The sequence below is a fragment of the Pseudomonas sp. M5A4_2d genome, from assembly GCF_053345295.1.
The window spans coordinates 795,442-852,382 of sequence record NZ_JBKEZW010000001.1; the positions used below are offsets into that span (position 1 = coordinate 795,442).

Here is a 56,941-nt window from a genome sequence, read left to right on the forward strand (position 1 = left end):
CCCGGCCTTGGACGCCGCGTAATGACTGAGCCCTGGATAGCCGACCCGATTGCCGGTGACCGAAGACGTCACCAGCACGCAGCCACGACCCTGCGCGCGAAACGCCGGCAAGGCCGCCTGGGTCAGCCAGAACAATGCTGACAGGTTGACCGCCAAGGTCCGTTGCAGGATGGCCGGGGTGATGTCGGCAAACGCCGTCAGCGGAAAATACCCGGCGTTGTGCACCAGGACATCCAGCCGCGCCAACCCTTGAACACAGGCGAACACCGCCTCTGACTCCGCCAGGTCGACGCCCACGGCTTCGACGCGGTAACCCTGCACGCAGAGTGCGGCGGCAACCTCCTGGGCTTGCGCGAGCAGGCGGTCGGCAATCACGACCTGCGCGCCGCGTCGGGCAAACGCTTCGACGATACCGAGCCCAATGCCTTGCGCGCCGCCGGTGACCAACACCACACGTCCGCTGAAATCCAGGTCATTCACCATGGCTGGGCTCCAGTCGCGTGAAGGCCAATGTCGGCACATCGACAATGCTCGAACCGCCGTCGGCGACCAACGTCGCCCCGGTGATGATCGATGCATCACTTGACGCCAGGAAGCGACAGGCTTTGGCGATTTCCTCGGCGCGTGCGGCCCGGCGCAGCGGCACATCGGCGCACACCCGTTCATAAGCCTGTTGCAGCGTATCGCCATAGGCATTCATCAGCGGCTGCATTTCCGCATCCGCCATGGGGGTGTGCACCCAGCCCGGGCATACCGTGTTCACCCGCACGCCGTGGGGGCCATAATCCCGCGCGAGAGAGCGGTTAAGCCCGAGGAGCGCATGCTTGGCCGTGGTGTAGCCGCACACGTCGGGCCCTGCCGCCAACGAGGCGATGGAGCCGATCAGCACAATATTGCCCGCGCTTTCCTGCAACATCGGCAGGCAGGCGCGGGCGCTGTAGAACGCGCTGTCGAGGTTGCTGCGCAGTGCACTTTCCCAAGTGGCCGGGCTGGTCTGGGTCGCGCTGCCCACGCCATGGCCACCCGCGCAAGCCAGCAGCACATCCAGGCGCCCGTAGTGTTCGCGGATCTGCCGGATAAACCCGTCCCAGGTGTCCGGGCAGGCGGCGTCGCCCACCAGGATCAGCCCGCCGGTTTGTCGGGCCACCTGTTCCAGCGGCTCACGGCGCCTGCCGATCAGCACCAACCGCGCGCCGTCCTCGGCATACAACCGCGCACACGCAGCGCCGATACCGGTGCCGGCACCCGTGATGACGACCGTGCGCGGCTCAGTCACGAGGGTACTCCGTGCGGTTAAGCACCTGGCAATAGGAGCTGATGGGGAAGTTCGACAGCGCATCGAATGACGCCCCGGCGTAGCCAAAAATTTTGCCGTCGCTGCGGTGCTGTTGCAGGTCGATCAGCACCAGGCCGAGGGTGGGTACGATTTTTTCTTGCCACACAAACAGGTACAGCTGTTCGGCGATCTTGTAGTAGTGGCAGCGGTCGGTGTCGCACAAGCCTTGCTCCACGCCCTTCAAACATTGCCAGGCATAGAAGCGTGGGTTGAGGTAGATGTGCTCATAGATTTCGCTGGGGCTGTAGCGGTACTGATTGCGCAGGCCCAGTAGTTCGTCGGTTGGCGCATGCAGGCAGTGGCCGTCTTGCCACGGGCGGTCGAGGCTGCCGTGCAGGAAGTCGACCTGCACCGAGCTCAGCGGTTTACCGGCCAGGGCTCGGTGGTAAAGGCCCTCGTGGGTTTCCGATTGTTCGGGCAGGCGGCCGATCACCGCCGTAAACGACTCGCCCGGTGTATCCAGCACCAGGCTGATCGACCAGCTTTGCCCGGCCTCATGCTTGATGAAGTCCACCAGGTACAACCCCGGGCGAATCGAGGTGGCGCGGTAGGGCGCGCTGCCGCTGGAGTGCCCGTCGGCGGCCTGCCAGGCCAGGCGGTCCTGCTCGAAACGGTGCTCAATCTGCCAGCCATTGGCGAAGTGCAGGGTAAACGTCTTGCCGGCCAGCTCGGCGAGGTTGGGCAGGATAAACGCTTGCGGGGCAAACCCGTCGGCCAGGGCGCCCACGGTGATCCAGTCTGGGGAACTCGTCATGGCAACGCTCCCTTAGGCAACGGCGAAGTAGTGTTTGACGAAACTCTCGCTGACCACTTCCCACAGCACGGGTGTGCCCTTGGTCACGAACCAGCTGTCGCCGGCCTTGTAGCGCGCGGATTGGCCGGTGGATTCGTCGGTCAGGACCACTTCGCCGGTCACCACTGTGGCCTGCTCAGCGAACGGGTAGACCATGCGGAACTTGCCCCGGGTGGTGCCGAAGTAAGCACTGCTGACCGGATCGGCAGGCGCGCCGAAGGTCATCTTGCCGAAGGCACGCACCTCGCCTTCGAGGATCTCTGAGCCGAGATCGGCCACGGTACCCCAGGCGTCGAGTTCCGACAGCTGGACGTTGTGCTTGAGGGTGGTAAGGGTCATGGCAGTTGCTCCTGATAAGTAAACGAAAATTAGCGGCGCCCGTTCCAGTAGCCGGAAAGTTGGTGCCAGGATTTGCCTGCCGTCAGCAGCAAGGGGCGGATCGCGTCCTTGCCGATAATGGTCGGGCGACGAATCGAGCTGACCAGGTCATAACGCGCCGAGCCTTCGCTCATGCCTTCGGCCAGGACCTTGCAGATGATGTGGCTGGGGGTGACGCCAAAACCGGAATAGCCCTGCACGAAAAACGCATTACTGCGCCCTGGCAAAGTGCCGATCTGCGGAAACAGATTGGGGCTGCACGCCATCGGCCCGCCCCACGCCAGGTCGATTTTCACGTCCTTGAGGTAGGGGAAAATCTTCAGCATCAGGTTGCGGTTCCAGGCCTTCAGGTCGCCGGGAATATGCTCCACCAGCGGCGTTGCGGCACCGAACAGCAAGCGGTTTTCATTGGTCACGCGGTAGTAGTCGATCACCGGGCGAATGTCGCTGTAGGCCCCGCGAATCGGGCTGATGCGTTGGATCAGTTCCTCGGACAACGGCTCGGTCATCATCTGGAATGCGTAGGTGTTGATGGTCGAACGGTGCAGCTCCGGTTCCAGCTTGTTGAGGAAACTGTCGCAGGCCCACAGCAACTTGCTGGCGCGGACCGAGCCGCGGCCGGTGCGCACGGTGATGCGCTCGCCATAACTGACGTCCAGGGCAGGGCTGTTCTCGAAAATCCGTACGCCATGGCTGGCCAGGGCGGTGGCTTCGCCCAACAGCAGGTTGAGCGAGTGCACATGCCCGCCGCCCATGTGCAGCAGGGCGCTGGTATAGGCTGTGGAACCGATGATCTGCTGCACGTCGGCGCCGCCGAGAAAGCGGATCTCATGCTGGCTGTTGATCGACTTGAAGTCCTTTTCCCAGGCGCGCAGGGTTTTTTCCTGGCGGGCGTTGAAGCCCATGTAGCCATAGCCGTGGCAGAAATCCGCGTCGATGTTGTACTTGGCGATGCGGTTCTTGATGATGTCGGCGCCCAGGTCGCTGATCTCGAATACCTGGCGCAGGCCGTCTTCGCCCACATCCTTCTTGATCTTCTCCAGGTCATGGCCGATGCCCGCCATGATCTGCCCGCCGTTGCGCCCGGTGCCGCCAAAGCCCAGGTAGCGCGCTTCGAGCACCACAACATTGGTGATGCCTTTTTCCGCCAGTTCCAGGGCAGTGTTGATACCGGAGAAACCGCCGCCAATCACCACGACATCGGCGTCGATGTCCTGCTCCAGCGTGGGGAAGCTGAGGTTGTATTTCTTGGTGGCGGTGTAATACGTGGGGGTTTCGATGTTGATCATGGCGCAGCCTGAAAAGGTGAAGGAAGGCGCTAAAACGGATGCCTCCATTAGGGGCCCTGGCGGGACGGATGTCTTGACCCTGCGTGCCCAGGCTTTTGATTCAGCGCGCCATGGGCAGGTGCGGCAAACAAGTTATAGCGCGCTCACTGGCCGGGAATGCTAGAGTTTCGTTAAATTATTAACTAAATAACCCGTGACCCTGATCCCTATGCTTAAACCTCGACAATCCCTGACATTGGCCCTGCTGCAAGCCCGCGAAGCTGCCATGAGTTTTTTCCGGCCCTCCCTGAATGAACACGGCCTGACCGAACAGCAATGGCGGATCATCCGCATCCTTGAGCAACACGGTGAGCTGGAGATTTACCAACTGGCGGAACTGGCCTGCATCCTCAAACCGAGCATGACCGGCGTGCTGGTGCGCATGGAGACCGCCGGCATGGTGCACCGGCGCAAGGCCGAGCAGGACCAGCGCCGTGTGCTGGTGACCCTGGCCGACAAGGGCAAGGCGAGTTTCGAGTCCATGAGCCATTGCATGGAAGCCAACTACCAGCGCTTGCAGGATCAATTCGGTACGGAGAAGTTTGAGGCCCTGTTGGGCCTGCTGGATGACTTGAAGAACATCAAGCGCTGAAACCATTGCTCAAACGCCACACACCAAAGTGTGGGAGCTGGCTTGCCTGCGATAGCGGTGTACCTGTGACAACTAAACCCATTGGCCCACCGCCATCGCAGGCAAGCCAGCTCCCACATGAGATCTCAGTAGACACCACCGGTGTGTGAGGCTTCGGAAGCGCCCTTGAATTTCCCCGCCAAACTCTGCAAGCCACGCATCAACACCGTGGTATCCACACCTACCGCCACAAACGTCGCACCCAGTTCGATGTAGCGCCGCGCCAGCGTTTCATCCGCACTGAGAATTCCCGCCGCCTTGCCCGCGTGTACGATGCGCGTGATTGCCTGTTCAATTGCCGCCTGCACCGCAACGTGCCCCGGGTTACCGCGATGCCCCATGGACGCGCTCAAATCCGCCGGGCCGATAAACACACCGTCCACGCCTTCGACTGCGGCGATGGCGTCCAGATTGGCCAGGCCTTCAGCGCTTTCAATCTGCACCAGTAGGCACATCTGCTCATCGGCCTGGTCGAGGTAACCTGGGATGCTGTTCCAGCGTGAAGCGCGGGCCAAAGCACTGCCGACGCCACGAATGCCCAGGGGCGGGTAGCGCATGGCACGCACCAGTTCGCGGGCCTGCGCGGCGCTTTCAACCATTGGCACCAGTAATGTCTGAGCGCCGATATCCAGCAGTTGCTTGATCAGCGCGCTGTCGCCGATCACCGGGCGAATCAGCGCCTGGCTGGGATAGGGCGCGATGGCCTGCAATTGGCCAAGCATGCCTGGCAGAGCGTTGGGCGCGTGTTCGCCATCGATCAGCAACCAATCGAAACCGGCGTTGGCGGCCAGCTCGGCACAGTAGGCATTCGCCAGGCCGAGCCACAGGCCGATCTGTACGTCGCCCTTGTTCAGGCGTTGTTTGAAGCGGTTGACAGGCATGTCCATGACAATCTCCAGTGGTCAGACGAAACGGCAGGCGATCGACCCGAGCGTGTCGTAGTCGACATGGAAGGTATCGCCGGGGCGTGCCGCCACCGGGCGCGTAAACGAGCCACCGAGGATGATTTGCCCGGGCAGCAGCGTGACGTCATACGCCGCCAGCTTGTTGGCTAGCCACGCCACGCCCTTGGCCGGGTGGTTAAGCACTGCTGCCGACACCCCGGACTCCTCGATAACGCCATTGCGGTACAGCACCGCCGGCACTTTGCGCAGGTCGATGTCGGTGGGCCGCACGGCGCGGCCGCCCATCACCACTCCCGCATTCGCGGCGTTGTCGGAGATCGTGTCGAAGACCTTGCGGGTCGCGTGGGTCTGTGGGTCGACCTGTTGGATGCGCGCGTCGATGATCTCCAGCGCCGGAATCACCCACTCGGTGGCGTCGAGGACGTCGAACACCGTGCAGTTCGGACCCTTGAGCGGTTTGCCGAGGATGAAGGCCAGTTCCACTTCCACCCGAGGGACAATGAAACGCTCGAAGGGAATATCACTGCCCTCGTCGAAAAACATGTCATCGAGCAGCGCGCCATAGTCGGGTTCGGTGATGTTCGATGACACTTGCATGGCCCGTGAAGTCAGGCCGATTTTGTGACCCTTCAAGGTACGGCCGTCCTTGATCTTCTGCGCGACCCAGGCGCGCTGGATGGCGTAGGCGTCTTCAATCGTGATGCCAGGGTAGTCGAGGGAGAACTGGCGCACCTGTTCGCGGCTGCGTTCGGCGCGGTCCAGACGGGTAGCGGCCTCATGGATTTGCTGTGAGTCGAGCATGGCAACGGTCTCTAGTGTGGGTTGACGATGGCGGCGTGGGTGCGCAGCACCAGCAGGCCGCCGAGGGCGATAAACAGGGCGAGTACGTAAAGCGCGAGGCTGGCGCTCTGGGTGGCGTCGCGCATCCAGCCGATCAGGTACGGCGCGAGGAACGCGGCGACGCTGCCGAACGAGCTGATCATGGCGATGCCGGCGGCCTGGGTGGTGTTGGAGAGAAACGCTGGCGGCAGTTGCCAGAACATCGGCAGGGCGGCACTGGCGCCCATGCCGGCGACCACCAGCCCGCTCATCACCAGCAGCGGATTGCCTGGCGCCAGGCCGGTCACGGCGATACCGACGGCGGCCATCAGCAATGGCACACACAGGTGCCAGCGACGTTCGCGGTGCCGGTCGGACGAGCGTCCGCAGCCGATCATGAAGAAGCACCCGGCCAGATACGGCACGGCGCTGAGCAGGCCAACCTGGCTGTCGCGGCCGATGCCAGCGCCGTGGATCAGGGTCGGCATCCAGAACGCCAGGGTGTTTACCGCCAGCATCACCGCAAAGTACACCGCCACCAACAGCCACACCTGCGGGTCACGCAGGATGCCGCTGAACGAGGTGATGGTCTTGCGCTGTTCTTCGCTGCTCAGTTGGGCGTGCAGTTGCTGTTTTTGCTCGGCCGTCAGCCAGTTCACCGAGTCGAAACCGTCCGGCAAGCACTTGAGCACCACCAGCCCCAGCAGCACCACCGGCGCGCCTTCGATCAGGAACATCCACTGCCAGCCGCGCAGGCTGCCCACGTCGTGGAAGTTCTCCAGAATCGCCCCGGAGAGTGGCCCGCCCAACACGCCGGCCATCGGCACTGCAATGGCGAACAGCGCGGTGACCTGGGCACGCCGGCGTGCCGGGTACCAGCGGTTGAGAAACACCAGGATACCCGGGAAAAACCCGGCCTCGGCCACCCCCAGCAAAAAGCGCAGCACATAGAAACCACGGGCACTCTCGACCCACAACATGCCAGTGGACAACAGGCCCCACACCACCATCAGGCTGGCGATCCAGCGCCGTGGCCCGACCCGGTCAAGTGCCATATTGCTGGGTACGCCGAACAGCGCGTAGGCGATAAAAAACAGCCCGGCGCCGAAGCCGTAGACCGTGTCGCTGAAGTGCAGGTCGCTGCTCATCTGCATCTTCGCGAAACCAATGTTGATGCGGTCCAGATGGGCGAACAGGTAACACACCAACAACAGGGGCATCAGGCGCCAGGTGACTAAACGATGGGTGCGGTCGTGCTCGGCCAGCACGAGGCTGGCAGTGGAATTGGCTGTGCTCATGGTGTTGTACTTTTTGTCTGAGTGGCCGTGAGGTGAGGGCGGGACTCAGCCCGCCGGGTTGTTCAGAAATGCATGCACGTTGTTCTGCTTGAAGTTGAGCTGCGGGTGCAGTTCGACCATCTCGAATGACAGCGCCAGCAAGCGTTGCGCCTGCAGCTCGGCAAAGTGCGCGCTGATCGTCGCGAACACGGCCTCGGCCACCGCCTGTCGCGTGGGCAGGTCGCGGCCATGACCCACCTTGAGGGTCATGTGCACAAAGGCGTAGTCGTGCTTGCCATCGGCCATGCGCCAGGTGTCCAGGCGCACGCCACGGCTGCGGATGCCGCCAAGGGGAAACACGCCACTGTCCCCCAGCACGCGGTGGATCTTTTCAAACAGGCCGGGCAGGTCGGCCTGTGGTTCGATGTTGTCGGTGTACTCGGCGATAAAGTGCGGCATGGTTGCCTCCCAGGGTTACAGGGGAAAGATCGCGTTGACCTGGCCGGTGCCCGAACTGCCGAACGGCGCCGTAATGATCTCGGCCGGTTTGGCATAGTCCGGCCCGCCGAGCAGGCCCAGCAGCATGGCTGTGTCGTGCATCTTGCCTTCGCCAAAACAGTGTTCGGCGTAGTCCGGCAGCATCGCGCAGAACTCCTTGAAGCGGCCTTGCTGCCACATTTGCACCACGTGCAGGTCCATCTGCTTATCGAATTCACGGGTCCAGTTATGGATGTTCGCCTCGGCTTCACGGTCGTCCGAAAAACGGTGGGAGAGTGAGCCGGAGGCCAGCACCAGCACTTTGCGGTCACTCTTTTCGATAGCCCGGCGCACGGCGGCACCAAACGCAAAGCTGTCTTCCAGGCGATGCCAGGCGCACCACGCGGCGATGGAAATGACCTTGAGCTTTTCATCCTCCGGCACGCCCATGTGCATGTAGCGCATGGGCACCAAAGTGCCGTATTCCAGCTCCAGGCTCGGGATGTTATGGGCCATGGTGCGCACACCGGCCAGGTTGGCCTCGGCGGCGATCAACGCGCCCAGCTCGGGGCAACCGGGGTAGGCGTATTCCATGTTCTTGATGAAGTGCGGCAGCTCGTTACTGGTGTAGGTGCCCTGGAAATGCTCACCGCAGTTGACGTGATAGCCGCTGTTGACCAGCCAGTGCACGTCAAACACCACGGCTGTGTCCGCCCCCAATTCTCGGGCGCGGCGGCCGATTTCCGTGTGGCCGGCAATCGCCGCTTCGCGACAGCCATGATGTTTGCCGGGCAGTTCCGACAGGTACATCGACGGTACGTGGCAGATCTTCGCCGCCAGGACCACTTCGCCCATGATCATTCTCCTGAGTATTTATTCTTGTTGGAGTGCAATGTGAGGGTTACACGCCCCAGCGCGGGATGTGATGGCTGCCCATGGAAATGCACACGTTCTTGATCTCGGCAAACACTTCAAAACTGTACTGGCCGCCTTCGCGCCCGGTGCCGGAACCTTTTACGCCGCCGAAGGGCTGGCGCAGGTCACGCACATTCTGGCTGTTGATAAATACCATGCCGGCTTCAATCCCGCGCGCCAGGCGATGGGCCTTGCCGATGTCCTGCGTCCAGATATACGACGCCAGGCCGTACTCGGTGTCGTTGGCCAATTGCAGTGCCTCGGCTTCGTCCTTGAACGGAATCAGGCACACCACCGGGCCGAAGATTTCTTCCTGGGCGATGCGCATCTTGTTGTTCACATCGGCAAACACCGTGGGCTGGATAAACTGACCTTTGCTCAGGTGCGCCGGTAAATTGGCCGGGCGTTCCAGGCCGCCGGCGAGCAGAGTGGCACCTTCTTCGAGGCCGATTTTGATATAGCCGGTGACCTTGTCGTAGTGCGCCTGGGTGATCATCGAACCGACCTGGGTCTTGGGGTCTTGAGGGTCGCCCACAATCAGCCGCTTGGCCCGCGCGGCAAACTCAGCGACAAACTGCGGGTAGACACTTTCCTGGATAAAGACCCGGCTGCCGGCGGTGCAACGTTCGCCATTCAGCGAAAAGATGGTGAACAGCGCGGCGTCGAGCGCGCGCTCAAGGTCGGCATCTTCAAAGATCAGCACCGGCGACTTGCCGCCGAGCTCCATCGAGTACTTTTTCAGGCCGGCGGTCTGCATGATTTTCTTGCCGGTGGCGGTGCCGCCGGTGAACGAAATGGCGCGTACATCCGGGTGGCGTACCAGCGCGTCACCGGCGGTGGCGCCGTAGCCTTGAATCACATTGAGCACGCCGTTGGGAATCCCGGCTTCCACCGCCAGGCGCCCCAGTTCGTTGGCGGTCAGTGGCGACAGTTCCGACATCTTCAACACCGCCGTATTGCCCAGCGCCAGGCACGGCGCGGTTTTCCAGGTGGCGGTCATGAACGGCACATTCCACGGCGACACCAACCCGCACACGCCCACCGGCTGGTAGAGGGTGTAGTTGAGCATCTGATCGTCCACCGGGTAGCTATGGCCGTCCATGCGTGTGCACACTTCTGCGAAAAAATCGAAGTTGTGTGAGGCCCTCGGGATCAGCACATTTTTGGTCTGGTGGATCGGCAGGCCGGTGTCGAGGGTTTCCAGTTCGGCCAGGCGCGGTACGTTCTGCTCGATCAATTCACCGAGCTTGCGCATCAAGCGTGCGCGCTCCCTGGCCGGGGTGTTGGCCCATTTGGGAAACGCTTCTTTAGCGGCCGCGACAGCCTGCGCGACTTCTTCAGGCCCACCGCTGGCGACTTCGCCGATGGCCTCGCCGGTGGCCGGGTTGTAGTTGATGAAGGTGTCTTTGCTTTCGACCTCACGGCCGTTGATCCAGTGTTTGATCATGGTGCTCAAGCCTCTTTCCGGGCGGAAAAGAATTCCGCCTCGCTGACAATTCGGTTGACCAGGCGGCCCACGCCTTCGACTTCCACCACCACTTCGTCACCCGGCACCACATCGGCCAGGCCTTCGGGCGTGCCGGTGGCAATCATGTCGCCGGGTTGCAGGGTCATGAAGCTGGACAGGTATTCGATGAGGTAGGGAATGTCGAAAATCATGTCGCGGGTGCTGCCTTCCTGGCGCAGCTCACCGTTGATCCAGGTGCGCAGGGTCAGGTTGCTCGGGTCGGGCACATCCGCCACATCGACGATCCACGGGCCGACCGGGGTGGTGGCGTCGCGGTTTTTAACGCGCAGGTTGGGGCGGTAGTAGTTTTCCAGGTAGTCGCGGATCGCGTAGTCGTTGCACACCGTGTAACCGGCCAGGTAATCCAGGGCGTCGGCGCGCTTGACGTTGCGCGCAGTCTTGCCGATTACCGCCACCAGCTCGCACTCGTAGTGCATGTAGGCGACGTTGTCCGGGCGCCAGGTAACCTGCCGGTGGCCGGTGTAGGTGCCGACGGACTTGATGAATGCCAGGGGCTCGGTGGGCGGTTTGAATGCCAACTCGGCGGCGTGGTCGGCGTAGTTCAGGCCCAGGGCGAACATCGTGCCGGTGGCGGGCGGCAGCCACTCCACGTGTTCTTCGGCGAGCAACCGGCCATCGCTCAGGCGCACGCTGTAATCCGCCTCCACGTGCACGGCATGGATCGCGCCTTCAAAACGAATACGGGCGTGTTTCATAGCACTGCCTCCGCCTGCACGGTGTTGGTCAAGCGACCGACACCGCTGATTTCAACTTCAACCCTGTCTCCAGGCTGCACATCCACGCGACCTTCCGGGGTGCCGGTAATCAGCACGTCGCCAGGGTGCAGGGTCATGAACTCGCTGATTTCAGCGATCAATTGCGCAATATCCCGTACCCAATTGGCGGTGGAGTTTTGCTGGCGCAGTTCGCCGTTGACGAAGAGTCTGAGGCTCAGTTGATTGGGGTTGGCCACCTGATCCCGCGCGACCCAATCCGGCCCGAAGGCACAAAAACCATCGCGGCATTTGGCTTTCACGGCGGGGCGGTAGTAACTGTCTTCCGGCAGGCTGAATTCATTCACCACCACATAACCGGCCACATGCGCCATGGCGTTTTCCAGGCTGACGCGGCTGGCACGCTGGCCGATCACCACACCCAGGGCCGGCCCTGGCTGCAGGCGTTCACCCTGAGGAAACACCACCACACCGTCGTGCTCATTGCGCGTATTCGGGGTTTTGATAAACAGCACCGGTTTGCTCGGCGGCTGCTGATAGGGCGCCTGCTGGAAGGCGGCGAGATGCTGGTCCAGCAAGCCCTGGTAGTTCAGCGCAACGCCGAACAGGGTGCCGCTGGCAACATCATGCAGGGTACGGCTCATGCGTTTCTCCTGGCGGTGGCGACTGCTGCATAGGCAGTTCGTTAATGTGTTAACGTTATAATTAATATGTTAACTACCGTCAAGCATGGCAAAATCCAGCAGCATCCGAACAACAAGAAGAGTGCACTGTGAAGCCGATTCCCAACATCAACATCGGGCAGGTCTACGACCAGCGTTACAGCGATGCCGAGGTGCATTACGACAAGCTCGCCAACCTGGCAGGATTTTTCGGGCGCAATATGCCCGTGCATCGGCATGACCGATTTTTCCAGGTGCATTACGTGAAGAGCGGCGCGGTGCGGGTGTATCTGGATGATCGCCAGTACGTTGAATCAGGGCCGATGTTTTTTCTCACGCCGCCCACGGTGCCCCACGCGTTTGTGACTGAACCGGATGCGGACGGGCATGTGCTGACGGTGCGTCAGCAATGGGTGTGGGCCTTGATTGACGCCGACCCGAGCCTTGCCTCCGGGGCCGCGTGTGTGGCGCTGAAGGCAGATGCCCAAGGATTGGATCAACTGTTCGAAGCGTTAAGCAGCGAGATCAACGCCCAGTGGGCAGGGCGCGCCGCTGCACTGGAAAGCCTGACGCGCCTGATCATGATTCGCCTGCTGCGCCTGTGTGCCAACTCGCTGCCGGCGCGCCCGACGCGGCATGAAGACCTGCGTATCTTCCATCGTTTCAACGAACTGATCGAAGCGCATTACCTGGAGCATTGGCCGCTGCCACGTTACGCCGGGGAGGTCGGTGTCACCGTCGCGCGGCTCAATGAAGTCTGCCGGCGCATGGCCGACCTGCCGTCCAAGCGCCTGATCCTGGAACGGGTCATGCAGGAAGCCAAGCGCCTGCTGCTGTTTACCGGCAGCTCGGCGAATGAAATCTGCTACCAGCTGGGGTTCAAAGACCCGGCATATTTCAGCCGGTTTTTCCTTCGTTACGCTCAGATGACGCCGGGGGAGTACCGGCTGCGGCAGTCGGGGTTGAGTTGACGTTCCACGCGCCACCCAGCGCCGTATACAGGTTCACCTCCGCGACCAATTGGGCCAACCGATCGACGATCAGCGCCTGCTGTGAACTGAACAGCGAGCGCTGCGCATCAAGGAACGTCAGGTTGCTGTCGACGCCGCTGCGGTAGCGGTGTTGGGCCAGGTCGTAATAGGCCTGGTTGGCCGCGACGAAATCCCGTTGCGCCTGCAGTTGGTCGTTGAACGTCTGACGGGCGGCGAGGCCGTCGGCGACTTCCTGGAACGCGGTCTGGATGGATTTTTCGTACTGGGCCACCGTAATGTCTTTCTGCAATTTGGCGTAGTCGAGGCTGGCACGCAGGCTGCCGGCGTTGAAGATCGGCAGGTTGATTTGCGGTTGGAAGGTCCAGGTGCCCGTGCCTCCCTTGAACAACCCTGACAGTTCGGTGCTGGTGCTGCCGGCGTTGGCCGTGAGGGTGACCGAAGGAAAAAACGCTGCGCGGGCCGCGCCGATATTCGCGTTGGCCGCTTGCAACTGGTACTCGGCCTGGAGGATATCCGGGCGCCGTTGCAGCAGATCGGAGGGCAAGCCTGCGGGCACGCGCGCCACCAGATCGTCGGCCAGTGGCCGCGACGGCAGGTGCTCATCCACCGGGCCGCCGACCAGCAGGGCAAGGTTGTTGAGGTCCTGGGCGACCTGGCGTTCATAACGGGCCACGCTGGCGCGGGTACTTTCGACGGCCGTGCGGGCTTGTACCACCTCCAGCGCCGAAGCCTTGCCCGCACTTTTGCTGCGGCTGGTCAGTTGCCAGCTGTGGTCGTTGGCCGTCAGGATTTGCTGCGCCAGGGCCAGCAGTTCCTGGTCGGCGCGCCAGGTCAGGTAGGCATTGGCGACGTTGGCGACCAGGCTCAGTTGTGTGCTGCGCCGGGCTTCCTCGGTGCCCAGGTAAGTGAGCATCGCCTGCTCGCTGAGGCTGCGCACGCGGCCGAACAAATCCAGCTCATAGGCGCTGAGCCCTAACGTGGCCGAATAGTTGGACGTGATCGCCGACTTGCCGGTGCCGGTTACATCGGCCGGCAACTTCTGGCGTTTGCCGGCGCCTGTTGCGGACACCGCCGGGAACAGGTCCGCACGCTGGATGCGGTACTGGGCCTGGAACGCTTCCACATTCAGCGCGGCAACCCTGAGGTCACGGTTGTTGACCAGCGCGGTGCCAATCAGCTGTTGCAAGGCCGGGTCGTGAAACAGTTGCTGCCAGTCCGGCTTTACCGCCACGGTGTCGGCCTGCGCCAGGCTGTAGACGCCGCCTTGGGGGTACTGCGCAGGTGTCGGCGCCGCAGGCCGTTGGTACTCGGGGATCAGCGAACAACCGCCGAGCATCCAGGCCACGCCTACGCTGGTGAGTGTCCATTTGTTCATCAGGCGCCAACCATCCATTTGGCCAATCCATGCCGCCCACTCACGCCCAATTTGGCGGCGGCGCGCTTGAGGTAGGTTTCGATCGAGCTGTTTTTCACGCTGAGTTTTTCCGCCATCTGCGGCACGGTGCCGCCGGTCAGCAGGCCGAGGCAAACTTCCTGCTCGCGCGCCGACAGGGTGATATCGCTGAGGGACAAGCGCTTGTAGAACTCGCGCTGCAACTGCGATTGTTCCAGCAGGTTCTGGGCCGGCTCGGACTCGGCGTGCGGCGTCAGACGCAGAAGGTGCGCATGCCGCTCCAGCAAGGGCAACAAGGTCTCCGACAAGCATTTGAGAAACGACAACTGCGCCAGGGAAAAGCCCTGCTGGGTGGGCGAGCGGTAGAACGAAATCACGCAGCGCCGATTGCCCTGACGCGATACCAGATTGCACTGGTGCGAGCTGCCACGCGGATGCGCGCTGTTGGCTTTGGCCTTCATCTGGATCAGCAGTGGGTCTTGCATGCGCAGCATTTCCCGCAACAGCGGATGGTCATTCAGCGCATGCACGGTCTGCGGGGCAGACCAGTCCTTTTGCAGCCCGGCGCTGCCGAGCAGCTTGATGTCGAGCACGCTGTCGCGCAGTTCGTCCAGGGTCCATTCACTCAGGTCGACCAAGTGAATCGGTACCCATTTATCCACCAGATGCAGCATGTTGGCGGCGAAGTTTTCCTGGCCGCTGTTAGAAATCAACTCGCCCATTTCTGCATAGAAATGCGGGCTGTGCGTGTCGCCAATACTGCGGGTCAGACTCATAGCCATCTCATCCTTGATGTCGAAAACCGTCAACGGACGCCCTGGGTCTGTGTGGGGCTATCCGTACTCCTTGAACGTAACTCGGCGTTCGAGATTTTATTTAGCCATAGCGATTTGTCCTACGTATGTAGCGGAAACGAGGGACACAACCTGCCATAAAGTCCACGTCATTAATTCGACGTTTCTGACGGCGGATGCCACCCACGAAAAGCCACAAACGAATTTTAGGATTATTTAACCATATGATATTTAACGAAAAATAATTTCAGCTAAACACGCTGGAGAAAACCACAGCGGCCAGATATAGCCAATCTCCTACAACGCTTTAATCGATCCAGCAATGAACCATCAGCCAGACCCGGTTCTGTCCCCTCGGATGTCCGGGTTTAGGGTGACAGACAGGCCCCGACCCCCATGCTCAAATCCGGCAATTTCGGCGTAATGGGCCCCTGCGCGGCCAGTGCCTGACCCCCATGAGAAGGATCTTATGAAGCATTCCACCAGCCTGCCGCCCAGCTTCCCCCTCACTGCCGCCCAACAGGACATCTGGCTCGACCAACTGCGCGTGGGCAACTCGCCGCTGTACAACATTGGTGGGTATGTCGACTTCGCCGGCCCGATCGTGCCGGACCTGATCCAGCGTGCCGTCGAGCTGCTGGTAGCCAAGCACGATGCCTTGCGTACCCAACTGCACAGCGACGCCAACGGCTTGCCCCGGCAAACCTTCGCCGCCACGTTGAAGGTGGAGGTGCCACACCACGACTTCTGCGCATTGCCCGATCCGCAGACCGCCGCCCAGGCCTTGATGCAAGCGCAAATGGCGCGGCCCTATGCCATGGCCGGTGAACCGCTGTTTCGATTTTTCCTGGTCAAGCTCGACGACGACCATTACCGCCTCGGCACCCAGGCCCATCACCTGATCCTCGACGGCTGGGGCTTCGGCCAGATGCTGCAATCCCTGGCTCGTCTCTATACCGACCTGAAGCAGGGTCGGCCACCGGAGCCGCATGCGCCGTCCTATGTCGACTTTATCGACACCGACCAGCGTTACCTCCAGTCCGCCCGTTATGCCCGCGACCGTGCCTACTGGCTGGACAAATACAAGGCATTGCCCGAGCCATTGTTGGCACCTCGGCACAGCGCCCAGGCGCCAAGTAACACCCTGGTAGAACCGTTTCCGGTGGCACTGCTCAACCGGATGGAACAAGTGGCCAACCGTTACCAGGCCTCGGCATTCCATGTGCTGCTGGCCGCGATGTACGTGTATTTCACCCGCACCAGCCAGCGCGATGAGTGGGTGGTGGGGTTGCCGATTCTTAACCGTTCCAACGCGCGGTTTCGCTCCACAGTAGGGTTGTTTGCCCAAGTCAGTGCGGTGCGGTTTCAGTTCGATCAGCAACTACCTTTCAGCGCACTCGTGCGTGGCGTGCGTGACCAGCTCAAGCAGGACTTTCGCCACCAGCGTTTCCCTTTGAGCGAGATGAACCGTGAACTGGGCCTGCGACGATCCGATCGCGGCCAGCTGTTTGATCTGTCGGTGTCCTTCGAGCAAGACGACCATGACCTGCGTTATGGTCAGGTCCAGGCTCGCGCGATCAAGGTGTCCAACCACCATGAGCCGCTGCCGATTGCCATCCACCTGCGCAGCAACCGGTACCAGGACACCGCGTGCCTGCATTGCGTGTACAACGAGGCGTATTTCAGGCATGACGAGGTACAGGCGTTGGCGCAGCGCTTCACCAGTCTGCTGGAGCAGGGGTTGCAGAACACCGCGTTGACGGTCGCCGGGTTTTCCCTGGTGACACCCGCCGAACAGGCCCAGCTGCAGCAGTGGAATGCCACTGCACAGCCCAATGCCACACCGCAAACCCTGCACCGGCGCATTGAAGCGCAAGTTGCGCGCGCTCCGGAGGCTATCGCGGCGGTGTACCAGGGGCGGCAACTGACCTATGCCCAACTTGATCAGCAGGCCAATGCGCTGGCTCATCAACTGCTGGAACACGGCGTACAGCCGGATGATCGCGTGGCGATCGTGGCCCGACGCGGGCTGGACACCCTGGTCGGGCTGTTGGCGATTCTCAAGTCCGGCGCCTGTTATGTGCCGGTGGACCCGGCCCATCCCGCCGAGCGCCTGAACTACCTGCTGCACGACAGTTCACCCGTGGCGGTGTTGACCCAGCATGACGTGCTGCCGCGCCTGCCCATGCTGGACGTACCGGTGATCCGGCTGGATCAGCAAACCTGCGCCCTCAGTGACAGCCCGCGTGTGGTGGTCACACCATCAAACCTTGCCTATGTGATCTACACCTCAGGTTCTACGGGGTTGCCCAAAGGTGTGATGGTCGAGCACCACACAGTGTCGAACCTGGTGGACTGGCACTGCCGGGCGTTCAACCTGCACGCGGGCAGCCACACCGCCAGCGTGGCCGGGTTCGGCTTTGATGCGATGGCCTGGGAGGTCTGGCCGGCGCTGTGCGTGGGGGCGACGCTGCACCTGGCGCCGGCGCACGACGGCGCCGAAGACATTGACGCGCTGCTCGACTGGTGGCGCGCGCAGCCGTTGGACGTGTGCTTTCTGCCGACACCGGTGGCCGAGTACGCCTTCAGCCAGCGTCTGGAGCATCCGACCCTGCGCACCTTGCTGATCGGCGGCGACCGCTTGCGCACCTTCACGCGGGCGCAGACCTTCGATGTGATCAATAACTACGGCCCCACCGAAGCCACCGTGGTCGCCACGTCCGGGCGTGTCGAGGTCGGCCGGCCGCTGCATATCGGCGGGCCAATCGCCAATGCCACGGTCTATTTACTGGATCAACAGCAACGGCCGGTGCCCATCGGTGTGGCGGGGGAGTTGTACGTCGGCGGCAAGGGCGTGGCGCGCGGTTATCTGAACCGTCCCGAGCTGAGCGCCGAGCGCTTTCTGCACGACCCTTTCAGTCAAGGCCGGATGTACCGCACCGGCGATCTCGCGCGCTGGATGCCCGATGGCAATCTTGAATACCTGGGCCGCAATGATGACCAGGTGAAAATCCGTGGTGTGCGTATCGAATTGGGGGAAATCGAGTCCGCGCTGGCCAGCCATCCTGCCGTCAAGGAAGCGGTGGTGCAGTATCGCGAAGGTCAACTGCTGGCCTGGTTTGTTGCGCAGCACAGCGTCGCCATCGAAGGGCTACGGGCCCATCTGCAAGCCTCGCTACCGGACTACATGCTGCCGGCGGCCTATGTGAAGCTGGATGTGCTGCCCTTGACCGCCAACGGCAAACTCGACCGCAAGGCGCTGCCTGCACCCACGCAGGCGGCGTTTGTCACGCGCTTGTTCGAGGCGCCGCGCGAGGGTGTGGAAACCCGACTGGCGCAGATCTGGGCCGAGCTGCTGCAAGTGCGGCAGATCGGGCGGCATGACCATTTCTTTGAGCTGGGCGGGCACTCGCTGTTGGCGGTGCAGTTGGTACAACGCATGCGTCAGGCAGGGTTGCATGCCGATGTGCAGGTGCTGTTCGGCCAGCCGACGCTCGCCGCGCTGGCAGCGGTCACGGGTGGCAGCGACGTGCACGTGCCTGCCAATCGGATTCCGTCAGGTTGTACCCATATCACGGCAGACATGCTCGCACTGGCTGAACTCGACCCGGACAGCCTTGAGCGCATTGTCGCCGGTATCCCCGGTGGCGCGGCGAATGTGCAGGAAATCTACCCGCTGGCGCCGTTGCAGGAAGGTTTGCTTTACCATCACATTACCGACGAGCGCGACCCCTACCAGCAACATGCGATGTTCAGCTTTGCGCGTCGCGAGCAGTTGGACGCGTTTGCCCAGGCCTTGCAGCAAGTGATCAACCGCCACGATATCCTGCGCACCAGCCTGGTGTGGGACGCTCTTGAGCAGCCGATGCAAGTGGTGTGGCGCGAAGCTCGCTTGCCGCTCGGACCGCTCAGCGAACAGCATGCGCCGCTGGACTTGCGCCAGGCCCCGCTGATGGCGCTGGATTATGCCGAAGACCCGCACAACCAGCGCTGGATCGCCAAGTTGCGCTTCCACCACCTGGTCAATGACGCCACTTCAATGACGGTACTGGCGGACGAAATTCGCGCGCATATGCTGGGTCAACAGGCGCAGCTTCCCGCGTCGGTGCCGTATCGCAATGTCGTGGCGCAGAGCCGCTGCACTGAGCGACAGGCCGCTCACGAGGCGTTCTTTCGAGAGCAATTGGCGACTGTCGACGAGCCGACCCTGGCCTTCGGTATGCAGGAGCACCAGGTCGATCGTGCTGAGATCGAAGCCTTTGAATGCCCGATAAACGACGCCCTCAGCCAACGCCTGCGCGGCCAGGCGCGTGCTCTTGGGGTCAGCGCCGCCAGCCTGTTTCACCTGGCTTGGGCCCAGGTACTCAGGCAGGTGTCAGGGCGCGACGACGTGGTGTTCGGCACCGTGCTGCTGGGCCGTTTGCAAGCGGGCGAGGGCGCCGACCGTGCCCTCGGCATGTTCATCAACACCTTACCGTTGCGTGTGCGGCTGGCCGGGCAAACCGTGGTCGACGCGCTGAGTGACACTCACGCGCAGCTGAGCGCTTTGTTGGCGCATGAACAGGCGTCCCTTGCGCTCGCCCAGCGTTGCAGTAGCGCGTCGCCGCTGTTCAACAGCTTGCTCAACTACCGACACGCCAGTGCCGACAAGGATTTCAAGCTGGTGCCAGGCGTCGCTTTGCTCGGCAGTGAAGATATCCTCAGTTATCCGCTGATGGTCACGGTGATTGATGTCGCAAACGGCTTTGATCTCAAGGTCATGGCGCCCCGCGAGGTCGACGCCGAACGACTCTGGGGCTATCTCGATACCGTGCTCAACGGGCTCGTGGACGCGCTTGAACACACGCCGAAAGCGCCCTTGCGCGAGGTGCAGGTGTTACCCGCCAGTGAGTTGCGCAGGTTATTGGTGGACTTCAATAGGACCGAAACCGACTACCCCGAAAACCTCACCGTACACGCATTGTTCGAAGCCCACGCGCGCCACATTCCGCATGCCATCGCTGTGCAAGCCGGGAGCCGGCAATTGACCTACCGCGAGCTCAACGAGCGCGCTAATCAGTTGGCCTTCCACCTGCGCGAGCGCGGGGTGCAGCCCGATTCACGGGTGGCGCTGTGTGTCGAGCGCGGCCTGGATCTGGTGGTGGGGTTGCTGGCGATCCTCAAGGCGGGCGGGGCCTATGTGCCACTGGACCCGGGCTACCCGCGCGAGCGCCTCCTCTACATGCTCGAAGACAGTCGCCCCGTGGTGCTGCTGGTGCAGGCCGCTACCCGCGATCTGCCGGGCGAAGTGTCGATCCCGGTTCTCGACTTCGACCGTTGTGCCTGGAGCCAGGCGCCAACCGGTAACCCATTGGTGCCAGGCTTGACCGTCGCCAGCCTGGCCTATGTGATGTACACCTCAGGCTCCACAGGCACACCCAAGGGCGTGATGGTTGAGCATCGCGGCCTGGGCAACCTGATGCATTGGGCTTCCCTGCTGTGCCCGAACGCCGAGGGCGGTGCGTTGCTGCAAAGGGCGCCGTTCAGCTTCGACGGTTCGGTGTGGGAGCTGTTCTGGCCGTTGACCAATGGCATGCGCCTGGTACTGGCTCGGCCCGATGGTCATCGCGACCCGGCCTACCTGGCACAGGTGATTCGCGAGCAGCACATTACCGTGATTCAGTTTGTGCCGGCGATGTTGCAGCAGTTCCTCGAACTGGAGGAGTCGGCCCTCTGCACCAGCCTCACTGACGTTTTGTGCGGCGGCGGTGAACTCTCCGAAGCGTTGGCCCGTGGCGTGCAGGCGCGCTTGCCCAAGGTGCGATTGCACAACGTCTACGGCCCCACCGAAGCAACCGTGGACAGCTGCGCCTGGACCCTGGAGCCGGATGCGCCGGTGCCCACCCGGCAATTGCCGATCGGGCGGGCGATCAACAATACCCGCCTGTACGTGCTGGATGAATACGATGCACCGGTACCAATGGGCGTCAGCGGCCATTTGCATATCGGCGGTGTCGGCGTTGCCCGCGGCTACCTGGGGCTTGCTCAGATGACTGCCGAGCGTTTTATCGACAGCCCCTTCGTGGTCGGCGACCGTCTGTATCGCACCGGCGACCTGGTGCGTTACTTGCCGGATGGCAACCTGGAATTCCTGGGGCGCAATGACTTTCAAGTGAAATTGCGCGGCGTGCGCCTGGAGCTGGGCGAAATCGAGTCACGCCTCGCGGCGCACCCGGCGTTGCGAGAGGTGGCGGTGTTGATTCGCGATGAGCGTTTGGTGGCGTATTTCACCTTGCGCGGCCAGGCGCCGAGCCTGGAAACCTTGCGCGCCCATGTACTGGAGCAATTACCCGAATACATGGTGCCGGCGGCCTTTGTCCAGCTTGACGCATTACCCCTCAACCCCGCCGGCAAACTCGACCGCAAGGCGCTGCCGGAGCCCGGATTGGAGTCGGTGGTGAGTCGTGCTTATGAAGCACCGGTAGGCGAAGTGGAAACGTTGATGGCGGGTATCTGGGCCGACGTCTTGAAGCTGGAGCGGGTAGGGCGCCACGACCACTTCTTCGAACTGGGCGGGCATTCCTTGCTGGCGGTAAACCTGGTGGCGCGCCTGCGCAAGGCAGGGCTGGCGGTGGATGCGCGAACCTTGTTCAGTCAGCCGACACTGGCGCAGTTGGCCGCGTGCACGGTGGCGCAGGTGTCACGCGTAGAGGCCCCTCAAACCGCGATCCCCCAACTCAACCGCCGCCGCCGAATCTGAGGCCTGGACGCGGCTAATCCGGGCGTGGGGCTTAGCCGCGATAGCCGTGTGGCAGTCAGCGTGGTGTGGGAATAAACGCCACGCTGCCGCCTGAGCGCTTCTTGAACATCCGCTCGCCATTGTCTGGCTGAGTAGTGACCACCGTGTGATCTTTGCCCAGGTAGGCCAATGGCGTCGGGTCGTCCTTGGAATACTGCGCGACGATAATGGTGTGCTGCGGGTCGAAGCCCTGGCCGCTGGTTTGTTCCAGCCAGGCCATCAAGGCAGCGCTGTCGCCCTGGCGTGGGAAGTCCTGGGTTTCGCTGACGTAGTAGAACGGTTTGCCGCCGTTCTGCAGGTACATCGGCAGCTTGTTGTCGACTTCCACCAGCACCATCTGCCATTGGTTCCACGGTGCGCTTTTGACCGCTTCGGCTTGTACATCCTCGGCGAAGCGGGTTACGCCGCCATTGCCGGTGGTCCAGGGGTAGATCACACCCAGCACCAGCATCAAAAAGCCCGCGGTAATACCAAAGCCTTTTTGCCAACGTGGCCAGCTGGCGGTTTTTTTCTCCAGACGCTCACTCAACCACCAGGCGGCCAGCAACTGCGCGAAAGGCACCAGTGGCAACACGTAATAGCTGCGGCGGCTGCCACTGGCGGTGAAGAACACAAACAGCAGGCCCAAGCCCCATACCAGCCAGCGCACGTTTGGTGGCGTCTGGCGCCAGTGGCGCACAGCCAGCCACAAACCGAGCAACCAGCACGGCGCCCATGGCAGGGTGTAGGCAGGCAGGTAGATCAAGTAGGTATAGATCGGCCCCATGTGGTCGAACGGGTCGAAGAAACGTACGACGTTTTCCTTGAACACCAGTTCGAGGCCGCTTTCGCCGTAAGTTGGCGCGCCATAGAAGTGCGAAAGCACAAAAGGAATCGCGTAGAACGCTGCAGCGATCAGCATGGCCAGCAACAGGCGCAGGTTCAGGTGACGCTTGTAGCGGTGTTCGCTGAGCAGGTGCGGTAACAGCACCAGGCCCGGAAGTACAAAGCCGATTAAGCCTTTGAACAGCGACGTCGCGGCCAGCAGCAGGAAAAATACCGTGTAGCGCCCCAGCCGGGTGTCATCCGGCCCACGCCAGTACCACCAGACAGCTGCCAGCACACCACACACAGTGAGCACATCGGCGGTGGCCACCCGTGCCCAGAACAGAAAGTAGAAGGTGGTGGCCAGCATCCAGCCGGCAATCAGCCCGGTGCCTTTGCGAAACAAGCGTTCGCCAATCAGATAGACCAGCCAGATACTCAGCCAGGCCCCAATGACCGACGACAGGCGCAGTGACCACGGGCCGAGCCCGCCCATCACGTTGGCGAAACCGGTGATCAGCCAGTAAGAGGGCAGGGGTTTGTCGTAATAGGGCGCGCCCTTGAGGTACGGGTCGAAGTAGTCACCGCTCTGCAGCATTTGCAGAGCGATGTTGGCCCAGCGGGTTTCCGGCCCCCACAAGTCGCGACTGCCCAGGCCCAGCAGCAGGAGTAACGCCGAGACGCCAAGCAGCAACACCAAGGCGCCGCGTTCGGTTTTCCAGAAGCTCATGGGCTTTTCTCACAGCAGACGTAACGTTAAGGGAGCTTCGGATAGATGATCAGTAACAGGGCGCCCTTGCGATACCGCTTGCCCCCTGGTGGTAGCTGGCCTTCTTCACGATGTTCGCTGGTGCTCTTGACCCGCATCAGCACGCCCACAGAACCTTGCTGGCGCGCCTCGGTGAGCCAGGTCTGGACGCTGTCCAGGTCGACCTTGCGCTGCACCGAATCGGCATACGTCAGGCCATAGCGCAGTTCGCCTTCGGTGTCATAAAACGACACTTCAGGCCGACGCACACGCCAGGACAATGCTGACGCCGAGCCCAGCTCGTTGCTTAGCAGAGCATGGGTTTGTTGCAATTCATCCAGATGCTCAAGCACGAACTGATCAGGCATTTCGGTATCGGTGATCATTGCCGGCATACCTGCCGGCAACAACGCCACCAGCAAACCGATGCCCAGTGCCGGTGTCGCCCATAAGGTCAGCGGGCGAACCGCTTGCAGCAGGTTGGCCAGGATCCAGGCCAACAGCACGATGAAGGCCAGGGACAGGCTGAACATCTCGGCGTGACTGTTGCCGTACATCGGGTTGCTGATTTGCAGGTAGATCAACCCCACCATCGCCACCAGGCCGATCACGGCATTAACCAGGCCATTGATCAGGATCGTGCGTGTTTTGCCTTGTTTGATCAGGTCAGTCAGCGCATGGCCCATCAGCAGGGCCAGGGGCAGCAGGCACGGCATGATGTAGGTCGGCAGCTTGCCGCGGCTCAGGCTGAAGAAGGCCAAGGGCAGCAGCATCCACAAGGCGATAAAGACGATGGGCGGCTGGGCTTTTTCTTTCCAGGTTTTGATCAGGGTGGCCGGTAACAACCCGGCCCATGGCAAGCATGCCACGACCATGATCGGCAGGAAGAACCACCATGCGCGTGCGTGCTGTGCGTTGTCGGCCGCGAAGCGACGGATGTGCTCATGCCAGAAGAAGAAACGCCAGTAGTCCGGTTCCTGCAAGTGAATGGCCAGGGCCCACGGTACGCAGACCAGTGCGGCGACCACTATCGCCAATGGGCCATACCGCAACAACTCGCCCACGCGACGCTGCCAGAGTATGTACGGCACGGCGATCAGCACGGGCAACAGCCAGGCCAGAAAGCCCTTGGTCATAAAACCCATGCCGCAAGCAACGCCCAGCACTGCCCAGGCGCCCAATCGGCCACGCGAGGTTTGGCTGTCCAGAGCAAACCACAGCGCAACCAGGCTGAGGTTGACCCAGAACGTAAATTGCGGATCGAGGTTGGAATACCCGGCCTGGCCGGCTACCAGCCCGAAGCTCATGTAGAGCAGGGCGCAGGCGAAGCTTTTGCGCGGGTCGTTCCACAAGCGGCGAGCGATGAGATAAGCCAGTACGACGCTCAGCCCGGTGGTCAAGGCCGAGGCGATGCGCACGCCGAACAGGTTTTCGCCGAACACAGCCTGGCCCAGGGCGATCAGCCAATAGCCGGCGGCGGGTTTTTCGAAATAGCGCACACCCATGAAATGCGGTGCGACCCAGTTGCCGCTCAGGAGCATTTCCTGGCTGACCTGGGCATAGCGGGTTTCATCCGGGATCCATAAGCCGTGCAGGCCCATGGGCAACAGGTAGAACACCGCGAAGGCCAATAGCAATAGCGGTAGGGGTTTCAATCGGGTCATGAAAACGTCGCTCCCTGACGTTTAATGGCTGCATAGGAGGGTGTACAAGTAATAACGGAATGCATCACAAAGTTCACTAAGTGGCTGAAAGTATTCATGACGTCCTGATGTAACGGGCGCAGCTAAACATGCCAGAAGAGGGCTGTCGCCTTGCTGAACATGAATGTTGCGAAGTGTGTCGAAAAGTGTCTAGAGCTTCTTCAGCACGTTAGCCCACGCCGCGCTGTTGATTTTTCCCAGCGTCTCGAACTTGCCGTTTGCCAGCACCCGCACAAACAAGGCACTGCCATACTCGGAAAACCTCGCACGGGGGAAACCCAATGCTGTTTCGAAGTCCGAGATACAGCCGCTGTGGGTGACAAATACCAAGTTGCGTCCAGGCTGCTTGTGGCTAAGCAGTTCTTCGCCAATGGCTTTGCCGCAGATGGATTTTTCGCTGGTGGTCAACTCGGCCTTGCCGAACATGAAGTGCGATGTCTGTGCGGTACGCAAGGCCGGGCTGGCAATCACGTCGCTGTTTTCCATACCCAGGGCCTTGAAGGCCTTGCCCACTTCTTGAGCACGCTGGGTGCCCAGGACGGTGAGGCCTTCAGGCGCTGCGAAGCACGGGTTGGGCGAACGGTCGCAGCGCTCTTCATGACGCACCAATACGATCAATTCGCCATTGCGCCATGCGGGCACTACTTGTGAGTTCAGCAGGCGATCGCCAATGCCAAGATCACGCGGCGATGCTGGCCACAACATAAACCCGGCGAGCAGCAGCACGATGACTGCAAGGCCTGCCCACCACTTTTTGAATCCTTTGAAATAGCCACGGCGCACGCGCGGTTTGGTCAGGGTAAGGTCAACCACATCATTCACCATGGGCACTGTAGGCAGTGTTTTATTAAGTAGGCGCAACGCATCGACGCAATCCCGTAGGGGAGTGAGAGGCTGTCACAGGGCTGCTGTCTTTTCGCTGAACATCTCGCGGTTATAAGAAGTCGCGGTTGGCAACTAACAAGTTGCCGAATTTCGACGCTTGGAGGGCAATGTAGAGGGGCGAGGGTGGGCAAGCGGTGAAATCCATGTGAAAAATTTGCGTAGGGCTGACAGTCAGCCGTTATTCTCGTTCGGAGTCCTTCAAACGAGCGTTCTTATGTTGCAGGTGCAAGGTGTGCTTAAAAGCTATGTCACCCCGCAAGGCCCGTTGCCAGTGCTGGCGGGCGTCGACTTGTACCTGGGTGAGCGTAGCAGCTTGGCGCTGATGGGCGAGTCGGGCAGCGGAAAAAGTACCTTGCTGCACCTGGTGGCCGGGCTCGATCGGGTGGACGGCGGCCGTATTCAGGTGGGCGAGCAACGTCTGGATCAACTGAGCGAGGCGCAACTGGCCCGCTGGCGTCGTACCGAAATTGGCCTGGTGTTCCAGCAGTTCAACCTGATCGGCAGTTTGCGTGTCGAGGACAACCTGGCGTTCCAGGCCCGCTTGGCAGGGCGCTTTGACCCGCAGTGGCAGGCGCAGTTGGTTGAGCGCCTGGGCCTGGGGGACTTGCTCAAACGCTATCCAGAACAGCTGTCCGGCGGCCAACAGCAGCGGGTCGCGGTGGGGCGTGCGTTGGCGTCGCGCCCCGCTTTACTGCTGGCCGATGAACCCACCGGCAATCTCGACGAAGCCACCAGTGATGATGTGCTGCAATTATTGCTGGACCTGCTGCGCGACAGCCCGACCAGCCTGTTGATGGTCACCCACAGCCCGCGCGTCGCTGCGCGCCTGGACCAGCAGGTGGTGTTGCACCGTGGCCGTGTCGTGCCTGCGGACGCGTGTTGAGATGGCGGTGTTTTATTGGACGTTGCGCGCGCTGCTGAACCATTGGCGGCGGCACCCGGTGCAGTTTTTCAGCGTGCTGACCGGGCTGTGGCTGGCCACTGCGCTATTGACCGGCGTGCAGGCGCTCAACAGTCAGGCGCGAGACAGCTACGCGCGTGCCAGCCAACTGATTGGCGGTGAGCCGCAGGCCAGTCTCACTGCGCCGGACGGTGCGAGCTTCCCCCAAACACTGTTTGCCGAACTGCGCCGCGCCGGGTGGCCGGTGTCGCCGGTGGTGCAGGGGCGTTTGGTGCTCAAGGGGCAAGAAGAACAACGCCTGCAATTGATGGGCATCGACCCGTTGTCGTTGCCTGGCGGCGGGGCCGTGGCGGGACAGCGGTTGAGCCAGGCCCAGAGGGTTGCGTTTTTCAATCCGCCGGGGCGTACCTGGATCGCCCCGCAAACCTTGTCGGCCCTGGGCTTGCACGAAGGTGAGCAACCGCTGACCACAAGCGGGCGAGCGTTGCCGCCGTTGCAGGTGCAGCAGGACATGGCCCCCGGCGTGTTGTTGACCGATATCGGCTTTGCCCAGCCCTTGCTGGAGATGCCCGGGCGACTGTCACGCTTGCTGCTGGACAAGGCGTTTGCTGCCAACCACCCCACTCCGCCGGCCACGCTGCAACTCAAACAGGGTGAGGAAAACAACCTCGCGCGCCTCACCGAAAGCTTTCACCTGAACCTCGACGCCTTGGGCTTTTTGTCCTTTGTGGTGGGGCTGTTTATCGTCCACGCGGCCATTGGCCTGGCGCTGGAGCAACGGCGTGGGCTATTGCGCACCTTAAGGGCTTGTGGGGTCAGCGCTCGGATGCTGATCCTCAGCCTGGGTGTCGAACTCGGCGTGTTGTCGCTGCTGGGCGGCGTGCTCGGTGTCGCGAGCGGTTACCTGTTGGCCAGCCTGTTGCTGCCGGATGTGGCCGCCAGCCTGCGCGGTCTTTACGGCGCTGAGGTGCCGGGCCAATTAAGCCTCAGCCCAGGGTGGTGGTTGGCTGGGTTGGGCTTGAGCCTGCTGGGCGCGCTGCTCGCAGGCGGCAGTAGCCTGTGGCGCGCGGCGCGTTTGCCCCTGCTGGCGCTGGCCAATGCCCAGGCCTGGCACGATGCCCATGGGCGCTGGTTGCGGCGTCAGGGCTGGGTGGCGGGGACTGCGCTGGTCATCGCCTTGCTGGCGCTGTGGTTGGGTGACAGCCTGGCCGCCGGGTTCGTGCTGATGGCCAGCCTGTTGCTGGGGGCGGCGCTCGGCCTGCCGGTGGTGCTCAATGGTGTGTTGACGGTGGTGCTCGGGCGCAGCCGCTCAGTGCTGGGCCAGTGGTTTCTCGCCGACTGCCGCCAGCAACTGCCTGCCTTGAGCCTGGCGTTGATGGCATTGCTGCTGGCGTTGGCGGCGAATATTGGTGCGGGTTCCATGACCTCGGGCTTCCGCCAGACGTTCAACAACTGGCTGGAACAACGCCTGACTGCCGAGTTGTACCTCAACCCGCAAAACCCGGCCCAGGCCGAACAGCTCACGACCTGGTTGGCGCAGCAACCGCTGGTGCAAGCGGTGCTGCCTACGTGGCAGGTCGCGGTGCAATTGCAGGGCTGGCCGGCGGATGTATTTGGGGTGGTCGACGACCCGACTTATCGCCAGCACTGGCCATTGCTGGAGGCCGCGAGCGCGCCTTGGGACCGGTTGCTGCAAGGCGATACCGTGATGCTCAGTGAGCAATTGGCGCGCCGGTTAAACGTGCGGCTGGGGGACGCGATTGCTATCCCCACACCTGCCGGCCAGTGGTCGCCCAACGTGGTGGGGATATACGCCGACTACGGCAACCCCAAAGGCCATCTGCTGGTCAACGCGCAGCACCTGTTGGCGCATTGGCCGACGCTGACACCGGCGCGTTTCAACCTGCGGGTGCTGCCGCAGAACGTGCCACCGTTGGTGCGTGAAATACAGCGCGTATTTGCCCTGGAGGACAACCGCATCGTCGATCAGCAGCAACTCAAAGGCTGGTCGAGCCAAGTGTTTGAACGCACCTTCGCCGCCACCGCCGCCTTGAACAGCCTCACCCTCGGCGTGGCCGGTGTGGCGTTGTTTATTAGCTTGCTGACCCAGAGCCAGAGCCGTCTGGGTCAACTCGCGCCACTCTGGGCGCTGGGGGTGACGCGGCGACAATTGATGCTGCTCAACCTTGGCCAGACCTGGCTGCTGGCCGTATTGACCCTGGTGCTTGCTTTGCCGTTGGGCCTGCTGCTGGCATGGTGCCTGGACGCAGTGATCAATGTGCAGGCGTTCGGCTGGCGTCTGCCGTTGCAGGTGTTCCCGTGGCAGCTTGCCCAATTGTTGGGGCTGGCGATGCTCGCCACCCTGTTGGCGTCGGCCTGGCCGCTATGGCAGTTATACCGCAGCCGCCCGGCCGATCTGCTGAGGACCTTTGCCAATGAAGATTAAAACGCTGTTGTGGGCAACGGTATTGCTGTTGAGCGCGTGCGACAAAGTGCCCGCGCCGCAAGAAAGCTTCGCGGGCCTTGGCAGCGATGCGGCGGACTTTGCCCAAGTGGTGCCCGGTAGGGTCTTCAGTTTCCCCGAGGACCATGGCCCGCATGATGGCTTTCGCATCGAATGGTGGTACGTCACTGCCAATCTCAAAGACGCGCAAGGCAATCTGTTCGGCGTGCAGTGGACGTTGTTTCGCAACGCGTTGAAGGCCGGGCCTACGCAGCCGGGCTGGCACGACTCGACGATTTGGCTGGGCCATGCCGCCGTCACCTCCGCTACCCACCATTACGCCGCCGAGCGCTACGCCCGTGGCGGTATTGGCCAGGCGGGTGCTCAGGCAGTGCCGTTCAATGCCTGGATCGATGACTGGAATTTCGTCACCCGCCCAGGCGCGGCAAGCTCGTTGACGGATATGCAACTCAAGGCCGGCGGCCCGCAGTTCGCCTACGACTTGCACCTGACGTCGAGCCGTCCACTGGTGCTGCAAGGTGACAAGGGCTACAGCCGCAAATCCGATCAGGGGCAGGCGTCCTACTACTACAGCCAGCCGTTTTTTGCGGCCGCCGGCAGCGTCAGCATCGACGGTAAAACCTACCAGGTCAGCGGCCCTGCCTGGCTCGACCGCGAATGGAGCAGCCAACCCCTGGCAGCCAGCCAGACCGGTTGGGACTGGTTCTCGCTGCACCTGGACCGTGGCGAGCAGTTGATGCTGTTTCGCGTGCGGCAAAAAGACGGCGCGGGTTACCTGACCGGCACCTGGATCGACCAGCAGGGCCAAACCCAGACCCTGCACAATGCCGATATCCAGCTCACACCGCTGGCCACCACCGACATTGACGGGCGAGCTATTCCCACGCGCTGGTCGCTGAAAATACCCGGTAAACAGCTGGATATAACCACCCAGGCCGTCAACCCGAAAGCGTGGATGAACCTGAGTATTCCGTACTGGGAAGGGCCGGTGCAGTTTGACGGTGGCGTGGGGTATTTGGAGATGACGGGGTATTAACCGCGCTTGTTCTCTTGCCAGCAGGCAACGAGTCCATATCAATATAAAAAATACTGTACATGCATACAGCTATGTCCTACAGTCCATCCCAGGTGACCGGATGTCACCGGTCACCCGAGCTTCAATTTTTTAACTATGGATGGATAAAAAATGAAACCCACAAAAGCCCTGATGCTGGGCGCGGCCATGATGGCCTCCTGCTTCATTTCGGCCTCTGCCCTGGCCGAGCCAACCCTTCCCCAACTCACCCCCGGAACGGTCAACCAAGGTGTGATCGATGCGCTGAAACCTGGCGGCACACTGACTGCAGTGCCGATCTCGGACGAGCTACGGCAAAAGTTCCTGGACGCCAAAAATGGCAAGGTAAACGCAACCCCCAAGGCGGCCAAGTCGGCGCCGTTCAACACCGCCGTCAGCGCGTTGAAAAAACCGAGCCAGGCCAGCCTTAAAAGTGCTGCTGTCGCCGCCTTTGAACCGCTGTTTCCCACCCTGGAGATCAACACCCTTTACACCATCACCGAGGTGCAAACCGGCCAGGAATTTCCCTACCACTTCAACCTGCCGAAAAACGCCCGGGTGCTGGTGCAGTTGATCAATCAGACTGCCGGCGCCGATATGTCGCTGACCCTGTTCCGTGATGACGGCCAGGGTAATCCGCAGTTGATCGACACCTCCGACAACCCGGGCAATGCCGATGAATACCTGGGCGGCGTACTGCCTGCTGGGGACTACTACTGGTACATGGTGGCCAAGACCGCGAACAACGCGCAGTTCAGTTTCGGCGTGGCGGCGGACACCAACATCGATGCCTTTGAGCCCAATGACAGCGCGCAAACCGCCTTTGTGCTGCCGGACTCGATGAACAAGGTGACCGGTAACCTCGACAATGCCAACGACGTCGATTACTTCGACTTCAAGGCCGTGCGTGGCCAAAGCGTGAGCATGTACCTGGCGGGCGATGAGAGCGGCAGCCGCAACCAGTGGATCTTCGACCGCTTCGATGGCACCAATTGGGTCACCGTGCCGGCCGGTTCCACCTCGACTTACCCGAGCGTAACGCCGGGCGCGACCGTCAAGGTGCGTGTGCGTGCCAACCCTGCGGTGACGCAGGACCCGACCAAGCAGTACGCATTGAGCCTGGGCTCCACGCCACGGTTGAACACGTCGGAGGTGAAGGGCGACAACATCGTGCGGGTGCCGGCATCGATATTCTGGATGGCGACCCAGGCTGGACGCACGTTGAACTGGAGCACCAATTGGTCCGACTCCACTGGCGCGCCTCTGTTGGGGGTCACGCCGGTCCTGCGCGTCGACAAGCGCTTTGATGGCGCCGAGTTCCACTGGACCGACTTCAAGGCCAGCACCAACAGTGCGGGCACATCCCAGGCCAGTGCCGCGCTCGGTGAATGCTTCGGCGAATACCGCGTGCAATACCCGGACAGCAGCACCGGTGTGAAGTACAACTGGGAAACCACCTTCAACTTCGGCGGCTGGCGTATCGAGTTGGCAGAGTTCCCGGGGGTGGGTGTCGGCGGTGACAATGTGCCTTATGTGACCTTTGGGCACATCTGCACGCAGAACATCATCCACTGATACGCTGAGTCATGGAAAAGGGGCAGCCTGATTGGGCTGCCCCTTTTTTGTCAGTCGCGAGCCAGCGCCTGTTTCAACGGCAAGCGCGCCATGCTCGTGCTTTTCAACGAGCCGAGGTACAACCAATCGCCATATTCCCGCGCGGTGGTAATCGGCGAGTAATTGCCCGCGCTGCCATCCTGCAAGTTGGCGATGACCTGGCCGTTGGTGTCCAGCCCGAGCACGAAGGCTTTGTGCTCGATGGGTTTGGGCACCACCATCAACGCCCGCGCCATGACCTTGCGCAAGAAGGGGTAGCCGGCGAAACCATCCAGCAATGGATTGCGTGGCGAATACAGGGCGACCCAGAAACGGTCGTGCCCGTTGAAACTGAGGTTGTCCGGCAAGCCTGGCAGGTTGTCGGCAAACAGATCGTGGCTGCCGGCGCGTTCGCCTTTGAGCCAATAGCGGCTGATGCGATAGGCGCCGGTTTCATTGACCAGCACATAGTTTTCATCCGGGCCCAAGGCCACGCCGTTGGCGAATTGCAGATGGTCGAGCAACACCTGGGTGGTCCCGTTACTGAAGTCATACCGCAACAGGCGGCCGTCGCCGCCATGCTCGATCACGGCTTCGCCATCCTGGCCGTAGCCCCAGCGGCTTGATGAATCGCTGAAATACCCATAGCGTCCGCTGGCGTCGATGGTCACGTCATTGGTAAAGCCAAACGGTACGCCGTTCGCGGCGCTGCTTAACGGCGTGAGTTGGCGATTGGCATCGAGTGCAAGCAAGCCCTTGACCCCGTCAGCCACGATCAAGCGCCCATCCGGGTGAAACGCCAGGCCGAGGGGCCGGCCGCCGGTGTTGGCGAGCACTTCCAGGGTATGGCTGTCGGGCGATGTGCGGATGATGCGCCCGTCATGCAAGCCGCTGATCAGAAACCCCTGGGCATCCAGCAACAGGGCTTCAGGGCCGGGAATGTCTTGTGCGCCAATCTTTTGCACGGCCTTAAGCCGCTGGTTCTCGGCGTAGGTGCCTTCCTTCATCGACGGCGCCTTGGGCGCAGACCAATTCACCGGTTGCACGTTGGTCGGCATCAACAGCAGAAAGGCGGTCACCGCAAGCGCAAGCACGAACAGTAAATGACGCAGGTTTTTGGGGCGGTGGCTCATGACTATTCCTGGTTGTCGTGGGCGTTCGGTTCCCAGTGCAAGGTGCCGAACAGGTAATCCATCAGCGGTAGAACGATATTGAAGTTGCGCCCGTGCATGAGCTCGCGACGGTGATGCAGAGCGTGCAGTTGGTGCATCTGGCGAATCCACGGTAGGCGCGCCACTGGATGGTGGGCGGGCAGGTGTTCGCAGGCATGGAACACTTCATAGAGCAAGTAGCCGAGGATCATGCACCCGGCAAACAGCCCGGCCACATTAGGGCTCAGCTGCTTGAGCAGCCACCACGCGGGGAGGGTGATGGCCAGGCTGTGCAGCACGATCAACCAGGCGGGAAACAGAATCACACGCCAGTCTTTGGGGCTGTCGAAGGTCATGTGGCCGGGGGTGAAGAAGCTGTGATGATCGCCGGTGTGGCGTGCGTAGAACAGGCGGGTGAAGGGGTGTTTGTGGTGCCCGAGGTGGCGGTGCACGAGATAGATGCAGAGGTTGAAAAACACCAGGGTCAGGGGGACGGTCAGCCACTGGAGTGGGGTGATGTGTTCGGTGGAGCACCAGGCCAGGGTGATGCAAAAGAGGCCGTAGCCGAGGACAAAACTTGCATGCAGCCATGGGTTGTAATGGCGGTTCACTTCGCTGCGGTAGCGGGTGCGAAAGGTTTCGGTGGGGTGTGCCATGGCGGGAAGCTCGGTATTTTTTTGTTGGAGGCTGAGCTTAGTTGGTGCGCGAGATTGTGCGAGTTTTTGCGCAGTACACGCAGCCTCTGTGGGAGCTGGCTTGCCTGCGATGGCATCCACGCGGAATGCCTGATGCACCGGGGTGTCGGCATCGCAGGCAAGCCAGCTGCCACATTTGATCTCGTTCGATTTGGAGTGCCATTCGGCCCCGAGTGACCAATGGCCTCTTGCACAGCCCCCATTTACTTGCTAGTTTCTCGCAAAATGTTAACGATAACATTTGCTCTAAAAATAAAAACAAAACAGAGACCCACGCCATGAAAATGCTCCCGAAAACCCTGTGTTTACTGGCTGTCAGCATCACCCTCGGCAACGCGGCTCCCGCTTTCGCCGACGCCGCCAAGCCCATCCGCATCGGCGCCTCCTTCCAGGAGATCAACAACCCCTATTTCGTCACCATGAAAAACGCCCTTGAAGAGGCCGGCGCAACCATCGGTGCGAAACTGATCATCACCGACGCCCGCCACGACGTGTCCAAGCAGGTCAGCGACGTCGAAGACATGTTGCAAAAAGGCATCGATATCCTGCTGATCAACCCGACCGATTCGGTCGGCGTACAGTCTGCGGTCAAATCCGCCCACGCGGCCGGTGTCGTGGTGGTCGCAGTAGACGCTCAGGCCGATGGCCCGCTGGACTCTTTCGTCGGCTCGAAGAACTTCGACGCCGGCTTCCAGGCTTGTGAATATCTGGCCAAAAACATCGGCGATAAAGGCAATATCGCGATCCTCGACGGCATCGCCGTGGTGCCGATCCTCGAACGTGTACGCGGTTGCAAAGAGGCCGTAGCCAAGCACCCCGACATCAAGATCGTCAGCATCCAGAATGGCAAGCAGGAACGTGACCAGGCGCTGACCGTCACCGAAAACATGCTGCAGGCCCAGCCCACGCTCAAGGGTATTTTCAGCGTGAATGACAACGGCTCCCTCGGTGCACTCTCGGCCATCGAAGCCAGCGGGCTGGACGTGAAATTGGTCAGCGTCGACGGCGCGCCGGAAGCGATCAAGGCGATCCAGAAACCCGGCAGCAAATTCATCGCCACCTCGGCGCAATACCCCCGCGACCAGATCCGCCTCGCCCTGGGCATCGCCCTGGCCAGGAAGTGGGGCTCGCAAGTACCCGCCACTGTCCCGGTGGACATCACTTTGATCGATCAGGCCAAGGCCAAGGACTTCAGCTGGTAATTCGCCCAGGCCCCACGCAACCCGTGGGGCTTAAGGTCACCTACTGAATACGAGGTCGGCGGTATGAGCAGTCTTCTGAAGCTGGAAAATATCTGTAAGCGTTACCCGGGCGTACAGGCCCTCAAATCCATCAACCTGCAAGTGGAGCGCGGCGAGATCCATGCGCTGCTCGGGGAAAATGGCGCGGGCAAATCGACCCTGATGAAGATCCTCGGCGGCGTCGAGCATCAGGACGAAGGGCAAATCCTGATCGACGGCCAGGCGCGGCAGTTCGCGACCTACCGCGATGCGATTGCCGCCGGTATCGGCATTGTGTTCCAGGAATTCAGCCTGATTCCCTACCTCACGGCCGTGGAAAATATCTTCCTCGGCCATGAGTTGAGCAACCGCTTCGGCCTGTTGCGCAAGCGTGAGATGGTCGAAGCATCCGAGGCGTTGTTCAAGCGCCTGGGCGTGACGATCGACCTGCAATGTGCGGTCAAGCACTTGAGTGTGGCCGAGCAGCAGTTTGTCGAAATCGCCAAGGCGCTGGCCCTGGATGCGCGCTTGCTGGTGCTTGATGAGCCGACCGCTACCCTCACGCCCAGCGAAGCCGAGCTGCTGTTCGACATCATGCGCGAGCTCAAGCGCCAGGGCGTGGCGGTGATTTTTATCTCGCATCACCTGGAGGAGATTTTCCAGGTGTGCGACCGCATCAGTGTGCTGCGCGACGGCGGCAATGTGGGCGTGACCGATGTGGCCGACAGCGATATCGACCGCCTGGTCGAGATGATGGTGGGCCGCCGCCTGGAATGCAGCTTTCCACCCAAGCCGACTACCGAGCGCGGCCCGCTGTTACTGGAGGTCAAGGACATCCAACTGGTGCGCAACGGCCCCCACAACAGCTTCCAGCTGCACAAAGGCGAGATCCTCGGCTTCGCCGGGCTGGTGGGCTCAGGCCGCACCGAACTGGCGCTGGGCATGATGGGCGCGCTGCCGTCAGTGAGCAAAGACGTTTGGCTGCGCGGCGAAAAAGTCACGCTGGATGACCCGGCGCAGGCCCTGGCCCAAGGCATCGGCCTGCTTCCGGAAAGCCGTAAGAGTGAAGGGCTGATCACCGATTTCAGCATTCGCGAAAACATTACCCTGAACAACCTGCCCAAATACCAGAACGCCAGTGGCTTGATCGATAAGGGCCGCGAATGCGCCAGCGTCGACAGCCTCATGACGCAGCTGTCGATCAAAGCCCCCAGTGGCGAAAGCCGGGTGTTCAACCTCAGCGGCGGCAACCAGCAAAAGGTGGTGATTGCACGCTGGATCAACCACCACTGCGACGTGCTGGTGTTCGACGAACCCACACGCGGCATCGACGTCGGCGCCAAGGCACAGATCTACGCACTCATGCGCAGCCTCACCGAACAGGGCTACGCAATCATCATGATTTCCTCCGAACTGCCGGAAGTCATCGGCATGTGCGACCGCGTCGCCGTGTTCAACAAGGGCGCCATCGTCAAGGTACTTGAAGCGTCCGCCGTCAATCCTCAAGAGGTCATGCGCCATGCAACAGGGGGCTCAAGTGAATACGTCCATTAACACCGGCGACACCGGCCGACTGCGCCTGAACCTGGCGCGGCTGGTGCGTTCGCCGGCGTTTTATCCCTTTGTCGGGCTGGTGGTGGTGACCCTGGTGATGATCCTCGCCAGCGACACTTTCCTCACCGCCAGCAACTTGTCGAACATCGCCCGCCAAGTGTCGATCAACGCGATTATCGCGGTGGGCATGACCTGCGTGATTCTCACCGGCGGCATCGACCTGTCGGTGGGGCCGGTGATGGCGCTGTCCGGCACCCTGACCGCCGGCCTGATGGTCGCAGGCCTGCCTCCGGGCCTGGCGATTGGCGCCGGGATGTTGATCGGCGTGGCCTTTGGCATCGGCAACGGGCTGTTCGTCGCCTACCTGCATATGCCGCCGATCATCGTCACCCTGGCGACCATGGGCATCGCCCGTGGCCTGGGCCTGATGTACACCGACGGTTACCCGATTTCCGGGCTGCCGGAGTGGTTCGGCTTCTTCGGTCGCCAGAGCCTGTTCGGCATCGAAGTGCCGATCCTGATCATGCTAATCACCTACTTTGCTGCCTACGTGTTGCTGCAACACACGCGCATCGGCCGCTACATCTACGCCATCGGCGGCAATGAAGAAGCGGTGCGTTTGTCCGGGGTGCGCGCGGCGCGTTTCAAGTTGCTGGTGTACGGCATCAGTGGCTTAACGGCGGCGATTGCCGGGCTGGTGCTGACCTCACGCCTGATGAGCGGCCAGCCGAATGCCGGCGTGTCGTTCGAGTTGGATGCGATTGCGGCCGTGGTGCTCGGCGGAGCCTCGATTGCCGGCGGGCGCGGCGTGATCGTCGGCACGTTGCTCGGCGCGATGTTGCTTGGCGTATTGAATAACGGCCTGAACATGCTCGGCGTCTCGCCCTACGTCCAGAGCGTGATCAAGGGCGCAATCATCTTGCTGGCGATCTTTATCAGCCGTCAGCGCCATAAATAAATCCCTCTCAAGACAGGATCGAACACCATGGACAAGCACACCGAAATGCAAGCCGTCGTCTGCCACGGCCCGAAGGACTACCGCCTGCAACGCATCAGCAAACCCCAGGCACGCCCCAATGAACTGGTGATCCGCATCGCCGCCTGCGGCATCTGCGCCAGCGACTGCAAATGCCACTCGGGTGCGGCGATGTTCTGGGGCGGCGACAACCCGTGGGTCAAGGCACCCGTGGTGCCGGGCCACGAGTTTTTTGGCTACGTGGTGGAAGTGGGCGAGGGCGCTGAAGAGCACTTTGAAGTCGCGGTCGGCGACAAGGTCATCGCCGAACAGATCGTGCCGTGCGGCAAGTGCCGCTTCTGCAAGTCGGGTAAATACTGGATGTGCGAGGTGCACAACATCTTCGGTTTCCAGCGTGAAGTGGCCGAAGGCGGCATGGCCCAGTACATGCGCATTCCCAAAACCGCTATCGTGCACAAGATTCCGGAGTCGGTATCGCTGGAAGACTCGGCGCTGGTGGAGCCCATGGCCTGCTCGATTCATACCGTCAACCGAGGCGAAATCCAGCTGGATGACGTAGTGGTGATCGCCGGTGCGGGCACCCTCGGGCTGTGCATGGTCCAGGTGGCCGCGCTGAAGACCCCGAAAAAACTGGTGGTGATCGACATGGTCGATGAGCGCCTCGAACTGGCCAGGCAATTCGGCGCCGACGTGGTGATCAACCCATCCCGCGACAATGCCCGCGAGATCATCAACGGTCTCACCGACAACTACGGCTGCGACGTGTACATCGAAACCACCGGCGTACCGGCCGGCGTGACCCAGGGCCTGGACCTGATCCGCAAGCTCGGGCGCTTTGTCGAGTTCAGCGTATTCGGCGCCGAAACCAGTGTCGACTGGTCAATCATCGGCGACCGCAAGGAGCTGGACGTACGCGGCGCGCACCTGGGCCCCTATTGCTACCCGATTGCCATCGACCTGTTTGAACGCGGCCTGGTCACCTCCAAAGGCATCGTCACCCATGACTTCCCGCTGGATAACTTTGCCGAAGCGTTCGAGTTGGCCAACTCGACGAAGTCGATCAAGGTGCTGTTGAAGCCGGTGCTTTGAGATGAACTATGTCATGGGTGTCGACATTGGAACCCAGAGCACCAAGGCGCTGCTGGTGGATGGTCAAGGCACGATCATCGCGCAGCACAGCCAGGGGTATCGCGTGGATACCCCGAAAGTGCGCTGGGCCGAGCAATGGCCGCAGGTCTGGCTCGATGCGGTCGAGGCCTGCGTGGCGCAGTGCATGGCCAAGGCCGGCGTGGCAGCGCAGCAGGTCAAGGCGCTGTGCATCAGCAGCCTGTACGGTGGCTCGGGGATTGCGGTGGATGCGCAAATCACACCGCTGCACCCGTGCCTGATCTGGATGGACCGCCGTGCCGGCGAGCAGGTGGCCTGGGTGCGCGAGCATGTCGACCTTGAGCGCTTGTTTGCGGTCACCGGCAACTCGGTGGACAGCTACTACGGCTTCACCAAGATGCTCTGGCTCAAGCAGCATCAGCCGCAGGTGTGGGCCAATACGCGTTACCTGCTGCCGCCGAACAGCTATATCAATTGGTGCCTGACCGGTGAGTTGGCGGTGGACCATAGCAGCGCCGGCAATATCGGCGGCGTCTATGACGTGGCGCAGCGGGGCTGGTCCGAGGAGATGCTCGCGGCGCTGCAGATTCCCATGGCGATGATGCCCGAGCGGCTGGTGTATTCCGGTGAGGTGGTGGGTGGGCTGTTGGAGAGCTGGGCCCTGCGCCTGGGCCTGCAGGCAGGCACACCGATCCTCGCCGGTGGCGTGGACGCGGCCATGGCCACTCTGGCCGCAGGCGTTACGCAGCCGGGCAATCACGTGGCGATGATCGGCACCAGCATGTGCTGGGGTTATTTGAACCAGCACGTCGATGCACGCCACGGCCTGGTGAGCATGCCGCATGTCTACAACGGCCATCAGGACTTGTACATCTTCGGCGGTGCAATCACCGCCGGGGCATCGGTCAGCTGGTTTCGCGAGCAGTTCTGCCAGGCCGAAGAGCAACAGGCCAAAGCCAGTGGCCAGGACAGCCTGGTGTTGCTGGAACAGAGCGCAATGAAGATCCCGGCAGGCAGCGAAGGCTTGTTGTTCCTGCCGTACCTGATGGGCGAACGCAGCCCGGTATGGGATGACCACGCCAGCGGCAGTTTTGTCGGGCTGAACCTGTATCACAGCCGCATTCACCTGTACCGCGCGGTGTTGGAGGGGGTAAGTTTTGCCCTGCGGCACAATATCGAAGCCGGCACCCAGGGCGCGCAATCGCTGGACCCGCGCCTGATTGTGGTCGGTGGCGCGAGTCATTCGGATTTGTGGATGCAGATTATTGCGGACATCACGCGGTACCCGGTTTACACCATCGTTCAAGAAGTTGAGGCGGCGATGGGCGCAGCGTTGCTGGCCGCGCATACGGTGGGGTTGGTGAGTGATGGGGAGATGGAGAAGGGCTGGGTGCAATTGGAGCTGCGCGCGCAGCCCAAACGCGAAAATGTCATGACCTATGACCGCGCGTTTGGCGAGTATTTGAAGCTGTATCCCGCGCTGAAACCGATCATGCACAGCTTGCAAACCAACTGAATTTACACGGTTCAATTGTGGGAGCGGGCTTGCTCGCGAATGCGATGTGTCAGCAGCAGATTTTTGGCTGATACACCGCATTCGCGAGCAAGTCGAATCGTCGCACCGCCGCTCCCACATTGGATCTTCACTTTTTCGAGACCGTGATTCATGACCACCACCTTCAACTTCACCCACCAGCGCATCCTCGTCACTGGCGCCACCAGCGGCATTGGCCATGAAATTGCCCTTCAGCTCATCAACAGCGGCGCCGAAGTCTTCGCCCTTGGCCGCGACGCCGAGGCCTTGGCCAAGTTGGGCTGCAACACCTTATGCGTGGACATCGCCGACAGCGCCGCCCTCGACAACGCCCTGCACGACCTGCCGCCACTGCACGGCCTGGTCAACTGCGCCGGCATTTCCCGTCTTGAACCCGCCGCCGCGATCAGCGCTGCCGCGTTCGACCAGGTGATGAACGTTAATGCCCGCGCCGCCGCCCAGGTCGCGAGCCGGGTCGCTGCAAAAATGATCGAGGCGAAGATTGCCGGTAGCATCGTCAACGTCTCCAGCCAGGCCTCGCTGGTGGCGTTGGACGATCACCTCAGCTACTGCGCCTCCAAGGCTGCACTGGACGCCATCACCCGCGTGCAATGCGCCGAGTGGGGCCGCTTCGGCATTCGCGTCAACAGCGTCAACCCCACGGTCACCCTCACGCCGATGGCCGCCATGGCCTGGTCGGACCCGGCCAAGCGCGACCCGGCGCTGGCAGCCATCCCCTTGGGGCGTTTTGCTGAGACGCTGGACGTGGCGCTGCCGGTGCTGTTCCTGCTCAGCGATGCCGCCGGCATGATCAGCGGTACAAGCCTGCCGATCGATGGCGGCTACACCAGTCGCTAGCCGTTTTCCAACTGGCCGGCGATGACCACCTTGTCCCGTGGCTTGTACGGGTCTTCCAGGCGGTCAAGCAACAGGCGTACCGCGCTGCTGCCGGCCAGGGAGGCGTCGTGGGCCACGCAGGCGATTGGCACACCAAAGATATCGGCGAAGGGCAGGCGGTCGATGCCGCAGATGGTTAGGCTTTCATGGGGGATGTTGTGCATGCGCAAGGCGCGCAGGGCGCCGAGGGTGATCAACTGGTTAAAGCCCATGATCGCGTCCGGCGCGCAGTGTTCGGCGAGGTAGTCGAGGGTATGCAGGTAAGACGGCATCAGCGTGTAGTCGCCGGCCTGTACTTCGACCTGAATGTGGGGGTGTTCGGCCAGCACTTCGCGCAGGCCCTTGAGGCGCTCCACGGTGATCCGTGAATGCTCGGGGCCGGTCAGCACCAGCAGGCGCTTGAGGTCGGGCGTCTGGCGCAACAGGTAGTGCGCGGCCTGAATGCCGCTGTGGTAATTGTCGAGCACCACGCGGCTGAACGGGCTGTCGTGGATCGTACGGTCGAGCAGCACCACCGGGGTCTTGCCGTTGCCCAGCCGCTCCAGGTAATCGGGCTGGTAGCTCGGCTCATCAGAGACCGGCGACAGGATGATTCCCGCCACGCGGTAGCCCAGCAACGTGTCGACGGCTTTGCTTTCCAGCTCGGCCAGTTCGTCGGTGTCCACCAGCATGATGGTGTAGCCGTGCTGTTTCGCCTCGCGGGAAATCGCCTTGATCATTTCGCTGTAGAACGGGTTGTCCACCGACGCGGTGATCACGCCAATGATCAGGCTTTCACTGCGTTTGAGCCCACGGGCGAAGGCGTTGGGCACATAGTCCAACTCCCGCGCGACTTCGAGGATGCGCGCCAGGGTGGCGGGTTTGACCTGATCAGGTTTGTTCAGCGCCCGCGAGACCGTGATGGTGGTCATTCCGACCCGTTTGGCAATGTCGCTGATGGTGACAGACTTTTTCTTGTTCATCGGTAAGGCTGCGAAAGGAAACACCCGCAGGCTAGCACGCGCCGTGGTGTACGGTGATTCAAATCAGCGGGTCCCAGCGTTGTGACCAGTCACTTTCGGCTTTGACCACCTCGCGCAGCAGCGCCAGCGCCTGCTGCAACACTGCACAATCGCGCGCGCGTGAGTACACCAGGTAGGTCGGGAAACTGAATTCCGGCGCCTTCGGCACCCGCTGCATCACGCCGCTGTCCAGGTAGCTCTGCACCACGCGCGTGCGGAAATACCCGGCACCGCCATTCTCCAGGATGTACTGCAACGCCAGCGGCCCGAGGTTGAAGCTCAGCGCGGCACGGGCTTTGTCGGGCAGGGCAGCATCATGTTGCTGGCGAAAACCCGGGCCCCAGTCGATGTAGACGTACGGGGCCGGCTTACTCGCCAGTTGCACCAGGATCAGTTTTTCTTCCAGCACCTGTTCCACCTGCAACCCCGGCCAGTACTGCGGTTGGAACACCAAGGCCGCATCGAGCACGCCCAGTTCCAATTGACGCAGCAGGTAGTCGCCTTCGCGCACTTCGGTGCGCAGGGCGTGCCCCGGGATGTGTTCGCGCAGGGCCTGCGCCCAGCCGAGCATCAGCGGGTTGCACAGGCTCACCTCGCCGCCGATATGCAGCACATTGCGGTAGCCATCCGGTAGCGGCAGGTCACGCTTGGCGGCTTCCCAGGTTTGCAGCAACTGGTTGGCGTAGACCACAAAGGCTTCGCCATCGGCGGTCAGCCGCGCACCGGCGCGGTTACGCACAAACAGCGTGCTGCCCAACTGGCTCTCGAGGTTTTTTACGCGTGCGGTGATGGCGGTCTGGGTGACGTGCAGTTTCTCGGCCGTCGCAGCCAGGCTGCCGCAGCGGGTGATTTCGAGAAAGGTGCGTGCCAGTTCGATGTCCATAAGCGTCCCGGGTGATGAAGAGGGACAGTGTAATGGAATGTGCTCAAAACGGTGGGCGCTGGCAAGCCAGAACCCACAGTTGACTGCATTTCAGCGCAAGGTTGGCTGAGCGTTACTGGAGACCGATGGACCAGCTGTGTGTGGTCTGGTCGTCGTGGCGCTGTTCAAGGTCATCTTCATACTGGCAGCGCGGGCCTTTGCAGGTGTACTCGAATGTCACCGGCGGCTTGGTCTTGACCGGGAATAACGATTTGGCGGTCGCGGGGGCGTCGTGTGCCGCTGCCTCGGTGACAGGTGCTTCGTACGTCAAGTCCAGCGCGGTGGCGTGGGCCATGGCCGGCAGGAGGGCGAGTACGGCACTCGTCATAACGGTCCTGGTGAATAGCATTGGAAACAATCCGCGCAACAAAAAATGAGGCGCGAATTATAAGTCAAACGCGACCGGAGATGCACACGGCAATCCCCGGTCGAAAAAACGCCATTCAGAGCATGCGCGGTGCTTCAAGGTGTTCGGTGGGAAATACCTTGGCATACACCTGGCAAACCCGCAGCACCTGCTCATCGGCAAACCGCGCGCCCACCACATGCAAACCCACCGGCAAGCCATTCGCCGCCAACCCGCACGGCACCGATGCCGTCGGTTGCTGTGTCAGGTTGAAGGGATAGGTAAACGGCGTCCACTCCATCCACTCATGCATGCCCGAACCCGGTGGCACGTTGTGCCCGGCCTCGAACGCAGTGATCGGCATCATCGGCGAGACCAGCACGTCGTAGTGCTCATGGAAGGCCGCCATCCTGGCGACCAGTGCCGCGCGGGCTTCGAGGGCAGCGCTGTAGTCGCTGAGGCTGAGCTGTTCGCCGCGTTGCGCAATACGCAGCAAGCCCGGGTCCAGCAGCTGTTTTTGCGCCTCGCTCATCGGCCCGGTCAGGCGTGCGGCGCCGGCGGCCCACAAGGTGCTGAACACCTCCAGTGGGTCGTTGAAACCCGGGTCGATCTGCTCGACATGCGCGCCCAATTGCACCAGGCCCTCAACTGCTTCTGCGACCACCTTGGCGACGTGCGGATCAACATCCACGTAGCCGAAGGTCGGGCTGTAGGCAACACGCAGGCCCTTCAAGTCCGTACTCGGCGTGAGCCACGGCGAGGTTCGTGGTGCACCGATCAGGCCATCGCGCGCATCCGGTTGAGCGACGGTTTGCAGCATCAGCACGCTGTCTTCGACGGTGCGGGTCATCGGCCCCAGGTGCGACAGGATTGTCATGGAGCTGGCCGGCCATTGCGGTACATACCCAAAGGTCGGCTTGAGGCCGAAGGTGCCGGTGAATGCGCACGGAATTCGGATCGAGCCTCCGGCATCGCTGCCCTGGTGCAGTACGCCAAGGTTCAGCGCCGCCGCCGCGCCGGCACCACCGGACGAGCCGCCCGCTGTGGTGCGGGTGTCCCATGGGTTACGGGTGATGCCGTACAACGGGTTATCGGTGACGCCTTTCCAGCCGAATTCAGGGGTGGTGGTCTTGCCCAACAGTACCGCGCCGGCTTTGCGCATCAAGGCCGAGAAGGGCGCGTCCACGTCCCATGGGCCTTCGGTTGAGGAGGTGCGCGAACCCTTGCGGGTGGGCATGCCAATCGTCAACGTGAGGTCTTTTATTGATGACGGCACCCCATCCAGTGCGCCGCACGGTTGACCTTTTATCCAACGTTGTTCCGACGCCCGCGCAGCCTGCAATGCACCTTCAGGGTCAACATGGCAGTAGGCATTCACCACCGGGTTGTAGCGTTCGATACGCAACAAGGCGTCCTCGGTGACTTCCACCGGCGACAGGGTTTTGTCGCGAAAATGCTCCAGCAGTTGCACTGCCGTCAGTTGGCCAATCTCACTCATGCCAGGTCCCCCTGGGCTGCGTTGACCATGGCGCGCAGCAATACCGCGCAGCCCGCCGCCAGGTCATCCGGCGCAGCGTTTTCGATTTCGTTATGGCTGATGCCGCCTTCGCACGGCACAAAGATCATCCCGGCCGGGCCCAGTTCGGCGACGAAAATCGCGTCGTGCCCGGCGCCGCTGACAATGTCCATATGGCTCAGGCCCAGGGTGCTCGCGGCGTCACGCACGGCCTTGACGCAGGCCGGGGCGAAGTCCAGTGGCGGGAAGTCGGCGGTCGGCGTCAGTTCAAAACTCAGGCCGTGGCGTTGGGCCGTGGCTTCGATCACACCGCGTACCTCATCCACCATCGCCTGCAGGGTGTCGGCATGCAGGTGGCGCAGGTCGATGGTCATGTGCACCTGGCCGGGAATCACGTTGCGCGAGCCCGGGTGCAGGTTCAGGCAACCGACGGTGCCACAGGCGTGGGGCTGTTGCTGATGGGCGATACGGTTGACCGCGCTGACCACCTCGGCGGCGCCCACCAGGGCGTCCTTGCGCAGGTGCATCGGTGTGGGGCCGGCGTGGGCTTCGACGCCGGTGAGGGTCAGGTCGAACCACTTCTGGCCGAGGCAACCCATGACCACGCCAATGGTGGTGGCCTGGTCTTCCAGCACCGGGCCTTGCTCGATATGCGCCTCGAAATATGCGCCCACCGGGTGGCCGAGCACCGCACGCGAACCGGCATAGCCGATGCGCTGCAATTCGGCACCCACCGACAGGCCTTGCTCGTCCTGTTTGTCGAGGGTGTCCTGCAAGTCGAACTTACCGGCAAACACCCCGGAGCCCATCATGCACGGCGGGAAACGCGAGCCTTCTTCGTTGGTCCACACCACCACTTCGATCGGCGCTTCAGTCTCCAGCTGCAAGTCATTGAGCGTGCGGATCACTTCCAGCCCGGCCATCACCCCGTAGCAGCCGTCGAACTTGCCGCCGGTGGGTTGGGTGTCGATATGGCTGCCGGTCATGACCGGGGGCAGGGCGGGGTTACGCCCGGCCCGGCGTGCAAAGATATTACCGATGGCGTCGACACTGACGCTGCACCCGGCCGCCTCGCACCATTGCACGAACAGGTCGCGGGCCTGGCGGTCGAGGTCGGTGAGCGCCAGGCGGCACACGCCGCCTTTAACGGTGGCGCCGAGCTGGGCCAGGTCCATCAACGATTGCCACAGGCGGTCGCGGTTGATCAGCGGGGCGTTGCTCTTGAGTGGTTGCGCAAAACTGTTCATGTGCAATCTCCGGTCAGGCACTCAGGGCCAGGTAGCGGTTCTTGATCGTCGGGTCGGCGCGGAAGGCGGCGGCGCTGCCTTCGTACACCACGCGGCCCTGTTCGAGCACGTAATGGCGGTCGGCGAGCTTGTCGCAGACCACCAGGTTCTGTTCCACCAGCAGCACCGGCAGGCCATCGTCCTTGACCTTGCGCAGGATCTTCACCAGCTCGTCGACGATCACCGGGGCGAGGCCTTCGGTGGGCTCATCGAGAATCAGCAGCTTGGGATCGTTGAGCAGGGCGCGGGCGATAGCGAGCATCTGTTGTTCGCCACCGGACAGGGCGTGGCCGGCGTTTTTACGGCGTTCCTTGAGGCGCGGGAACATGCCGTACACGTCGTCCATCTGCCAGCGGCTGGTCTTGCGCACGGCGATGCGCAGGTTTTCCTCTACGGTAAGCAGGCGGAAAATCCCGCGGTTCTCCGGCACCAATGCCAAACCCTGGCGAGCGATTTCAAAGATTTTTTGCCCGACCAGCGCCTGGCCGTTGAAGTGAATCTGGCCCTGGCGCGGGCAGATAATGCCGAGGATGCTGCGCAGCGTGGTGGTCTTGCCGGCGCCGTTGCGGCCGAGCAGGGTCACCAGTTCGCCGGGGTTGACGGTCAGCGACACGCCTTCGAGCACGTGGCTCTTGTCGTAGTAGGAGTGGATATTCTCGACGATCAGCATCAGGCGGCTTCTCCCAGGTAAGCGGTGCGCACGCGTTCATCGGCGCGCACGAATTCCGGCGTGCCTTCCACCAGGATCTGCCCGTGGCTCATCACCGTGATGCGTTGGCTGATAGACATGACGATGCTCATGTTGTGTTCGATCAGCAGCACCGTGTGGTCGCGGCCGAGGTCGCTGATCAGTTGGGTCATGATCGGGATGTCATCGATGCCCATGCCCGAGGTGGGCTCGTCGAGCATCAACAGTTTTGGTTTGGAGCAGATCGACATGCCCACCTCCAGCACCCGCTGCTGGCCGTGGGACAATTCGCCGGCCAGGGTGTCGGCGCGGGCAGTGAGCTGCAGGCGTTCGAGCACTTGGTCGGCCATCTCCAGGTGTTCGCGCTTGCTGTCCACCCGACGCCAGAAATTCAGCGCCTTGGCACCGTCGCGGCCTTGCGCCGCCAGGCGCAGGTTCTCGCGCACGCTGAGGTTCTGGAACAGGCTGGTGAGCTGGAACGAGCGCGCCATGCCCAGGCCGACGCGGGCGTGGGCGGGTTTACGCATCAGGTTCTTGCCGTCGAAATGAATCGCTCCGGCGGTGGCCTGGCGTTCGCCGGTCAGGCAGTGGAACAGGCTGGTCTTGCCCGCGCCGTTAGGGCCGATGATGGTGTGGATGGTGCCGGCTTCGACCTTGAGGTTGACCCCGTTCACTGCGTGGAACGCGCCATAGGCCAGTTCCAGGTCTTTGGTTTCCAGCAGGATGCTCATAGCCCTTCCTCCTTGACGACGACGGCGGTTTTGCGGCTGCCACGTACGCGTTCGAACAGCGACGACAAACCGCCCCACAACCCACCACGCATGAAGATCACCACCAGGATCAGAATCACCCCGAGCAGCATCAGCCAGCGCGGCCACAGGTCGGAGAGGAAGTCCCCCAGCAGCACGATGGAACCGGCGCCCAGCAACGAGCCGAACAGCGAGCCGGTGCCGCCGACGATGGTCATGATCAGGATGTTTTCGGACATCGCCAGGTCGATATTCGATAGGGGTACAAAGTGCAGCAGCATGGCGTACAGCGCGCCCGCAATCCCGGTGACCGCGCCGGACAGCACGAACACCAGGATCTTGAAATGGCGCGTGTCGTAGCCGATGGCCGAGGCGCGGGTCTCGTTTTCGCGGATCGCCATCAAGGTGCTGCCGAACGGCGAAGCGATCACGCGGCGTGCGCCGATAAAGATCAGCAGGAACAGCACTGCGACAAAGCCGTAGAACGCGCGGGCGTCGCTCAACGACAACAACACGGTGTCACCGATGCGGATTTCCGGGCGCGGTACGCTGAGCAGGCCGTTGTCGCCGCCGGTCCAGTCGCTGAGGGTGTAGGCGACGAAGTAGGCCATCTGGCTGAACGCCAGAGTCAGCATCACGAAGTAAATGCCGGTACGCCGGATCGCCAGGGCACCCACCAACAGCGCCAGGAAACCACCGGCCACGGCGGCGCCGAGCAGGGCGGTGAACAGGCCCAGTTGCAGGTGGATCATCAGCAGTGCCGCGCAATAGGCGCCAGCCCCGAAGAAGATGCCTTGGCCAAACGACAACAGCCCGGTGTAGCCCAGCAACAGGTTGCAGGCCAGGGCGGCCATGGCAAAGATCAGGATCTCGGTGGCCAGGGTTGCCGACGGTAATACCAACGGCAGGCCGATCAGCACCGCCAGGACCCACAGCAACATGGCTTTGGACTGGGTCTTGGCGAACGGCAGGGGGTTTTTCTCGCTCATGTCAGGCTCTCCCGAACAGGCCGTAAGGACGCACCAGAATCACCACGGCCATCGCGCCGTAGATCATCAGGCTCGCGCCTTGGGGCCAGAGTGTGGTCATCAGGCTTTGCACCACGCCTACCAGTAAACCGCCGACCAGTGCGCCGCTGAAGGAGCCCATGCCGCCGATCACCACCACCACGAAGGCTACCCCGAGAATTTCCGGGCCGACGAAGGGTTGGGCGCCACGCAACGGAGCGAACAGCACGCCGGCGACGCCGGCCAGGGCCACGCCCAGGGCAAAGGTCATCGAAAACAGACGGAAGATATTGGTGCCCAGCAGCGATACGGTTTCAGTGCTTTCACTGCCCGCGCGCACCAGGGCGCCAAAGCGCGTGCGTTCCAGCAACAGCCACAGACCCAGGCCCACCATCCCGGAAAACACGATCAGAAACAGGCGGTAGTAGGGGTAGACGAAATCACCCACCACCAGCACGCCGCGCAGCAGTTCCGGTACGGCGACGCTTTTGCCCACCGGGCCCCAGATCATCACGCTGGCTTCCTGGATGATCAGCGCAATCCCTAAGGTCACCAGAATCTGGAACATGTGCGGCAAGTGATAAATCCGCTGGATCAATAATCGCTCGATGACCCAGGCCAGTGCGGCCACCACCAGCGGCGCGATCAGCAGCGCCAGCCAGAAGTTGCCGGTGAGGCTCACGGCGGTGTAGCAGATGTAGGCCCCCAGCAGGAAAAACGCGCCGTGGGCGAAGTTGACGAAGTTGAGCAGACCGAAAATGATCGTCAGCCCGACCGCGATCAAAAAGTAGATCATCCCCAGCCCAAGGCCGTTGAGTATCTGGAACAGGTAAAGATTAAGCATGCAGAAACCCTCGGACAGGTGGCCGCGGGGGCGGCCCTGTCGTGTGCAACCGGTAATGGTTCAGCGGATCAGCCGAGCACGCAGCTCGTGGCTTCCACCGGCGGGAAGGACTGGCCGGCGCTGAGCACTTTGGCCAGGTCGTCCTTGTCGGCCATGTCGGTGCTGGCTTTGCCGATCATCAGGTAGTAGTCCTTGATCACCTGGTGGTCACCGGCGCGGATTTGCTCCTTGCCGGTCGGGCCTTCGAAGCTCAAGCCTTGCATGGCCTTGGCGACGATCGGGCCGTCGAAGCTGCCGGTGGCGATAATGGTATCGAGCATGACCTTGGTGCTGATGTAGTCGGCGGCCAATGGGTAGGTTGGGTTGATGCCGTACTTGGCCTGGGTCAGCTTGACCAGTTCACGGTTGAGCGGGCTGTCGACCTGGTGCCAATACTGCGCACCGAGGTACACGCCTTCGAGCACGTCGCTGCCCAATTCCTGGAATTGATCAAGGCCGGCGGACCACACCAGCAGCACTTTCATGCGCTCCTTGATGCCGAAGTTCACCGCCTGGCGCAGCGTGTTGGACGACTGGCTGCCGAAGTTGAGCAGGACCAGCACATCGGGTTTGGCCGCGATGGCGTTGGTCAGGTAGCCGGAGAACTCTTGCTCCTGTAATGAGTGATAGCTGTTGCCGACGTGTTCCAGGCCGTTGTCCTTGAGCACGGTTTTCGCGCCTTCGAGCAAGGCTTCGCCGAATACATATTGCGGGGTGATGGTGTACCAGCGCTTGGCGTCCGGCAGTAGCTTGATCAACGGCACGATGGTTTCGCGGATCGCGCCGTAGGTGGGTACCGACCAGCGGAAGGTCGCCTTGTTGCAGTCCTTGCCGGTGACTTCATCGGCACCCACCGGGGTCATGAACACGCCGCCGACCTTGTCTACTTCCTTGGCCACCGCCAATGCCGATGACGACAAGGTGCAACCCTGGAAGAACCGTGCGCCATCCTGCTGGATCGCCTCCTGCACCTTGCGCACCGCCTTGCCGGCGTTGCCTTCGGTGTCGATGACTTTGTAGTTCAGTGGGCGGCCGAGAATCTCGGGATGCTGCTCCACCGCCAGCCGCGAACCCATGTCGGCAAACTTGCCATAGCTGGCAAAGGCGCCGGACATGGATTTGAGGCCGTAAAAGGTAAAGGGCTCGGCGGCGAATGCAGAGCGCACGCTCAGCGGAAGGCTGAGCGCGGCGGCGGCGGTAAGACTGGCTTTCAACAACGTACGACGCTGCATGGGGTAACTCCCTGGATTAGTTATTGGCAGGAGCGGCAATGGCGATACGGTGGAGCTGGCCTGTGGACAGGCCTGTTATTGAATTGGGTGAAACGGTCTGACGATTTAAGCTCGGTCAAATGTGGGAGCTGACTTGCCTGCGATGGCATCAACTCAGTTCGACTGATGAACCGGGGCGCCTGCATCGCAGGCAAGCCAGCTCCCACATGGATTGGGTTTGCACAGGGGGATTGATGGTGTTCTCAGTGGTTGTGATCAAACTCCAGCAAAAAGTGCGGGCTGACCTCGCCTTCAAGGGCGCTCATATGGTGTTCGGCGTCGCACATGTGTTCATGCATCAAGCTGCGCACCGTGCTTTCATCCTCGGCGCGAAAGGCGATCAGCAACTGCTTGTGGTAGTCGAGGTTGGCCGCGTCGAACTGCTTGCGCTTGGGCTTGTAGGCTTTTTTCAGCACCACCAGGTCGCGCAGCAGGTCGTTGAGAAACTGCGCCATAAAGCTCAGCAGCGGGTTAGGGCACGCGTTGGCCAGCAGATTATGGAACTCCAGCTCCGCCAGCCGTTGTTCGCGCTGGCCGGCTTCGCTGTCTTCCGGCGCGCTGCAAAAATCCACGTTGTCTTGCAGGGCCTGGTAGTCGTCTTCACTCAAGCGCCCGAGCACCGACACCGCCAGTTCCACCTCGATGACCTTGCGCAGTTGGTACACCTGCTCGCCGTCCAGGTGCTGGAAGTGCAGGTAGTTGCGCAAGGCGCGGCTGGCCGGTTCAGTGCCGGCCTGATTCAAGTAAGCGCCACCGCTGGGGCCGGTGCGCGTGCTCACCAGGCCTTCCACTTCCAGCGCCTTGAGCGCTTCACGCGCCGACCCTTTGGAGCACTGGAAGCTTTCCATCAGTTCGCGTTCGGTGGGCAGGCGGTCGCCGGGCTTCAGGGCATCGGTAACGATGGAGCGCTTGACCGACTCGACAATCACGTCGGAGAGCTTCTGTCGTTTGCGTCGTAGCGGACGGCTGAGCATGGTGGTCTATTGATCCTATTAATGCGGATAAATAGCACTTAATAACGATTGGGCAGGAGCGTCAACGCAGGGTGTCGTTTTCGAGGCGAACAGGTCGTAAACGCGGTGATTATTCCCAGTTACCGAGGTCGAGGCAGCGCGTCGAGGACGGCGGCTGTTTGCCGGACACCAGAAAATCACCCACCCACCGGTTGACGCACCCGGCGGCAACGGGTTTAGCCGACTCCTTGAGCAACAGCTGCTCGACGCCGGCAGCGATCGGTTCACCGTGCTCGGTGTTGACCAGGACCATGCGTGCAACGCGTTCCGGAAACAGCGCGGCATACCGGCCACCGACCCGGGTGCCTTCAGCGTTGCCCAGGTAGTTGAGCTGGGTGTCGCCCAATTGCGCGCGCACGAACTCCATATCACGTGCGGCCTGCTCGACACCGTTCTGTTGGCTGAGGTCGCGGGGGCTCAATTCGATGACGTCATATCGGTTGACCAATGTGCGATAGGCCTGGGTGGCGTAGGACTCCCAGCGGCTGACCAAATGGATGGCGAAGGTCGTGCCCTGACCCTTTTGCGGTGCCCCCGACTGGATGAACACCATGCCCTCACGGCTGAGCGGTTGCCGGGCGCCGACACGGGTCAGCGATAGGCGCACATTGCCACGCTTGGGGTCGGCATAGTCGCGAGGCACGTTTACCCTGCCGCACTGGGTTCGGTCCAGCACCTCTGGGTCCGGCCGTTCGAAGGCGGGGAAGGGGCAGTCCAGCAGCCAGTCAATTGCGCTGGGCACAATCAGGGGCGCGGCAAGCGCCCGGGTTGCTATCAGCCAGAGGCAGATGCACACCAGGCTTCTTACTAGAATGCTGGGCTTCATCAAGAGGTTCCGGGCAGCCGTTTTAAGGCGGCTTTTTTACCAAGGACCTTGGGTCAAAGAATGTAGGGTTGATAAACGCTTTGTGTAGGAATGTGGAGTTTTGTTATCGGATTTTGGCATCCCAGCCGCCACCCAGGGCTTTGTACAGCGCAATGCTGGCTTGCAGCCGTGACAATCGCAGTTGCACATTCGCGTCCTGGGCCGCATACAGCGTGCGTTGGGTTTCCAGCACGGTCAGCAGGTCTTCGGCACCGGCCTGGTAGCGGCTTTCGGCGATCTTGAAGGCGGTCTGGGCCTGTTGCAGTTCCTCGGTTTGCCACTGACGCTGCTGGTCCAGGTGGGTGATGCTGCTGAGGGATTTCTCCACATCGGCAAAGCCGTTGATGATCGCGCCACGATAGGTTTGCAGCAGTTCGTCCTGACGCGCGCGCGCCTTGTCGCGTTCGGCGCTTAAACGTCCATTATTGAAGATCGGCGCCACCAGGCCCGAGGTCAGGTTGTAGAACGGACTGCGCAGCAGATCTGCGGCCTTGTAGGACCCCGAACCCAGCGTGGCGCCCAAGGTCACTGTGGGCAGCATGGCCGAGCGGGCCACGCTCACATCGGCACTTGCCGCCGCCAGTTGTGCTTCGGCCTGAGCCAGGTCGGGGCGACGGCTGAGGAGTTGGCTGGGCACGCCCGGGCCAATGACCGGCCAGGTCAGCGCCTGGAACGGCTCGCTGCCCAGGTCCAGGGCCTGCACCGGCTGCCCGAGAAGGGCCGCGAGGGTGATCAACGATTCTTCGGCCACTTGCTGAATCAGCGGCAACTGGCGTTGCTGGCTGGCCACCAGACTCTTTTGTTGCGCCAGTTCCAGTGCGGTGGCTGAGCCCGCGTCGTAGCGGGTTTGCACGAGGTCGAGCACATGGCGTGCATTCGCCAGGTTGAGCTCGGCGATCTGTTGGCGTTGGCGAGCAGCAAGCGTTTGCGCATAGCGGTCGGCCACGTTGCTGAGCAGTGTCAGCTCCACGGTGGCCTGGTCAAACTCACTCGCTCGCAGGCTTTGCAGTGCGCTGTCGCGGGCGGCGGCGCGCCCGCCCCAGAAGTCCACTTCATAACTGGCGGTAAGGTTGGTGCCAAAGCTGTCGACGGTTTTGTTGCTTTCTGTGGCGTCCAGCGAGGCGTTACCGCTGCCGCGCAGCAGTTTTTCGCGGCTGGCGGTGAGGTTGAAGTTCACTTCGGGTAACAACGGTGCCCCGGCAATGACCGCACTGGCCTGGGCCTGGCGCACCCGTGCCATGGCGGCGGCCACGTCATGACTGTCGCGGCGAGCCTGGTCGATCAAGCGGTTGAGTTGCGGGCTGCCGAATTGCGTCCACCAGCGCTGGTTGGTCGCCTGCGCTGCCTCCCGCTCGGCATATTGCCACGCCGCAGGCGGCGCAATGCCGCTGTCGACGTCGTACGGAGTGCCTGCGCAGGCGTTGAGCAACAGGCACAGGCTAAGCAGCGACAGGTGCGGTGTGATGGATCGTTTATTCACTGGTCAACGCCTTAACCGGATCGAGCCGGGCAGCTTTACGGGCCGGCATAAAGCCGAATGCGACACCGGTGACCAGTGCACAGCCAAATGCGCCGAGTACCGCCACCAGGGAAAACTGCACGGCGACTTCTGCCAGCACCAGCACGCCGCCTACGAGCAATGCGAGGGCAATGCCGAACAGGCCGCCGACGACCGAGAGCATCACTGCCTCGGTGAGAAACTGGCGCAGAATGTCACGCTGGCGCGCCCCGGTAGCCATGCGGATACCAATTTCGCGGGTACGCTCGCGCACGGTCATCAGCATGATATTCATCACCCCGATCCCGCCCACCAGCAAGGAAATCGCAGCGATCGAACCGAGCATCAGCGACAGCGTATTTTGCGTGCGTGCCTCGGCCTGGATCATCGCCGCGTCATTGGTCAGGTGGTAGTCGCGCTTGTTGTTGTGCAGCGTTTGCATCAGTTGATCGATGGCTTTTTCAGCCTCATGCACCTTGCGCGCATCGGCGGCGGCAATCACCACGTATTCGGGGTTATAGGTGCCTAACAGGCGCACGCTGGCGGCGGTGTAGGGGATGGCAACGCGGTCGTCGCTGTCTTGCAAGCCGGAGCTGGAGCCTTTTTCCGCCAGCACGCCAATCACTTGGAACGGCACGTTTTCTATCAGAATGTATTGGCCGATGGGGTCGATAACGCCCTTGAACAGCTTTTCGCGTACGCGATGACCGATCACTGCCACCGTCGCCCCGGAGCGCTCATCGGCCTCGGTGAAGTAGCTGCCCTCGACCACCGGCCAGTTGAAGATGTCCGGGAAGTTGGTGTCATTGCCGCCGACATAAGCCATGTAGTCGACATTACCGAAGCGCACACCGGCATAGTTGCCATTGACGGGCATGATGCGCTTGACCTGCGGCAGCGTCGCCAGGGCCGCGACATCGTTGAGGGTCACGATACCCATCGGTGTGCGCGGGTTAGGTGATGACCCGCTGAGGTAGATGATGTTGGAGCCGAACGCACCCATCTGCGCCATCACCTGGCGTTTGCTGCCTTCGCCCACTGCCAGCATCACCACCACCGACGCCACGCCGATGATGATCCCCAGCAGCGTCAGCGCGGTACGGAACCGGTTGATCCACATGACCCGCCAGGCAGCCAGCACGGCGTCCATCAGTTCGGCTTTCCAGGCGCCGTTATGTTCGGCGCCGTCGGCGAGGCGCTGGCGCAGGTCGACGGCTTGCAGCGCGTCGCTGTTGGCCGTGACGGGCACATGGGTTTCGCTCAATGCCGAATCGCGGATGATCAGGCCGTCGCGAATCTCGATGATGCGGTTGGCCCGCGCCGCGACTTCGCGGTCGTGGGTAATCAGGATGACCACATGGCCCTGGCTCGCCAGTTCGTCCAGCAGGGCCATTACTTCGGCGCCACTGTGGCTGTCGAGCGCGCCGGTGGGCTCATCGGCGAGGATGATATGCCCGCCGTTCATCAGTGCGCGGGCAATCGACACACGTTGTTGCTGGCCGCCGGAGAGTTGGTGCGGGCGGTTGCCGGTGTGATCGGCCAAACCCAGGCGGGTGAGCAGGGCCTTGGCGCGGGCATGGCGTTCGGTTGCACTGATACCGGCATAGATCGCCGGCATCTCGACGTTTTCCTGGGCCGAGCCCGAAGGGATCAAGTGGTAACCCTGGAACACAAACCCAAAGGCTTCTCGGCGAAGCCAGGCCAGTTCGTCGCTGCCCAGATGCGCGACGTTTTCCCCCGCGAACCGATATTCGCCTTCAGTGGGGCGGTCGAGGCAGCCGAGGATATTCATCAAGGTGGATTTGCCTGAGCCGGAAGCGCCGACGATGGCGACGAATTCCCCGGCATGGATCGACAGGTCGATCCCACGCAATACATCGACCTGCGGGCTGTCGCCGCCGCCGTAGGATTTGCGGATGTTCTTGAGTTCGATCAGCGGCGTGGTCAAATCAGCCCCCACTGCCGTTGGCCGGGCCGATCAACACATGATCGTCTTCGTTCAGGCCTTCCAGCACTTCAACCCGCAAACGGTCGCTGATACCCAGGCGTACTTCGCGTTTTTCGATGGCGCCGTTTTTGGCCACGACCCGGGCGATCGGCTTGTCGGCGCCAGGGCTGCCGAGCAGGGCCGCTACCGGTAGGGTGAGGACGTCCTTGACCTGGCTGGCGACAAAAAATACTTGAGTGGTCATTTCGGCCATCAGCGCGTTATCGGCGTTGTCCACATCAAGCAGCACGGTGTAGAGCACCACGCGGCCACTGCCGGTTTTGCTCGTACTGTTTGGGCTGCCATTGCCCTGGCTGGTTTCATTCAGCGGCTTGGGCGGTATCGGCAGAATCTGGCGTACGGTGCTGGTCCAGCGCCGGCTGCCGCCGCTGAGAGTAGTGAAATAGGCGGTCATGCCGGGTTTGACGTGGCCAATGTCGGCTTCGGAGACCTCGGCCCACACGGTCATCGGCGACAGCCGGGCGATGCGCAGGATCAGCGGCGTCTGTTGTTGAGCGTTGAGCGTCTGGCCAACCCGCGCGTCCACTGCGACGACTGTGCCGGCCATCGGTGCGAAGATGCGCGTGTAGCCCAACTCGGCTTCGTCGCTGCGCAGGCTGGCCTGGGCCTGGCGGATCTGCGCCTGGAACATCCCGACGCGCGCCTGGGTGGCGTCCAGCTCGGCCCTGGCAGTTTGCACGTCTTCTTCGCGGGTGGCGTTCCCGGCCGCGAGGCGTTGCTGGCGTTGGTATTTCTGGCGCGCCAGTTCGTGCTGAGCCTTCTGCTCCTGCAACTGAGCCTTGAGGTTTTCGATGGCGTAGCGGCTGGCGTCGAGTTTGGCCTGTTGCGTGGCGGGGTCGATTTCCACCAGCAATTGGCCTTCCGAGACCTGATCCCCGGCTTC

49 protein-coding genes (2 of these 49 running past the window's edge) are annotated in these 56,941 nt (G+C 62.0%); 13 read left to right on the forward strand and 36 right to left on the reverse strand.

Features of this window, described 5'->3' with window-relative positions; translation table 11 throughout:
* The 5 genes in view from ACLBW8_RS03725 to ACLBW8_RS03745 are tightly spaced (at most 29 nt apart) and all read right to left on the reverse strand, a layout consistent with a single transcriptional unit that may run on beyond the window.
* Window positions 1-483 carry the 5' portion of an SDR family oxidoreductase gene (locus ACLBW8_RS03725; RefSeq protein WP_064453099.1) on the reverse strand. 273 nt of this gene lie to the left of the window's left edge, so the window shows 483 of its 756 coding nt (coding positions 1-483); it begins with the start codon at window positions 481-483; the stop codon falls past the left edge of the window.
* Window positions 473-1,276 carry an SDR family NAD(P)-dependent oxidoreductase gene (locus tag ACLBW8_RS03730; protein ID WP_064453098.1) on the reverse strand — a complete coding sequence of 268 codons (804 nt, stop codon included), beginning with the start codon at window positions 1,274-1,276 and terminating at the stop codon, window positions 473-475. The genes ACLBW8_RS03725 and ACLBW8_RS03730 overlap by 11 nt, the downstream gene beginning before the upstream one ends.
* A complete protein-coding gene (locus ACLBW8_RS03735) occupies window positions 1,269-2,090 on the reverse strand; it encodes a molybdenum cofactor biosynthesis F family protein (protein WP_064453097.1) in 822 nt (273 codons plus the stop codon). The genes ACLBW8_RS03730 and ACLBW8_RS03735 overlap by 8 nt, the downstream gene beginning before the upstream one ends.
* A 12-nt stretch (window positions 2,091-2,102) precedes the next feature.
* Complete coding sequence (locus ACLBW8_RS03740) at window positions 2,103-2,468, reverse strand: cupin domain-containing protein (RefSeq protein WP_447804608.1); 366 nt, start codon at window positions 2,466-2,468, stop codon at window positions 2,103-2,105.
* A gap of 29 nt (window positions 2,469-2,497) precedes the next feature.
* Entirely contained in the window at window positions 2,498-3,796 is a 1,299-nt protein-coding gene (locus ACLBW8_RS03745; protein WP_447804609.1) for an NAD(P)/FAD-dependent oxidoreductase, read from the reverse strand.
* Between the two features lie 208 nt (window positions 3,797-4,004).
* On the opposite strand from ACLBW8_RS03745, the gene hpaR reads away from it, so the two are divergent.
* Entirely contained in the window at window positions 4,005-4,427 is a 423-nt protein-coding gene (gene hpaR / locus ACLBW8_RS03750) for a homoprotocatechuate degradation operon regulator HpaR (protein WP_064453094.1), read from the forward strand.
* Window positions 4,428-4,552: 125 nt separating this feature from the next.
* Here the strand turns inward: hpaR and hpaI are convergent, their stop codons facing one another.
* Genes hpaI through ACLBW8_RS03790 form a run of 8 tightly spaced genes read right to left on the reverse strand, consistent with a single transcriptional unit; the run spans window position 4,553 to window position 11,744 of the window.
* Window positions 4,553-5,353 carry a 4-hydroxy-2-oxoheptanedioate aldolase gene (gene hpaI / locus ACLBW8_RS03755; protein WP_447804610.1) on the reverse strand — a complete coding sequence of 267 codons (801 nt, stop codon included), beginning with the start codon at window positions 5,351-5,353 and terminating at the stop codon, window positions 4,553-4,555.
* Window positions 5,354-5,368: 15 nt separating this feature from the next.
* Window positions 5,369-6,172 carry a 2-oxo-hept-4-ene-1,7-dioate hydratase gene (gene hpaH / locus ACLBW8_RS03760; RefSeq protein WP_447804611.1) on the reverse strand — a complete coding sequence of 268 codons (804 nt, stop codon included), beginning with the start codon at window positions 6,170-6,172 and terminating at the stop codon, window positions 5,369-5,371.
* An 11-nt stretch (window positions 6,173-6,183) separates the two neighbouring features.
* The gene (locus ACLBW8_RS03765) at window positions 6,184-7,488 is read right to left on the reverse strand and encodes an MFS transporter (RefSeq protein ID WP_447804612.1); all 1,305 of its coding nucleotides are present in this window, start codon (window positions 7,486-7,488) and stop codon (window positions 6,184-6,186) included.
* 45 nt (window positions 7,489-7,533) lie between these two features.
* Window positions 7,534-7,926 carry a 5-carboxymethyl-2-hydroxymuconate Delta-isomerase gene (locus ACLBW8_RS03770; RefSeq protein ID WP_064453090.1) on the reverse strand — a complete coding sequence of 131 codons (393 nt, stop codon included), beginning with the start codon at window positions 7,924-7,926 and terminating at the stop codon, window positions 7,534-7,536.
* A 15-nt stretch (window positions 7,927-7,941) separates the two neighbouring features.
* Window positions 7,942-8,799, reverse strand: coding sequence for a 3,4-dihydroxyphenylacetate 2,3-dioxygenase (gene hpaD, locus ACLBW8_RS03775; protein WP_064453089.1), 858 nt, complete (start codon window positions 8,797-8,799; stop codon window positions 7,942-7,944).
* A 46-nt stretch (window positions 8,800-8,845) separates the two neighbouring features.
* Complete coding sequence (gene hpaE / locus ACLBW8_RS03780) at window positions 8,846-10,306, reverse strand: 5-carboxymethyl-2-hydroxymuconate semialdehyde dehydrogenase (protein WP_447805011.1); 1,461 nt, start codon at window positions 10,304-10,306, stop codon at window positions 8,846-8,848.
* Window positions 10,307-10,311: 5 nt separating this feature from the next.
* The gene (locus ACLBW8_RS03785) at window positions 10,312-11,082 is read right to left on the reverse strand and encodes a fumarylacetoacetate hydrolase family protein (protein ID WP_064453088.1); all 771 of its coding nucleotides are present in this window, start codon (window positions 11,080-11,082) and stop codon (window positions 10,312-10,314) included.
* On the reverse strand, window positions 11,079-11,744 hold the full coding sequence (locus ACLBW8_RS03790) for a fumarylacetoacetate hydrolase family protein (RefSeq protein WP_447804613.1): 666 nt from the start codon (window positions 11,742-11,744) through the stop codon (window positions 11,079-11,081). Before ACLBW8_RS03790 ends, ACLBW8_RS03785 begins: the two co-directional genes overlap by 4 nt.
* Before the next feature lie 128 nt (window positions 11,745-11,872).
* On the opposite strand from ACLBW8_RS03790, the gene hpaA reads away from it, so the two are divergent.
* Complete coding sequence (gene hpaA, locus ACLBW8_RS03795) at window positions 11,873-12,733, forward strand: 4-hydroxyphenylacetate catabolism regulatory protein HpaA (protein WP_447804614.1); 861 nt, start codon at window positions 11,873-11,875, stop codon at window positions 12,731-12,733.
* On the opposite strand, the gene ACLBW8_RS03800 is transcribed toward hpaA, so the two are convergent.
* Together ACLBW8_RS03800 and ACLBW8_RS03805 are read right to left on the reverse strand one after the other, a co-directional pair.
* Window positions 12,660-14,129 (reverse strand): efflux transporter outer membrane subunit, encoded by a 1,470-nt coding sequence (locus ACLBW8_RS03800; protein WP_447805012.1) that lies wholly within the window; start codon window positions 14,127-14,129, stop codon window positions 12,660-12,662. The two genes, hpaA and ACLBW8_RS03800, sit on opposite strands and share 74 nt — an antisense overlap.
* A complete protein-coding gene (locus tag ACLBW8_RS03805; protein ID WP_262665434.1) occupies window positions 14,129-14,923 on the reverse strand; it encodes a helix-turn-helix transcriptional regulator in 795 nt (264 codons plus the stop codon). Before ACLBW8_RS03805 ends, ACLBW8_RS03800 begins: the two co-directional genes overlap by 1 nt.
* A gap of 487 nt (window positions 14,924-15,410) precedes the next feature.
* Here ACLBW8_RS03805 and ACLBW8_RS03810 point away from each other — a divergent pair, with 487 nt between their 5' ends.
* Entirely contained in the window at window positions 15,411-21,680 is a 6,270-nt protein-coding gene (locus ACLBW8_RS03810) for an amino acid adenylation domain-containing protein (protein ID WP_447804615.1), read from the forward strand.
* 55 nt (window positions 21,681-21,735) lie between these two features.
* Here the strand turns inward: ACLBW8_RS03810 and ACLBW8_RS03815 are convergent, their stop codons facing one another.
* The 3 genes from ACLBW8_RS03815 to pmrG form a co-directional block, all read right to left on the reverse strand.
* Entirely contained in the window at window positions 21,736-23,253 is a 1,518-nt protein-coding gene (locus ACLBW8_RS03815; protein ID WP_221295182.1) for an ArnT family glycosyltransferase, read from the reverse strand.
* Between the two features lie 26 nt (window positions 23,254-23,279).
* Window positions 23,280-24,935, reverse strand: a complete 1,656-nt coding sequence (gene arnT, locus ACLBW8_RS03820; RefSeq protein WP_447804616.1) for a lipid IV(A) 4-amino-4-deoxy-L-arabinosyltransferase — start codon at window positions 24,933-24,935, stop codon at window positions 23,280-23,282.
* A gap of 189 nt (window positions 24,936-25,124) precedes the next feature.
* Window positions 25,125-25,799 (reverse strand): lipopolysaccharide core heptose(II)-phosphate phosphatase PmrG, encoded by a 675-nt coding sequence (pmrG, locus tag ACLBW8_RS03825; protein WP_447804617.1) that lies wholly within the window; start codon window positions 25,797-25,799, stop codon window positions 25,125-25,127.
* A gap of 274 nt (window positions 25,800-26,073) precedes the next feature.
* Here pmrG and ACLBW8_RS03830 point away from each other — a divergent pair, with 274 nt between their 5' ends.
* From ACLBW8_RS03830 to ACLBW8_RS03845, 4 genes are all read left to right on the forward strand, one after another.
* Window positions 26,074-26,742 carry an ABC transporter ATP-binding protein gene (locus ACLBW8_RS03830; RefSeq protein ID WP_447804618.1) on the forward strand — a complete coding sequence of 223 codons (669 nt, stop codon included), beginning with the start codon at window positions 26,074-26,076 and terminating at the stop codon, window positions 26,740-26,742.
* 1 nt (window position 26,743) lies between these two features.
* Complete coding sequence (locus ACLBW8_RS03835) at window positions 26,744-29,206, forward strand: FtsX-like permease family protein (RefSeq protein WP_447804619.1); 2,463 nt, start codon at window positions 26,744-26,746, stop codon at window positions 29,204-29,206.
* Window positions 29,196-30,260, forward strand: coding sequence for a lipocalin-like domain-containing protein (locus tag ACLBW8_RS03840; protein WP_447804620.1), 1,065 nt, complete (start codon window positions 29,196-29,198; stop codon window positions 30,258-30,260). Before ACLBW8_RS03835 ends, ACLBW8_RS03840 begins: the two co-directional genes overlap by 11 nt.
* A 150-nt stretch (window positions 30,261-30,410) precedes the next feature.
* Complete coding sequence (locus ACLBW8_RS03845) at window positions 30,411-31,853, forward strand: hypothetical protein (protein ID WP_447804621.1); 1,443 nt, start codon at window positions 30,411-30,413, stop codon at window positions 31,851-31,853.
* Between the two features lie 50 nt (window positions 31,854-31,903).
* On the opposite strand, the gene ACLBW8_RS03850 is transcribed toward ACLBW8_RS03845, so the two are convergent.
* Complete coding sequence (locus ACLBW8_RS03850) at window positions 31,904-33,004, reverse strand: SMP-30/gluconolactonase/LRE family protein (protein WP_447804622.1); 1,101 nt, start codon at window positions 33,002-33,004, stop codon at window positions 31,904-31,906.
* Window positions 33,005-33,006: 2 nt separating this feature from the next.
* Window positions 33,007-33,678, reverse strand: a complete 672-nt coding sequence (locus ACLBW8_RS03855; RefSeq protein WP_447804623.1) for a sterol desaturase family protein — start codon at window positions 33,676-33,678, stop codon at window positions 33,007-33,009.
* A 317-nt stretch (window positions 33,679-33,995) separates the two neighbouring features.
* On the opposite strand from ACLBW8_RS03855, the gene ACLBW8_RS03860 reads away from it, so the two are divergent.
* From ACLBW8_RS03860 to ACLBW8_RS03880, 5 genes are all read left to right on the forward strand, one after another.
* Window positions 33,996-34,919, forward strand: a complete 924-nt coding sequence (locus tag ACLBW8_RS03860; RefSeq protein ID WP_262665423.1) for a substrate-binding domain-containing protein — start codon at window positions 33,996-33,998, stop codon at window positions 34,917-34,919.
* Window positions 34,920-34,982: 63 nt separating this feature from the next.
* On the forward strand, window positions 34,983-36,491 hold the full coding sequence (locus ACLBW8_RS03865; RefSeq protein WP_447804624.1) for a sugar ABC transporter ATP-binding protein: 1,509 nt from the start codon (window positions 34,983-34,985) through the stop codon (window positions 36,489-36,491).
* The gene (locus ACLBW8_RS03870; protein ID WP_064453067.1) at window positions 36,457-37,449 is read left to right on the forward strand and encodes an ABC transporter permease; all 993 of its coding nucleotides are present in this window, start codon (window positions 36,457-36,459) and stop codon (window positions 37,447-37,449) included. Before ACLBW8_RS03865 ends, ACLBW8_RS03870 begins: the two co-directional genes overlap by 35 nt.
* Window positions 37,450-37,476: 27 nt before the next feature.
* Window positions 37,477-38,556 carry an alcohol dehydrogenase catalytic domain-containing protein gene (locus tag ACLBW8_RS03875; RefSeq protein WP_432750800.1) on the forward strand — a complete coding sequence of 360 codons (1,080 nt, stop codon included), beginning with the start codon at window positions 37,477-37,479 and terminating at the stop codon, window positions 38,554-38,556.
* A gap of 1 nt (window position 38,557) precedes the next feature.
* On the forward strand, window positions 38,558-40,090 hold the full coding sequence (locus ACLBW8_RS03880) for an FGGY-family carbohydrate kinase (RefSeq protein ID WP_447804625.1): 1,533 nt from the start codon (window positions 38,558-38,560) through the stop codon (window positions 40,088-40,090).
* Window positions 40,091-40,101: 11 nt separating this feature from the next.
* On the opposite strand, the gene ACLBW8_RS03885 is transcribed toward ACLBW8_RS03880, so the two are convergent.
* Window positions 40,102-40,242: a hypothetical protein gene (locus ACLBW8_RS03885; RefSeq protein ID WP_447804626.1), complete on the reverse strand. Its 141-nt coding sequence runs from the start codon at window positions 40,240-40,242 to the stop codon at window positions 40,102-40,104.
* Here ACLBW8_RS03885 and ACLBW8_RS03890 point away from each other — a divergent pair.
* Window positions 40,241-40,966: an SDR family oxidoreductase gene (locus tag ACLBW8_RS03890; protein WP_447804627.1), complete on the forward strand. Its 726-nt coding sequence runs from the start codon at window positions 40,241-40,243 to the stop codon at window positions 40,964-40,966. The two genes, ACLBW8_RS03885 and ACLBW8_RS03890, sit on opposite strands and share 2 nt — an antisense overlap.
* Here the strand turns inward: ACLBW8_RS03890 and ACLBW8_RS03895 are convergent.
* The 15 genes from ACLBW8_RS03895 to ACLBW8_RS03965 all read right to left on the reverse strand — a co-directional run.
* A complete protein-coding gene (locus ACLBW8_RS03895; protein ID WP_432750797.1) occupies window positions 40,963-41,967 on the reverse strand; it encodes a LacI family DNA-binding transcriptional regulator in 1,005 nt (334 codons plus the stop codon). The two genes, ACLBW8_RS03890 and ACLBW8_RS03895, sit on opposite strands and share 4 nt — an antisense overlap.
* A 58-nt stretch (window positions 41,968-42,025) precedes the next feature.
* Window positions 42,026-42,889: a LysR family transcriptional regulator gene (locus ACLBW8_RS03900; RefSeq protein ID WP_447804628.1), complete on the reverse strand. Its 864-nt coding sequence runs from the start codon at window positions 42,887-42,889 to the stop codon at window positions 42,026-42,028.
* Window positions 42,890-43,001: 112 nt separating this feature from the next.
* On the reverse strand, window positions 43,002-43,256 hold the full coding sequence (locus tag ACLBW8_RS03905; RefSeq protein WP_447804629.1) for a hypothetical protein: 255 nt from the start codon (window positions 43,254-43,256) through the stop codon (window positions 43,002-43,004).
* Between the two features lie 115 nt (window positions 43,257-43,371).
* A complete protein-coding gene (locus ACLBW8_RS03910; protein ID WP_447804630.1) occupies window positions 43,372-44,772 on the reverse strand; it encodes an amidase in 1,401 nt (466 codons plus the stop codon).
* Window positions 44,769-46,037, reverse strand: a complete 1,269-nt coding sequence (locus ACLBW8_RS03915) for a Zn-dependent hydrolase (RefSeq protein ID WP_447804631.1) — start codon at window positions 46,035-46,037, stop codon at window positions 44,769-44,771. Before ACLBW8_RS03915 ends, ACLBW8_RS03910 begins: the two co-directional genes overlap by 4 nt.
* A gap of 13 nt (window positions 46,038-46,050) precedes the next feature.
* Window positions 46,051-46,746 (reverse strand): ABC transporter ATP-binding protein, encoded by a 696-nt coding sequence (locus ACLBW8_RS03920; protein ID WP_064453058.1) that lies wholly within the window; start codon window positions 46,744-46,746, stop codon window positions 46,051-46,053.
* Window positions 46,746-47,495 carry an ABC transporter ATP-binding protein gene (locus tag ACLBW8_RS03925; protein ID WP_221295169.1) on the reverse strand — a complete coding sequence of 250 codons (750 nt, stop codon included), beginning with the start codon at window positions 47,493-47,495 and terminating at the stop codon, window positions 46,746-46,748. The genes ACLBW8_RS03920 and ACLBW8_RS03925 overlap by 1 nt, the downstream gene beginning before the upstream one ends.
* Entirely contained in the window at window positions 47,492-48,502 is a 1,011-nt protein-coding gene (locus tag ACLBW8_RS03930; RefSeq protein ID WP_447804632.1) for a branched-chain amino acid ABC transporter permease, read from the reverse strand. The genes ACLBW8_RS03925 and ACLBW8_RS03930 overlap by 4 nt, the downstream gene beginning before the upstream one ends.
* A gap of 1 nt (window position 48,503) precedes the next feature.
* Window positions 48,504-49,364: a branched-chain amino acid ABC transporter permease gene (locus tag ACLBW8_RS03935; RefSeq protein WP_262665406.1), complete on the reverse strand. Its 861-nt coding sequence runs from the start codon at window positions 49,362-49,364 to the stop codon at window positions 48,504-48,506.
* A 68-nt stretch (window positions 49,365-49,432) separates the two neighbouring features.
* Window positions 49,433-50,635, reverse strand: coding sequence for an ABC transporter substrate-binding protein (locus ACLBW8_RS03940; protein WP_447804633.1), 1,203 nt, complete (start codon window positions 50,633-50,635; stop codon window positions 49,433-49,435).
* Window positions 50,636-50,877: 242 nt separating this feature from the next.
* Window positions 50,878-51,648 (reverse strand): FadR/GntR family transcriptional regulator, encoded by a 771-nt coding sequence (locus ACLBW8_RS03945; protein ID WP_447804634.1) that lies wholly within the window; start codon window positions 51,646-51,648, stop codon window positions 50,878-50,880.
* A 109-nt stretch (window positions 51,649-51,757) separates the two neighbouring features.
* Window positions 51,758-52,513: an alpha/beta hydrolase gene (locus tag ACLBW8_RS03950; protein ID WP_447804635.1), complete on the reverse strand. Its 756-nt coding sequence runs from the start codon at window positions 52,511-52,513 to the stop codon at window positions 51,758-51,760.
* A 103-nt stretch (window positions 52,514-52,616) separates the two neighbouring features.
* A complete protein-coding gene (locus tag ACLBW8_RS03955) occupies window positions 52,617-54,032 on the reverse strand; it encodes an efflux transporter outer membrane subunit (RefSeq protein ID WP_221295165.1) in 1,416 nt (471 codons plus the stop codon).
* Window positions 54,025-55,998, reverse strand: a complete 1,974-nt coding sequence (locus ACLBW8_RS03960; RefSeq protein ID WP_447805013.1) for a MacB family efflux pump subunit — start codon at window positions 55,996-55,998, stop codon at window positions 54,025-54,027. The genes ACLBW8_RS03955 and ACLBW8_RS03960 overlap by 8 nt, the downstream gene beginning before the upstream one ends.
* Window position 55,999: 1 nt before the next feature.
* Window positions 56,000-56,941: the 3' portion of an efflux RND transporter periplasmic adaptor subunit gene (locus ACLBW8_RS03965; protein ID WP_262665398.1), read on the reverse strand. It continues 231 nt past the right edge of the window; only the last 942 of its 1,173 coding nucleotides appear in the window; its start codon lies beyond the right edge, outside the window; the stop codon is at window positions 56,000-56,002.

What these genes read in the sequence shown, in the direction of transcription:
- ACLBW8_RS03735 (WP_064453097.1), bottom strand. Translation starts at nt 2,090, where the DNA reads ATGACGAGTTCCCCAGACTGGATCACCGTGGGCGCCCTGGCCGACGGG.
- ACLBW8_RS03740 (WP_447804608.1), bottom strand. Translation starts at nt 2,468, where the DNA reads ATGACCCTTACCACCCTCAAGCACAACGTCCAGCTGTCGGAACTCGAC.
- ACLBW8_RS03745 (WP_447804609.1), bottom strand. Translation starts at nt 3,796, where the DNA reads ATGATCAACATCGAAACCCCCACGTATTACACCGCCACCAAGAAATAC.
- hpaR (WP_064453094.1), top strand. Translation starts at nt 4,005, where the DNA reads ATGCTTAAACCTCGACAATCCCTGACATTGGCCCTGCTGCAAGCCCGC.
- hpaI (WP_447804610.1), bottom strand. Translation starts at nt 5,353, where the DNA reads ATGGACATGCCTGTCAACCGCTTCAAACAACGCCTGAACAAGGGCGAC.
- hpaH (WP_447804611.1), bottom strand. Translation starts at nt 6,172, where the DNA reads ATGCTCGACTCACAGCAAATCCATGAGGCCGCTACCCGTCTGGACCGC.
- ACLBW8_RS03765 (WP_447804612.1), bottom strand. Translation starts at nt 7,488, where the DNA reads ATGAGCACAGCCAATTCCACTGCCAGCCTCGTGCTGGCCGAGCACGAC.
- ACLBW8_RS03770 (WP_064453090.1), bottom strand. Translation starts at nt 7,926, where the DNA reads ATGCCGCACTTTATCGCCGAGTACACCGACAACATCGAACCACAGGCC.
- hpaD (WP_064453089.1), bottom strand. Translation starts at nt 8,799, where the DNA reads ATGGGCGAAGTGGTCCTGGCGGCGAAGATCTGCCACGTACCGTCGATG.
- hpaE (WP_447805011.1), bottom strand. Translation starts at nt 10,306, where the DNA reads ATGATCAAACACTGGATCAACGGCCGTGAGGTCGAAAGCAAAGACACC.
- ACLBW8_RS03785 (WP_064453088.1), bottom strand. Translation starts at nt 11,082, where the DNA reads ATGAAACACGCCCGTATTCGTTTTGAAGGCGCGATCCATGCCGTGCAC.
- ACLBW8_RS03790 (WP_447804613.1), bottom strand. Translation starts at nt 11,744, where the DNA reads ATGAGCCGTACCCTGCATGATGTTGCCAGCGGCACCCTGTTCGGCGTT.
- ACLBW8_RS03800 (WP_447805012.1), bottom strand. Translation starts at nt 14,129, where the DNA reads ATGAACAAATGGACACTCACCAGCGTAGGCGTGGCCTGGATGCTCGGC.
- ACLBW8_RS03805 (WP_262665434.1), bottom strand. Translation starts at nt 14,923, where the DNA reads ATGAGTCTGACCCGCAGTATTGGCGACACGCACAGCCCGCATTTCTAT.
- ACLBW8_RS03810 (WP_447804615.1), top strand. Translation starts at nt 15,411, where the DNA reads ATGAAGCATTCCACCAGCCTGCCGCCCAGCTTCCCCCTCACTGCCGCC.
- ACLBW8_RS03815 (WP_221295182.1), bottom strand. Translation starts at nt 23,253, where the DNA reads ATGAGCTTCTGGAAAACCGAACGCGGCGCCTTGGTGTTGCTGCTTGGC.
- arnT (WP_447804616.1), bottom strand. Translation starts at nt 24,935, where the DNA reads ATGACCCGATTGAAACCCCTACCGCTATTGCTATTGGCCTTCGCGGTG.
- pmrG (WP_447804617.1), bottom strand. Translation starts at nt 25,799, where the DNA reads ATGGTGAATGATGTGGTTGACCTTACCCTGACCAAACCGCGCGTGCGC.
- ACLBW8_RS03830 (WP_447804618.1), top strand. Translation starts at nt 26,074, where the DNA reads ATGTTGCAGGTGCAAGGTGTGCTTAAAAGCTATGTCACCCCGCAAGGC.
- ACLBW8_RS03835 (WP_447804619.1), top strand. Translation starts at nt 26,744, where the DNA reads ATGGCGGTGTTTTATTGGACGTTGCGCGCGCTGCTGAACCATTGGCGG.
- ACLBW8_RS03840 (WP_447804620.1), top strand. Translation starts at nt 29,196, where the DNA reads ATGAAGATTAAAACGCTGTTGTGGGCAACGGTATTGCTGTTGAGCGCG.
- ACLBW8_RS03845 (WP_447804621.1), top strand. Translation starts at nt 30,411, where the DNA reads ATGAAACCCACAAAAGCCCTGATGCTGGGCGCGGCCATGATGGCCTCC.
- ACLBW8_RS03850 (WP_447804622.1), bottom strand. Translation starts at nt 33,004, where the DNA reads ATGAGCCACCGCCCCAAAAACCTGCGTCATTTACTGTTCGTGCTTGCG.
- ACLBW8_RS03855 (WP_447804623.1), bottom strand. Translation starts at nt 33,678, where the DNA reads ATGGCACACCCCACCGAAACCTTTCGCACCCGCTACCGCAGCGAAGTG.
- ACLBW8_RS03860 (WP_262665423.1), top strand. Translation starts at nt 33,996, where the DNA reads ATGAAAATGCTCCCGAAAACCCTGTGTTTACTGGCTGTCAGCATCACC.
- ACLBW8_RS03865 (WP_447804624.1), top strand. Translation starts at nt 34,983, where the DNA reads ATGAGCAGTCTTCTGAAGCTGGAAAATATCTGTAAGCGTTACCCGGGC.
- ACLBW8_RS03870 (WP_064453067.1), top strand. Translation starts at nt 36,457, where the DNA reads ATGCAACAGGGGGCTCAAGTGAATACGTCCATTAACACCGGCGACACC.
- ACLBW8_RS03875 (WP_432750800.1), top strand. Translation starts at nt 37,477, where the DNA reads ATGGACAAGCACACCGAAATGCAAGCCGTCGTCTGCCACGGCCCGAAG.
- ACLBW8_RS03880 (WP_447804625.1), top strand. Translation starts at nt 38,558, where the DNA reads ATGAACTATGTCATGGGTGTCGACATTGGAACCCAGAGCACCAAGGCG.
- ACLBW8_RS03890 (WP_447804627.1), top strand. Translation starts at nt 40,241, where the DNA reads ATGACCACCACCTTCAACTTCACCCACCAGCGCATCCTCGTCACTGGC.
- ACLBW8_RS03885 (WP_447804626.1), bottom strand. Translation starts at nt 40,242, where the DNA reads ATGAATCACGGTCTCGAAAAAGTGAAGATCCAATGTGGGAGCGGCGGT.
- ACLBW8_RS03895 (WP_432750797.1), bottom strand. Translation starts at nt 41,967, where the DNA reads ATGAACAAGAAAAAGTCTGTCACCATCAGCGACATTGCCAAACGGGTC.
- ACLBW8_RS03900 (WP_447804628.1), bottom strand. Translation starts at nt 42,889, where the DNA reads ATGGACATCGAACTGGCACGCACCTTTCTCGAAATCACCCGCTGCGGC.
- ACLBW8_RS03905 (WP_447804629.1), bottom strand. Translation starts at nt 43,256, where the DNA reads ATGACGAGTGCCGTACTCGCCCTCCTGCCGGCCATGGCCCACGCCACC.
- ACLBW8_RS03910 (WP_447804630.1), bottom strand. Translation starts at nt 44,772, where the DNA reads ATGAGTGAGATTGGCCAACTGACGGCAGTGCAACTGCTGGAGCATTTT.
- ACLBW8_RS03915 (WP_447804631.1), bottom strand. Translation starts at nt 46,037, where the DNA reads ATGAACAGTTTTGCGCAACCACTCAAGAGCAACGCCCCGCTGATCAAC.
- ACLBW8_RS03920 (WP_064453058.1), bottom strand. Translation starts at nt 46,746, where the DNA reads ATGCTGATCGTCGAGAATATCCACTCCTACTACGACAAGAGCCACGTG.
- ACLBW8_RS03925 (WP_221295169.1), bottom strand. Translation starts at nt 47,495, where the DNA reads ATGAGCATCCTGCTGGAAACCAAAGACCTGGAACTGGCCTATGGCGCG.
- ACLBW8_RS03930 (WP_447804632.1), bottom strand. Translation starts at nt 48,502, where the DNA reads ATGAGCGAGAAAAACCCCCTGCCGTTCGCCAAGACCCAGTCCAAAGCC.
- ACLBW8_RS03935 (WP_262665406.1), bottom strand. Translation starts at nt 49,364, where the DNA reads ATGCTTAATCTTTACCTGTTCCAGATACTCAACGGCCTTGGGCTGGGG.
- ACLBW8_RS03940 (WP_447804633.1), bottom strand. Translation starts at nt 50,635, where the DNA reads ATGCAGCGTCGTACGTTGTTGAAAGCCAGTCTTACCGCCGCCGCCGCG.
- ACLBW8_RS03945 (WP_447804634.1), bottom strand. Translation starts at nt 51,648, where the DNA reads ATGCTCAGCCGTCCGCTACGACGCAAACGACAGAAGCTCTCCGACGTG.
- ACLBW8_RS03950 (WP_447804635.1), bottom strand. Translation starts at nt 52,513, where the DNA reads ATGAAGCCCAGCATTCTAGTAAGAAGCCTGGTGTGCATCTGCCTCTGG.